Raw genomic sequence first — 57,671 nt, forward strand, 5'->3', positions numbered from 1 at the left:
CTAAGTCAAGCTTGTCACCGACTTTGACAACATCTTTAATGTCATCAACTGGCTTTGCGGCAAGTTCTTTTTGCGGAACAACACCTTCAACCCCAGTGCCTTCAATCCCAACGATTACTTGCTTATCGTCGTCAACGGCTAAAACTTCACCCTTCACAACATCACCAACATTAACAGTGTCAATGCTGTTTAAAGCATTCAATAAATCGTTGTTTTCATTACTGTTGTTTTCACTCATACGACCATTTCCTCCTTGCGACAACTCTACATAATATTTTATCTGAAAATGAATTGAAATACCAGTGTTAAGACCCACTTTTGTGAGTTTTTATCAAGCTTTTTTTATGATTTCGTCGATTCTGGCCACGACTTCGTCGATAGATAACGACGTGGTGTCAACTTTAATGGCATCAGTGGCTTGCGTCAGTGGTGAAATTTTACGGGTTGAATCTTTTTTGTCCCGCACCGCGATTTCTTCCTTTAGCACGTCAATTGGCGTATGAATGCCCTTTTCTGCATTATCTTTGAAACGCCGTTCGGCCCGTTCCTCAACGCTGGCCACTAGAAAAATCTTCACTTCGGCATTGGGTAATACCGATGACCCAATGTCACGACCGTCCATGACAATGCCGCCAGCTGCTGCAATCTCCCGCTGCCGCTTTGTCAGTGCTTCGCGCACCGTTGCTTGAGCGGCAACCGTTGAAACATTGTTGGTCACATCGGGTTGGCGAATGGCTTGCGTCACTTCGACATCATCGACATAGACCCGTTGCTCTGGCTCGCCTGCTCGAAAGGCGATCGTCGTCTTGGCCAGTAACGCTTCCAAGGCGGCATCATCATCGAGCGCAACACCTGATTGCATCGCTTTCCACGTGATTGCCCGATACATAGCACCAGTGTCACAGTAAATATACCCAAAATCATGAGCAACCCGCTTAGCGACCGTGCTCTTACCAGCTGAAGCTGGCCCATCAATTGCTACTTGTAATGCTTTAACCATCTATCCACACACCCATACTTAATTTACTTAACTCGTAACCGTTGCCCGGGCGCCAGTGTTGCATTGGCTGATAACCCGTTAAGTTGCATTAACTCTTGAACCGAAATCCCGTTGTTGACCGCAACTCGATACATTCCTTGACCAGCCCCCACTGTCGCGTATTTGGTGCCACTAGTTGCCGATTGCGAACTGGACTGAGACGTTGCTTGGGAATTTGTTTGTGACTGAGAATCCGTCGTTGATTCAGCCTGCGTCGTGCTAGACTCAGTAGTCCCCACCGTTGACGATTCACTAGCCGAAGAAACCGCGGACTCAGGTTTCGCCGCGGTTTTACTGCTCTTTTTCGAAGCCGATGAGCTTGAAGACTCATCTGAACTGGCCCGGCTTGAAACCGCCACTTGGTCGGTTGGCCGGTTCATACTACTCTGCCGTGCGAGGCCATAAATCAAAGAGCCTACGGCGATTAATACAATGATTGCAATCAACACAATCGTGACCAGCCGATTATTATTGGTTTGCCGATGCCGCTTTCGTCGTGACAAATGGCCTTGATCATCTCGGTCGTCCGCGAACGATTGGTCCCAAGGTTTCGATTCCGGCTCGCGGTCGTCATTCTTTTGGCTCATTTGCTTACCTCCTTTTAGACATTCACTTTGAATTGTACCATACCCCGATACTGATTTCTTTAACTTTTCCCTAAAAATAGCTGGTCCAACGTTGCTCGCCAAGGCAAGATATCGCCTGGTAAAACACTTGTGGGCGGTGCCGTCAAGTGAAGGTTCTCAACAGTTGTCTCGGGACTGTCCTGATCACAGCAATTCTGAGACAGGCTGCTGGTTGGCTCGCCAAAATACGCTTGAACGACCCGCCGACGGCAATTTGACGTGTTCACGTAGGTTAACAACGTCGCCAAAGCCTGACGACGCTGTTGCCTCCGACTGGCAAATAGCGCAATCACCTGCTCTTGGTTGAGATGATGCTGCCGGTAAAAGGCGACTAGTCGTAACGGATCGTCATCGGCTACCGGCCGCGGTCGGGCGAAAAAAGCAGCAATGTCAGCTTCTGCGACAATGTTTGCCTGGCCCAAATATTCGGGCAACCGTTCGTCTCCAGGCGTATAGAGTAAAATCGCAATACTTTGCTGGCCATCCCGACCAGCCCGGCCAATTTCTTGCCAGTAGTTCTCTAAATCAACTGGTAAGTGATAGTGGATGACAAACCGAATGTTAGCTTTATCAATCCCCATCCCAAAGGCATTCGTGGCACAAATAACCGTCAGTTCATCGTTCATAAACTGTTGTTGCACCTTATACCGAGAATCAGCACTTAGCCCACCGTGATAGGCGGCAACTCGCGGCACTCCCGATTGGCGGAGCACCTCGCAAACCTCATCTGCTGTTTTTCGGCTTGAAAAATACACGATTCCGGGCGTTTTTAGCCCTTTAACTAATGAAACAAGTTGGGTTTGCTTATCCTGTTCGGTGGCGGTCTTAACCACTTTCAAATAAATGTTCGGCCGGTCGACCGATAATCCAATCTGCGCCGCCGTTGGTAATTGCATTTTCTTTAAAATATCCCGCTTAACCTGGGGTGTCGCTGTAGCAGTTGCCATCAACGTCAGCGGGCGCCCCAAGGCATTGCGAATCCGACCAAGCAATAAGTATTCGGGCCGAAAATCAGGCCCCCACGTTGAGATACAATGGGCCTCGTCAACGACCAATAACCCTACTTGGCAGGCTTTTAGAGCGGTCAAAAACGCGGGCTGGGTTAACATTTCAGGTGATGAAAAAATAAACCGATACCGGTTAAGGTGCTGGAGAACGACCCGTTTTTCAGTAAAACTCATGAGCGATGTGACCGCCGTCACAGCGGTTTCACCACGAAGGTTCAGCGCACGAACCTGATCTTGCATAAGTGACAACAGGGGTGACACAATCACAACTGGCCGTTGCACCGCATACCCATAGCACTCGTAAATCAACGTTTTACCGGCCCCTGTCGGCAAAACAGCGAGGGTGTCACGCCCCTCAGATAGCGCCGTCAGTGCTTCTAATTGACCTGGGCGAAATCGGGTAAACCCAAATTTTTCGGCCAATACTTTATAAAGTTGTTGAGTCGTCACCGTCATCCGATAATTTACTCCTCATAATTTCGTATAATCGAAACTGCCAAAATTCAATCTTCAAATCCGAAACCTGGTCAAAAGCCCAATCATCGATTGACCCCGTCAACCGTTGCGCAAACGCCCGTTGTAAGTCATTAGGTAGCAACTTCGCATACGGAAACTGCTGAACGGACAAAAAAATAGCAGCCTCCAATAAATGTTCATGGACCGTACTCGGTTTTAAACGACGGTGTTCAACAATGGTTGAAAGCGTCGCTCCTGCCCGATAGTTCGCTAACGTTTGAGCGGCACTCGGGGAAATTGGACTGACCTGCCACGCCTGAAGTAACTCATGTAGCACTGGAAATGAAGTTGGTGCTGCCTGGGTCACCAGCACCAACTGAGTCATGATATCGTCTTGAATGACGGTCAGTTCCAACGCCGAGCGGTGCGTCATTTCGAACAACTGCTCCACCGTTTTTCCAGGGGTCTGATGCCCGACCAATAAACTGGCCCACAAGTCAGCCACCGGCTCGGGAATAGCGCTTAAAAACTGACCAAGCTCACCCCTAACCTGCTTGGCCAACGTCGGTCGCCGCTGCGCCAAAAACCAGCGCTTAACGGTTTGACGCGTTTCAAAAGCCACCTGGAGCGGATAGTATTGGCGGTTAGCCGCCTGAAATTCAGACACAACCTGAACCGCTAACTGAAGGCCTTGCCAGGCTTCTGGTCGCGCCACGGTTAACCAGCTGGATAACGCAACCGGTTGGTAAGTCACCTTCGCCAATTGGTGTTTTTGAATCGCACCTGTTGGGGTTAACTGGGCAACTAAATTAGTGACCGTGGCGGACCCATCCGCCACTAATTGATTTAACGCGTTTGCGACATCGCGACGGGCAAGGTGTTTCTCGAATCCGAACCATGCCAGCAGGTCGTAGCGCAGTCCCCAATAAAGAGTCGACACCGTTCGTTTTCCGACCAGTAAATTTTCAATGACCCGAATCCGTCGAGGCTGGTCATCACTCAATAACTGCAATAATAAAGCTTTGTTCATGACCGTTCCTCCAACACTAAACTGCCCACATTTTCCCACAACTAAAAAAGACTGTCTAGCGTTAACTAAGCAGTCTCTTGGGTCATTGATTTTTTTTACTTTATAAAATCGTGGATTCTTTCTTTAAGAAGGTGTGCATCCGGCTGACAACAAATCCAATCACCAGACTAATCAAAACGCCCTTGATGAAGTTAAACGGCACAACCCCGAACAACACCATTTGTGCTAGTGGCATACTGATCTTCATCCCTAAAACGGCCATGTACACCGGGGTTAAAACAAGCCAGTTCAGTAGTGCCATCACAATAGTTAGCGACAGTGTCAGCGCAATGCCACTTAGGGCCAGTCGGCTCAATAATGAGCGCCCCGTCGTTTTCTTCATCACTAACGAAAATGGTAGCACAATGCTAACCGATGCTACAAACGAGGCAAACACACCAATAAAATTAGCTAAGTCGACCCCCGTCATTAGCCAGTATAACAAGCCTTTGATGGCCGCAATAATAATCCCGCCAATGGGGCCAAATAAGACCGTTCCAATCAAAATTGGAATGTCAGAAAAATCAATCCGCATGTACGACACAAACGGGAGAATCGGAAACGAGATAAACATAAGTAGAAACGAAATCCCAGCAAATAAGGACATTTCTACGACCTGCCGAACGTTAAAAATTGCATGACGCGTGTGTTCCATTGCAAATTCCTCCTGGCTGGTCATCTTCACGAAATCCGCAAACAAAAAAACCGAATCGTCTTCAGCACAAAATAGGCATCAACGATTCGGTCTCACTTACTGTTTTTGTGATCCCAATCTTCTGCATACCAGACTATACTGTCGGCTTCGGAATCTCACCGAATCAACTATCTTAAAGATAGGTCGCGGGCTTTACCGCCGGTCGGGAATTACACCCTGCCCTGAAGATGAACCAAAATATTTAATTACAAGATCAGTTTACTTGCTAGTAGTCAAAAAAGCAAGCCTTAACCCTTCTTGTCGGTCACCATCCGTTTAAGTTGTTTCACTTCTTCAGGATTTAACTGCCGAAAATCTCCGGCGGAAACGCCGTCTAAGGTTAAGAAAGCGTACGTTTCACGCTTAAGTTTCATCACTGGATGACCAACTGCTTGAAACATTTTCTTAACTTGGTGATTTTTACCTTCGTGAATAGTCAGCGAGACGATCGCTGTTTTCCGATCATCGTTTGTCGAGAGCAGTTTCGCCTTAGCGGGGGCCGATTTGTGGCCGTCAACTAAAACGCCGACCCGCAACTGTTTGAGTTGTTCGTTTGTCGGGATACCTTGAACCTTCGCCACGTAAGTTTTTTCGACTTCGTAACGGGGGTGGGTCAACCGATTAGCCAACTCACCATCGTTGGTTAATAACAGCAAGCCGGTCGTGTCATAATCGAGCCGGCCCACCGGATAGACCCGTTCGCTAACAGCGCCGTCTAGTAAATCAATGACCGTTTTACGGTGCTTATCATCCGTCACCGTTGACACCACCTGCCGAGGCTTATTCAGCAACAAATAAATAGGCATTTCCTGTTGGATAGGCGTTTCATCGACTAAAATTCGGTCGTGAACCCCCACCTTAACACCCAGGGTTTTGACGACTTCACCATTGACCTTGACGTGCCCTGACGTGATGAGTGCTTCCGCTCCGCGGCGGGAGGCCACACCAGCGTGGGCCATAACTTTCTGTAATCGTTCCATTATCCCTTTTCCTCCGGGTTCAATTCTTGATTAAACTGCTTTAAAAATAACTGGTGCCCACTTTCAGTGGTTTCTGGTTCTTGGGGCTCCGGCAACGGGGGTAGGTCACTTAATGCCTTTAAGCCGAAATAGTCCATAAAGTAGTCGGTCGTGCCATACAATTTGGGCCGGCCTGCCTCCTGCTTCCGACCGACTTCGGTGACGAGTTGGCGAAGGGCTAGTTTGTTGAGCGTCCCTGAACTTTGGACCCCCCGGATCTCATCAATCTCAATCCGAGTAATCGGCTGATGATATGCAATGATCGCTAACACTTCAAGTGAGGCCTGTGATAGACCGGTTGAGCTCGGCGCTTCAAAGTACCGCTTGACGGTATCAGCTAGCGTCGCTTTAGTCGCTAACCGAACGGTCTCATTGCTTTTTAGAATGGTCAACGCACTGTCTGGATCGGCCGCGTATTTCTCATTTAACCTCACTAAGGTCTGGTTAACGGCTGGTTTCATCATGCCAGTGAGCGCTGCAAGTTCACCCACTGTCATGCCCTCATCTCCGCTGATAAATAATAGACCCTCTAATTTTGCCATCATCGTTGTCATTTTTCTCCATCCGCGTTTCTCATTTTAACTTTAATCGGCATCACCCGGTCCGGTTGCTCCAGCGTAATTTCGTGTTGCTTGGTCATTTCCAACAACGCCAAAAACGTGGTCACAACCTCTTCACGAGTCGGGGTTTGACCAAAAAACTGGCCGAATGACACACTGACTTGGGCCGTTTTTAAGCGCCCGCGAATTTTCTTGATTTGCGCTTTAACGGTGTATCGGTCGGTGCTAATCAGCTGGAGTGGTTTTTCTGCCTGCCGCTGCCGGTTAACTAACCCCGTCAGTGCAGACCGCAGCGCGCTAACTTGAATACCCGCGGGCAGCTGGCCCAGTCGAACGGTTGCTGGAACTGCCATTTCCGGTCGTGTGTAATACTGTTGGCGGGTCGTTTCCTGACCCTTAAACCAGTGGGACGCCGCTTTGAAGCGCTGGTATTCGACTAACTGCGCCACTAAGTGCGCCTGCATCTCCTCGAGGCTTTCTTCCTCCGGCTCTTCGGTCACCGTCTCCGGGGTTGGCAATAACAGCTTCGCCTTCATCTTCATTAGCGTGGCCGCCATCACAAAGTAGTCCCCCGCCACATCCAACTGGTGGTCTTGCATGTCACGCAGTGCACGCATGTACTGGTCAGTGATGGCCACAATTGGAATGTCATAGATATCAATGGACTGTGATCGAATTAAGTGAAGCAGTAAATCAAGTGGCCCTTCAAAATTTTGGATATGAATGACGGGCAGCTTACTCATGCTTCGCCTCCCACTGGGCAACCAGCTTGGTCGTTGTTAATAATCCAATGACTTTATCTGACGGGTAAAGGTCAGCTAATTCGTCTAACATCTGGTTCAGATGACGCTCATTTCGAGCCGCTGGGGTCAACGCCAGCAACCGGACGACAACAAATCCCGGCTTCAATTCAATGCCGACCACCCCAGAAAAATCCTGGTTAGCATCCTTCCAAAGAAGTAACTGCCGATTGGCACTGGCTTGATACCAGGCTAATTCTGCCGTTAAGCGGTTAAGTCGCTTAAGGGTTTTAACAAACGACAATAACCCCATGGTGACCTTCTCATAGTCACTGCGATATTTAAGTAACACGTCGAATGCCTCCTTTTGGTCTCACGCCCTCGGATGCGTTTGATTATACACCGAAGTCAGCCGCTTCTTAGAAATGTGCGTGTAAATCTGAGTTGTCGAAATATCCGAATGACCTAACAGTTCCTGAACGATTCGCAGGTCGGCACCGTTTTCAAGAATATGGGTCGCAAACGAATGGCGCAGCGTATGGGGTGTCACGTGCTTTTTGATGCCAGCAGCCGCAACGTAGCGCTGAATCTTAATCCAAACGCTCTGGCGAGAAAGGCCGGCACCGTGGTGGTTTAAAAACAACCACTCGCTGTGTCGGTCCTTTAACAATTGGGGCCGACTGGTTTGCAGATACCGGTCGATCCAGTCTATGGCCACATCGCCAATTGGAATAATGCGTTCTTTATTGCCTTTGCCAATGGTCTGAATCAGCCCCATTTCGAGGTGCAAGTCCGCCAGTTTCAAGTGAACCAACTCGCTCACCCGTAACCCGGTGGCATACAGAACTTCTAAAATCGTTCGGTCCCGAATCCCATACTTATCATGGGTATCCGGTGCCGCCAGCAACTGATCCACCTCCGCGATGGTTAACACCGCCGGTAAGGGGTGGCTCCGCTTAGGGGTTTTGATTTCAGCCATTGGATCAGCGACAATCTGGTCGTTTTGCATCAAATACTTAAAAAATCGGCGCAGGGTCGTCACCATCCGCGTCATCGTATTGCGGGCCCGGCCAGCCGCTTTTTCAGTCGCCAAAAAATCCAGAATAACAAGTTGATCCACCGCGCTAACCGTGGCTATCGAGCGGGTCTGTAAAAAGGCTTGGAAGGTTTTAAGATCCTGTGCATAACCCTTTAAGGTGTTTTCGGCCAACCCGCGTTCGACCTGCAATTCATGTAAAAAATCAGCGATAAGATGATCCATGGTTAAGACTCCGTTTCATCCGTTAAATCGGGTTCGGTTAGCCACAAGTAGCCGTCGTGTTGAGTCGCAAGACGGGCCTTCATCAAATGGCCAACCGCACGCTTGAACTGACCCTTACTAATGCCAAAATAGGCTTTGATCTCCGCTGGGTCACTTTTGTCCGTATAAGCCAGTTTACCCGCTGGGGCGTGTTGCAGGGTCGCTAAGATCATTGCCGCGTCGTCCGAAATGGCCTCGTACGCCCGTGGTCGAAGGGACAACTTCAACGTTGCGTCCGGAAATTGACCGATGACTCGAGCGGTGAGTTGTTGACCTAATCGGGGTTCTTCTTGCCGCTCCTCTGGCGGGATAAAGCCCAGGTAAAAGTCATCTGAGAGCACCTGCGTACCTGTCAGTTTTAACCGGTAAGCCGTGACGTTAATGTCCTTATTTTTAAACTTGGGATAGTCCGGCACCTGGGCCATCGCCCGAAAGATACTTTCGTCGGCTGGTACCGCCCACATTCTGGCCTTCTTATCCACCCGTAACGTCACTAAGAGTCGGTCACCACTTTGCGGCCATAAGTGCATCATCTCTGGTAGGTCATCTAACGACACGACGACGTCCTTATTCGGCAACCCAATGTTGATAAAGACCCCTAGGCCCTTTTGAGCTTTGACCACGGTCCCAAAAGCGTAACGCCCAATCTGCACCTTTGGTGGATTCCGCGTGATTTGTAAGTGATGATGTTCATTTTCATAGGCAAACCCGCGAAATTGACTGCCTTGTTTGAGTGGCTTTAAAATTTCCGTCTTGTCAAGCCGAAGCGCATTACCGGCGACCGAGACAACGTAATACTTGTCATTTTCGTCAGTCACTTGACCCGCGACCGTGTGACCGACGATTGTTGCTAATTCATTTTCCATTTAGATTCCTCGTTCCTCATAATCATTCCCATTTTACACGATTCCGCCTAAAAGGGCGAATCGGATTGCAAAGATCCTGTTTTTTATCAAAAAATCATCAAAGTGCTCAGCACTTTGATGATTTTGATGAGCCCCTTTCATTATGAATGAGCACTTGTATTTGGATCTTCGACTTCTTGGAGTTTTTGGTTATCATCCAACTGAGACCGCCCCATCAAATGCATCCGTTGTAGCAGCCACATCGTTGGCCACAGTAAGAGCACGTTGACAAGCGCAAAGCCAGCCAACACTAATGCAGAGTGCCCAACCGTCCCAGGTGCCATCCCAGACGTCAACGCCTGACGGAAACCTAAAATTGAGTAGGTCATTGGCAAGAACGGATGGATCACGTTGTAAAAGTGATTGGTCACCTCCATCGGGAAGGTCCCGGCTGATCCGCCCAGTTGTAGCATCAACAAGACCATGGCTAAGAAACGACCTGGGTTGTCGAGCAACATGGATAAGAACATCACGATAAACATCGAAGCTTCGGCAAATAGGATGGACATCAGGTAAAACGAGCCAACGTGATCAACGGATAAACCACCAACCATCATCAGCGTCGGTTCAATGAGCGCCATTGCCAAAGCCTCCACTGCGCCAACACTAATTTTACTGAGGTACCAGGACGTCGCGCTTTCGCCAAGTTTCGCAACTTTCCGAATTGGAAAGGCAAAGTTGAAGACCAGCGCCCCAACGTACAACGCAAGTGATAGCACATACGGTGCTAAGGCGTGACCGTAGTTCGGTACCACGCTGTAATTAGCGTGTTTGAGTTCACTTGGCTGAGCAAACATTTTGGCGGTTTTACTCGTAAATTGCAGACCGTTCACTCGGTCGGCGCCTTTTTGCAGAGACGACCCAAGCTTCGCGTTCCCATTTTTGATCTTATTGGCTCCAGCATTTAGCTTGGCCGAATTGTTCACCAATCTACCAGTCCCATCAGCCAGTTTATTGACCCCACTAGTCAGGGTAGGTACCTTTTGATTAAGCTGGTTCGTCCCACTTGCAAGTCGGTTAGCCCCAGCCTTTAGTTGAGATGATTTGCTGTTAAGCTTAGCCGTTCCATTAGCCAATGTTGCGACGCCAGACACTAGCGTTGGCACTTTACCATTAAGCGTGGTCAAGCCACCAGATAATTGCTGGCTGCCACTTAGGAGTTTCGGACTATTGGTTGTTAACCTAGTGACACCACTTTGTATTTTACCAATGCCACTCACCAAAACTGGCAGTTTTTCGTTAACCTGACTCATGCCGCTCGTCAACTTCTTAGAACCCTGATAAGCACTTTGCACGCCACCAACGTATTTTTGGAGACTGCTGACCATGCTACCCGCATTCTTAGCTTGGGACAGTGCACTTTGCAACTGAGCCAGTTGACTCTGTGACACGTTTAACTGGCCCACGTATTGCAAAAGCTGAGCCGTTCCGTCGGTGGTCGGGTCAACGTCGGCGTTGAGTAACGTGCTAACGCTGTCCATATTGTTCAGCAAAAGCTGTAATCCTTGCCACAAATTCGTCGCCCGTTTCGCACTTGCAGCGTACTTTTTAACGGCGGCTGCTTTGTTAATCGAACTGGCTTGCTGATGCAAGTCCTTTGATTGATCACTAATTTGACCAGCTAATTCGTTGACCTTGTCTGGGTCATCTTTTTTAGCCTGAATTTGCTGGGCTAACGAATTGATTCGATTCGTTGAACTTGGCACCTGCTTGGCCGCCTTTTGCTGCTCATCCTGCACAGTTTGAGCTGCAGCCACCGCCGTCTTATTTGCTTTTTCAACCGCCGATGCTTGCCCTGTCAGCTGATTTTTCATACCTTGCAGCTTAATTAACGCGTTCATAATTTGAATGTATTGATCCTTGTTTTGGTTGAACTGGTCGCTCTTTAAAATCGTCAAAATGTGATTCAACGTCTCAAGCTGTTTTTGGCCGGCCGCAGTACTAAGCGGACTGAGTTGCTGGTTCAGTTGACCCAATAACGTATTCAATTTACCAGAGTTGTCATTAAGGGTCTTTAACCCCGCCGTGAGCGTTTGACTCCCAGTGTAAAGTTTTTTAAACCCACTCTGAAGGGGGCTGACACCATTCCCCAAAGTCGTCATGCCTTGGTTGAGTTGATAGACCCCATGAGTGTACGTATACAGCCCATTATTCAGCTTTTTAGCGCCCTTCGAGAGTTTGGTCACACCAGAAGCTAAAACGCCTGTAGACCCATTTAATTTCTGTGTCCCGGCATTAACTTTGCTAACCCCAGCACTATATTGATTGATGCCGGCACTGAGCTTATTGGCACCATCCGTCAGCTTCTGAACTCCAGTTGCCAGCGGACCCACACTGGTTTTCATCGTCATTAAGCCGTTATTAACTTTCGCCACACCCGTTGTGTAGGTGTTTAACCCATCCGAAAGCGTGACTGAACCATCTTTAAGTTTGGTCGCCCCTTTGGCGGCCGTATTCATGCCCTTACCGACCTTATAAATCTGATCGAACACGGCACTAGCATACGCTTCGGTCACATTGGCTTTAATTTTATCGTTGAGTTTTGTGGCCGCTACTTGACTCATGACCTCCGCAATATAGTTAGCTGACCCATTGGTTTTGTATGTCAACTGCATTGGTTTGGGGGTGTCATCAAGTAACGTGGCCGCATTGGCCGAAAAATCCTTAGGAATCGAAATAATTGAGTAATACTTCTGATTTGCTAAACCCGCTTTAGCCTGCTTAGCACTCACAAATCGCCAACCCAACTGGTGATTTTTCTTCAGGTTAGCGATGGTTTGATCCCCAACATTTAACGTCTTTCCTTGATACTGAACGGCCTGATCTTGATTAACGACCGCCACTGGTAAATGACTCGTCGACCCGTATGGATTCCAAACTGACTTCAAAAAGAAAATACTATACATGAACGGGATAAACATGATAGCAAGCACTGAAATCAAGATCAGTCTGTTTTTACCAATGTATCGCCATTCGCTTTTAATCATTTGCAAACTGATTCGCTCCATTCTCACACGTCTCGGTCCCCAATCGAGACATAATTTTATGCAGACACTATTATCTGTGAATTTAATTGACTTTTCAACCTTTTCACACAAGCAATCCCTAAAAAAGTGTTCAGCAAAGTTCCTGAAACACTGCCAAATAGGCGTTTTCATTTGTTTTCTTTATGTATAAAAAAAGCCCGGCATCGCTGCCGAACTTTTCATTTTTTCTAATTATAGAGCGTTTGAAGCACCGTGGTATACAACCCCACGACGAGAATCAACCGTAATCAATTCACCATCTGAGATCTTTTCAGTAGCACCTTCAGCACCAACAATCACTGGAATGCCCATCGAAATACCAACAACGGCTGCGTGAGAAGTCAATCCGCCGTTTTCAACAATCACAGCACTAGCCTTTTCAATGGCTGGTAAGTATGACTTGTCGGTATTCTTAGCAACTAAAACACTGCCTTCAGTGGTCTTGCTGTTAGCTTCATCGGCTGAAGAAGCAACAACGGCCTTACCGATAACCGTGTCATCACCGACGCCTTGGCCGCGAACCAACTTTGAACCGATTAATTGAACCTTCATCAAGTTCGTCGTTCCGCGTTCGCCAACTGGCACACCAGCGGTGATCAAGATCAGGTCGCCTTCCTTAGCTAAGCCAGTTTCAACGGCTTTAGCAGCAGCTAAGTCGAACATTTCGTCAGTGTTAGCTGGCTTTTCGGCAACAATTGGGTAAACACCCCAGTTAACCATCAAACCACGACGGGTCCGGTCATCAAACGTGATGGCCAAGATGTCTGCATCTGGACGGTACTTGCTAATCATTTTAGCGGTGTAGCCTGATTCAGTAGCAGCGACAATGGTCTTAACCCCAAGCGCCTTTGCTGCCCGGGCGACAGAGTCACCGATTGACTCCGTCACATCACCCGTTTCAAAGGCAATGTGGTCGGTCCCGAAGTCCTTCAAAGCATTTTCAGCCTTAACATCAATACGGGCCATCGTTGCAACTGATTCAACAGGGTATTCACCGTTTGCACTTTCACCTGAAAGCATAGTTGCGTCGGTCCCGTCAAATACGGCGTTTGCAACGTCAGAAGCTTCGGCACGAGTTGGGCGTGGGTTTTCTTGCATTGAATCCAACATTTGGGTCGCCGTAATAACTGGCTTGCCTAAAACGTTGCACTTGTGGATCAAGCTCTTTTGAACCAACGGCACGTTTTCTGCTGGGATTTCAACCCCCATGTCCCCACGAGCGACCATCAAACCATCAGACACCTTGATGATGTCGTCAAAGTTGTTGATCCCTTCTTGAGATTCGATCTTAGGGAAGATTTGAACGTGTTCCATGTTCTTTTCTTCGAGTAATTCACGAATGTCCATGACATCTTGTGGCTTACGGACGAATGAAGCGGCGATAAAGTTAATTTCGTGGTCCAAACCAAAACGAATGTCATCAGCATCCTTTTCGGTAATCCCTGGCAAGTTGATTGAAACACCAGGTGCGTTAACCCCTTTACGAGAGCCAAGCAAACCATCGTTTTGCATCGTTCCAACTAATTCTTTGTTAGCGTCGTCTTTTTCGTCAACGACCATGTCTAACAAACCATCGTCAAAGAGCACGTGGCCACCGACGTTAACGTCGTCAAACAAGCCAGGATAAGTCACAGCGATCTTATCCTTAGTGCCTTCCAAGGAGTCGTCCATTGAAATCCGGAGCTTATCGCCCGTGTGGTATTCAATCTTACCATCCTTTTGAACGGTCGTCCGAATTTCGGCACCCTTCGTATCAAGCATCAAACCAACTGTTTTACCAGTGATTTTTTCGGCTTCATGTACGTTGCTGATACGGCCAAGGTGTTCTTCGTGATCACCATGGGAAAAGTTAAACCGGAAAATGTTAGCTCCAGCTTCAATCAACTTTACAATTGTGTCAACATCAGTACTTGCAGGACCAAGGGTACTTACGATCTTGGTTTTCTTCATAAGAAAAATCTCTCCTTTGGGTATTTCCCAACCTAAGTGAACCAAATAACGGATTCCTCTAGACTGAGCTATTTCGATTCCGAGAATCATTTTAACACTTTTCATTTTTAAAGTCTGCTAGGTTTTAGGGTTTTCTAATGAATTCCGGCAGAAAAGCGTTTTCATTCCCTAACTAGACCAATTTTATTTTAATTCACGTCTTCATTGCTGATAAACCACGTTTTGCTCACCTAATAACAATTTAAGCTCTTGACCCACTGTGGGCGTCGGTGCCAGCCAAAAACGACGTGCTAAAACCCGCTTAGTGTCGTCTTTTACCCGGAATAAAATCACCGGAACGTCGCCGGTTTCCTTGGCTAACAAATCGTTTAACGCCTGATGAACAGCGGCCGTATCGTGCTCGATATCCATCCGCAAAAACCACCGTGGGGGCGCCGGCAAGGACCGGTGTTCGGTTTCTTTGCCCTGATTAGCGGTGGCCGCCGGCACCAGAGTATTCGCCACGACCTGCACATTGCCCCGGTTAGTTTCCGTTTTTCCCGTGATGACAACCACTTGGTTTTGGTCAAGCCATTCTGTGACTGACCGGTACAAATTGGGAAAGACGGTAACGCTCACGTCGCCGGTCAAGTCGTTACCGGTCAAAAAGGCCATTTGGTCCCCACGCTTAGTGCGGATAGTCCGCACTTTTGTGAGGTAAATGACCAAGGTGACGGCTTGGTCGGCGACGAGATCCGCAATGGGTGTTGCGTGTTTTTCGGTCATCAACGACTGGTACTGCTCGACCGGATGACCGGATAAATACGCCCCTAAGTATTCGTCCTCCTTAGCGAGCTTAGCCGTCAACGAGAGATCCTTTACCGGTTTGATTTTCGGCGCTAAAGCCTCAAACAAATCCACGCTGTTACCACTCAGTTCAACACTGCTTAAAAATTCCGGTAAGCTAGTCACTAATTCCGCCCGGTTGGCACCGAATTGATCAAAAGCGCCGGCATAAATTAGCGCCTCAAGAAGATCCTGCTTACGCCACTTTTCATCTAGCCGTAACAGAAATTGGTGAAGTGACTTGAACGGCCCATTTGCGTCACGTTCACGGAGTAGGTCCCGTAAAAAGTCACGGCGAATGCCCTTGATGGACCCTAATCCGAACCGAATTGCCCCATCTGTTAGTTGAAAAACGGACCCGGAACGGTTCACATCGGGTGGTAAAATGGCCACCTGATGGCGCTTAGCTTCCATTAAGTAAAGCTTGGTCTTGGCCCCATTATTTAACACTGAATTTAAGAGTGCCGCAAAAAAGGCAGCCGGATAGTGGGCCTTGAGGTACGCCAGTTCAAAGGCCATTTTACTATACGCAACAGCGTGTGACCTGTTGAAACCGTAGTTAGCAAATCGGTCAATATAGTCAAATGTCCGAACGGCATTTTCCGTGGAGACCCCGTTTTTCTCAGCCCCTTCGACGAACCGCTTTTGCATCGCGTCCATCGTTTGCTTTTTCTTCTTACTCATCGCCCGTCGCAATAAATCGGCTTGACCTAACGTAAAGCCCCCCATAATTGAGGCGGCCTGCATCACTTGTTCCTGATAGACGATAATCCCGTAAGTGGGAGCTAAAATTGGTTTTAAGGACGCATCTGGGTAGGTAATGGGTTCCTGATTGAACCGGCGACGAATGAAGTGATCGATATTTTCCATCGGCCCTGGTCGGTAAAGCGCATTGACTGCGGCGACTAATTCAAAGCTATCTGGCCGAAGCCGCTGCAAGACGTTCTTGATCCCCGCCGATTCAAATTGAAAGACACCATTGGTATCTCCGTGCTGAAACAGCGCTAGCGTGGCCGGGTCATCAAGGGGAACCTGCTCGATTGGTAATTGTTGACCTGTCTGTTCGTGCACCATCTTGAGGGCGTTAGCCATAATAGAGAGGTTCCGAAGCCCCAAGAAGTCCATTTTAAGTAAGCCTACCTGTTCCACGTAATCCTTAGTGTACTGCGTCATTAACATTTCTTCTGAGCCATTTTGAACCGGCACGATTTCGGTTAACGGGTGGTCACTTAACACCACCCCGGCCGCATGGGTCGAATAATGACGGGGTAACCCCTCAAGTTTAACGGCCGTCTCAAAGAGGAGTGCATTGGTCTCAGAATCACTGATAAGGTTTTTTAACGGTTGCGACTGCGCCAACGCCTCTTTTAAACTAACGTGGAGTAAGTTTGGAATGGCGTTACTCCACGTACTTTGTTCGTATGGTCGAAGCCCAAAAACCCGGCCAACATCCCGAATGGCCTGCTTAGCAGCCAAGGTCCCAAAGGTGATGATCTGCCCTACCCGCTCATGACCGTACTTGTCATGCGTGTATTGAAGCACCTCATCACGCCGATCGTCAGGAATGTCCAAGTCAATATCAGGCATTTGCGCTCGTTCTTCGTTTAAGAACCGTTCAAATAATAGGTTAAACGCGATGGGATCCACATCTGTGATCCCCAACACATAAGCAACGAGCGACCCGGCCGCTGATCCCCGGCCCGGGCCGGTGATAATCCCGGAGGACCGACTGAAGCGCATGACGTCCCAAACGATTAAGAAATAATCGTTAAACCCCATCCGGTCAATAACCGCTAACTCGTGGGCCAGCCGGTCAGAGTATGCCGGTTGGTCAACGGGCGCAATTTGATTTTGCTGGAATCGGCGCTTCAACCCTTGCTCACAAAGGGTCTGAAGGTACGCCTGAGCCGACTGCCCATCCGGTGTTTTAAACACTGGCAGTTGCGGTTTTTGAAACTGAAGTTGAACCGAGCAAGTGGCCGCCACGTGGGCACTTTCCTGAGCAGCTGCACCCAACCCGGCCGCCTTAAATTCGGCTTCAAAATCGGCAGCGGGTTTCAGCCATAGCTGGCCAGTTTTCGCCTTTGCGTCCGCTAAGTGACTAATCGTTGTGCCATCTTTAATGGCCGTTAGGACTTGCACGGCAAAATGATCATTGGCATTTAGATATGCGATGGTCGGTAAAGCCACTAGGGCCACCCGAAAATCAGCTGCCAGTGTCTTAAGCTGTCGGACGACCGCCGCTGGCTGGTTCGCATTGGCGCCAATCAAGATACTTTGCGCATCCACCACAGCGACTTGGCGGTGAATTAACTCTTCAACCGCAGCCATATTACCCTGTAGCAACCAATGGGCTAACTCACCTTCAACTGGATTAATAACCATCAAATGGTCCAGCAGCGGGGCAACCACTTTAAAGTCAAGGGGGCCTTCCGTTGCTTGAGTATTTTTTAGGGAGCTTAATTTCATGAGGTGCTGATAACCCACAAAGTCCTTCGCCAGTAAAACCAAATCAAAGGCTTGGTCTTCGGCCACGATGCCAGACGTTGTCAGTGTCAGACCAAAAACGGGCTGAATTCCTGCCCTTTGGCAAGCCTGATAAAAAGCTACCGTCGCGTACATGACGTTTCGATCCGTTAAGGCGATGGCCTGATAACCACGTTCTTTAGCGGCTTTCACAAGGTCGTCAATGGAGGTCGTACTTTGAAGTAAACTAAAACTACTAATCACGCTAAGGGGGACAAAGGCCATCTTAACCATCCTTTCTGTTCCATATTATACCAAAGAAAACCAATAAACCGCCGATTTCCAATTGCTTTTTAGCCGAATTGTGATAAACTTTTTAAGTGATTGAGAGGTGCTCAAAGTGAAATTATTAGAAGCAAACTTAGTCGTTATCTTCTGGTCCGTCATTTTTGGTGAGGTCATTGGCTACATCGGCGGGGCCCTGGAATTAATGTCTTATAATCGCTTGCAAATTGGTGTCGTAGCAGCCATCGTTGGCTTAATCTTCGTTAACGGGGTTCACCTACTAAGCCGATCAGACGCGTCAAAAAGTCAAAATTAAATCAAAAAAAGCTGTGGCTAAGCCGCAGCTTTTTTTGTATGGTGCAAAGGTTAACTAACAACGTCAAACGTTAAGCCGTCCTGAGTTTCATTGATATCAATGTTAACCGTGCTATGAGCCGTTGCCCGGCCGCCAATAATCAGTTTAGCGAGTGGCGTCTCTACTTCATTAACCACCGTCCGTTGGAGTGGTCGGGCGCCAAACGCAGGTAAATAGCCCCGCCGAGCCAACCACTGAGCCGCTGCCGCGGTAATCTGCAACCCAATTTCTTGTTCGGCAACTCGGTTGGCTAAACCGTCAATTAACTTTTGAACAATCTGAGTGACATCCGTCATCGTCAGGGGCTTAAACATAATCGTATCATCGATCCGGTTTAAAAACTCTGGCTTAAACGCTTGTTGAAGGAGACTAGCCACCTGAGTTTTCGCTTCAGGTGAAATGACGCCCTTATCATCCGTTCCTTCCAAAAGCCGATCAGACCCAAGGTTAGAAGTCATAATCAACAAGGTGTTTTTGAAGTTCACGGTCCGACCTTGACCATCCGTTAAGCGACCGTCATCTAGGACTTGCAGCAAGACGTTAAAAACGTCTGGGTGGGCTTTTTCAACTTCATCAAACAGGATAATGGCGTACGGATGGCGCCGGACCGCTTCGGTCAACTGGCCCCCCTGCTCATAGCCCACGTATCCCGGTGCAGCCCCGACGAGACGGGATACCGATTCCTTTTCCATATATTCGCTCATATCAATGCGAACCATCTGGTCTTCTGAATCAAATAACGCCTCTGCTAATGCCTTAGCGAGTTCCGTTTTTCCAACGCCCGTCGGACCAAGGAACAAGAAACTCCCCAACGGTTTGCTTGGATCCTGCAAACCGGCGCGCGACCGGAGCACAGCGTCTGAAACCGCCGTCACTGCTTCATCCTGACCAATAACTCGGCGATGCAGGTTATCCGCTAGATGGAGAAGTTTTTCTCGCTCGCTGGCAACCAGCTTAGTCACGGGAATTCCGGTCATTTTCGCAACAACAACCGCAATTTCTTTTTGAGTCACCGATTCTTCGACTAACCAGTCCCCATCTTGATCACGTTGTTCCATAGCGGCCAGCTCTTGCTGCAACTGTGGGATGGTCCCGTGTTGTAAAATAGCCGCCTGGTTTAAATCGTAATTCTTTTCGGCCGTTTCTAAGTCCCGGTTAGCCTTATCGAGTTCGGCCTTTTTTTGGCCAAGCGCAGCCAATGACTGCTTTTCGGCATCCCAGCGCGCGTTCAGGTTACCGACCCGCTCCTTAATGTCGGCTAGTTGCTTTTGAACTGCAGCTAACCGTTCTTTAGAGCTGACGTCGGTTTCTTGCTTCAATGCGGCCTCTTCCACTTCTAAGCGCATCATTTGACGCCGGGCAGTATCCAACTCGGTTGGCGCCGAGTTCATCGCCACTCGAATTGCTGCTGAGGCTTCATCAATCAAATCAATGGCCTTATCGGGCAAGTATCGGTCAGTTATATAGCGGTCCGATAGTTTAGCCGCAGCCACTAACGCATTATCATGAATTCGGACGCCGTGGTGGATTTCGAAACGTTCCCGGAGTCCCCGTAAAATGGTAATCGTATCGGCCACTGTAGGTTCGGCAACTTGCACCTTTTGGAACCGCCGTTCAAGCGCCCGGTCTTTCTCCATGTATTCGCGGTATTCATCAATCGTGGTGGCCCCAATCAGATGCAGCTCGCCACGGGCTAACATGGGTTTTAACAGGTTTCCAGCGTCCATGCTGCCTTCCGTTTTACCAGCCCCAACAATGTTGTGAATTTCGTCGATGAACATGATAATCTGCCCGTCGCTTTTTTTCACTTCGTTTAAGACGGCTTTTAATCGCTCTTCAAATTCTCCACGGTACTTGGCCCCCGCAATCAGGGCCCCCATATCTAATGAAAACAGGGTCTTATCCTTTAAGTTTTCAGGAACGTCGCCCTTTACAATCCGTTGGGCTAGTCCCTCCACAATGGCCGTTTTACCCACCCCCGGTTCCCCAATTAAAACCGGGTTATTCTTCGTCTTTCGCGATAGGATTCGAATCACGTCTAGAATCTCATCGTCGCGGCCAATGATTGGGTCCCGCTCACCAGTCCGCATCGCTTGGACTAAATCAATCCCGTATTTTTCTAGCGCTTGGTATTGATCTTCTTGGTTCTTAGAGGTCACCCGCGCGCCGCTGCGAATAGTTTGAACCTTATTTTTTACCTGTTGCTCGGTAAGTCCTTGCGCCTTTAAAAAGTCGGTCAAGCGGTTGCCTGAGAGTTGCATCAGAGCAATCACCAGCGTATCGGTGGCAATATAGTCGTCATTAAAATCCTTCTTGACGATTTCGGCTTTTTGGAGCAATTGGTACAAGTCGGGAGAAATATTTTGACCGTAAGTCACTGAATCTCCAGCGACACTTGAAACAGCCTCTAATTCGGCGTCTAACTCCCGGTTTAGCTGGGTCATCTCCACGCCTAGTTCACTCAACAACTGGCGACCAAGTTGGCCAGGTTGAACGAGGTATTTAAATAAATGCGCCACCCCGATTGCTTGGTGCTTTCGGGTCACTGCAATTTGTTGGGCTTCGGCGATCGCATCCGCCACAGCCTGGGTCAATCCATCAGGGTTCATGAATTCATCGTCCTTTTCTTCTTGATTATGACCCATATCTTAACACAGGTTTGACCAAAACGGACCATAATTTGACCAATTTTGACCTTTATTTTTTTACCGCACTATTCCCACCTTTTTGGCCAGCAAAAAACCGCTGATTATCTCAGCGGTTTAAACGTTACGATTGGGCCAGTGTGAGTTCAATAATTTTTAAAATAACATCAGTCGCTTTCGCCATCGTTTCCGTTGAGACGTACTCGTAACGACCATGCATGTTTTCACCGCCCGCAAACAGGTTAGGCGTGGGCAACCCTAAAAATGAAATTTTTGACCCATCGGTTCCGCCACGAACTGGGGCAATATCTGGTTTAATATCGAGTGCTTCCATTGCTTCTTTAGCAAGGGTCACCACCCCCATGTCCCGTTCAATCACTTCACGCATGTTATAGTATTGGTCCTTCAGCTTAAGCGTGACCGTCCCAGCACCATACGTGGTATTAAGTTGTTGTACGATAGTTTGCATCAGTTGTTTCTTTGCCTCAAACTTCTGGCGATCATGATCCCTAATAATATAACCCATTGAGGCCGCATCCACGGTTCCCGTTAGCTGATACAGGTGGAAAAAGCCTTCCCGACCGGCCGTTTTTTCTGGCCGATCATGGGCTGGCAATTCATTATGAAAATCAATCGCCACCTGCAGGGCATTCACCATGACGTCCTTAGCATCGCCAGGGTGAACATTCGTTCCCTTCACCTGAAGTTGCGCGTCTGCTGCGTTAAACGTTTCATATTCCAATTGTCCCAACGGTCCACCATCAACTGTATAGGCAAATGCAGCGCCAAAGTCGGCCACATCAAAGTGATCGGCTCCGGTCCCAATTTCTTCATCGGGCCCAAGTCCAATCTGAACCGTCCCGTGCTTAATCTCCGGATGCTCAATTAAGTAGGCCATAGCGGTCACAATTTCGGCCACGCCCGCCTTATCATCGGCGCCTAATAAGGTGGTCCCATCAGTGGTAATTAACGTTTGACCCGCGTATTTTTTCAAACTTGGAAAGACGGCTGGATCCAGTAGGTACGTCCCTTCTTTATCGAGTTTGATTACTGACTGACCATCGTAATTCGGCACAATCTGTGGTTTCACGTTTTCGGCGTTAAAATCAGCCGTATCAATGTGGGCGATAAACCCCACCGCTGGTGCCTCAGTTTCAACATTGGCGGGAAGCGTCGCCATCACGTACCCGGTTTGAGCATTAATATGAACATGACTCAAGCCAATTGTGGTTAACTCGTCGGCCAGTTGCTTGGCAAACTCAACCTGACTCTGGGTGGATGGCACCGTTGTGCTGGTCTCATCGGAGCGAGTTTCAACTTTAACATACTTTAAAAATCGAGGAATCAACGTTTCATAAGTCATTGCATTCACTACCTTTCAGGGTTAGACAAACGTAAAAGGATCCGTGTTCAACTTGGAAGCCACAATTTCGATTGGCCACTTATGATCCAACTGCCAGTCTTCAAACAATTCGGTCAACTTCGGTTTACAAATCTGTTCAATATGGTGACCGGGATCTACCACGGTCAAGCCGCTAGCCAACATGTCGTGACCTGTGTGATAATACACGTCACCCGTGACGTAGGCATCCGCGCCGGCAGCGATGGCGTCTGGATAAAACCGTCCACCGTCACCACCTAAAACAGCCACCCGGTGAATCATTTTTAACGGGTCCGCCGCCACAAGTCGCAGACCCGCCACGCCAAAGATGGCCTTACAGTACTCAGCAAAATCGCGGGCCGTCATTGGCGTAGCCAAATCACCCACCCGTCCCATATAAAACGTTTTGGCGGCGTCTCTAAGGGGAATCAACTGCAACGATGGATGGCCGCCAGGAAAGACGTCGTTAACTGCTTGAACGGTGGCGTCGACGTGACTGTCACTGACGCGAGCTTGAATGGCCACTTCATCGGTTTGCGTCCGTTCGCCCACCGGACCCAATTCAGGATCAGCCCCGCTTAACGGGGTAAACCAACTGGTCCCATTCCATTCGTAGCTCGTCCCTTTATAACGGTCAATGTTACCAGCACCGCTACCCACCATTGCAAGCCGGACCGCGTCCGCGTACACCGGTGACACGTGAACTGTCAACAAATATTCGGCTTCCGTTTTTTCGGGCACTAACCCCACCGGATTCACCAGCTGAAGTGCCTCAGCAAGCCAGTCATTCATACCACCATCTGCATTATCTAAGTTGGTATGCGCGGCATAAACGGTGATGTGATTTTCGATAATTTTGGCATACATGGCATTCTGTGGGACTGATAGATCCATGTTTTTAACTGGTCGAAACATGGCCGGGTGATGGGCAAAAATGAGGTCAGCTCCGACGGCAATAGCCTCATCCACCACTTCCGGACGAACATCTAATGTGACTAACACTTTACTAACTTCCGCGTCTAAGGACCCCAATTGCAGTCCGACTGGATCGCCAGCCATTGCCAGCCGCTGGGGGGCGAATTGCTCAAATTGGGTCGTTAATTCTCGAACTTTCATTTGATGACCTCCAAGATGTGCCTTAATCGTTGTTCAAATTTCTGAATCTTTGCCACTGGTGCGGGTTGTGCTTGCCGCATTGTTTCAATAACCGTCTGAAGGCGACCCGCTTCACGTTGCCATTTTTTAACAAAGACTGGTGACTTATCCCGAATTAAGAACGGACCAAATAACAGTTCTTGTTCTGAATAAGTAACTGGTTCAACCACTGGGTCCCCAACGATAATTTCGTAAATGTGGCCGTCTTCTTCTAAAATCTGCTCCGTCGTAATCTGATAATCATGCGCCTGTAACCATCGGCGAACATTATCTTCGCCGACGTTGGGCTGCAAAATTAGGCGCTCGTGGTGCGACAGTCGTTCAAAACCCGTCGTTAAAATAGTCGTAATCAAGGTGCCGCCCATGCCAGCGATGACAACTGTATCAATCTGATCAGTTGGCATCACTGCCAATAAGCCGTCCGCCAATCGGGAAGCAACTAAGGTCGAGACACCCGCCCTTTGAATTTCTTGCGACGCATTGTCGTGCGGCCCCTTTGCAACCTCGCCCGCAATCGCAAAGTCAATGTGGTGCTCGTTAGCCAGGTAAACGGGGAGGTACGCGTGATCCGACCCAATATCAGCCAATCTGGCATGGTCAGGGACGAACTGGGCAACCGTTTGAAGTCGATTTGATAGGTGGGTACCGTTCATTTAAGTGACGCTCCTTTATTTTTCATCTTCTATCTAGTATAAGCTACTCCTCAAGACTTCGCCTAGTCCTTTCCGGAAAAAACAAACAAAAAAACCCGACCAGCCAATGGCCAGTCGGGTTTTGAAATACGGTTTAATATCAGAAGGATTACTCCAAAAAGTCCTTTAATTGCTTTGAACGAGATGGATGCCGTAATTTCCGCAAGGCTTTTGCTTCGATTTGACGAATCCGTTCCCGAGTCACACCAAAGACCTTGCCAACCTCTTCAAGGGTCCGAGTGCGACCATCATCCAAACCAAACCGCAGACGCAAGACGTTTTCTTCACGATCGGTCAGCGTATCCAAGACACTTTCGAGTTGTTCCTTCAACAATTCGTAAGCGGCATGGTCAGCTGGACTGGTTGCGTCATCGTCTTCGATAAAATCACCCAAGTGAGAATCGTCTTCTTCACCAATTGGTGTTTCCAACGAAACTGGTTCTTGCGCAATCTTCAAGATTTCACGGACCTTTTCGGTTGGCATATCCATTTCAGCCCCGATTTCTTCGGGAGTTGGTTCCCGACCAAGGTCTTGAAGGAGTTGACGTTGAATCCGAATCAACTTGTTGATGGTTTCAACCATGTGCACCGGAATCCGGATGGTCCGAGCTTGATCGGCAATCGCCCGGGTAATGGCCTGTCGAATCCACCAAGTGGCGTAAGTTGAAAACTTGAATCCCTTTCGGTAATCAAACTTTTCAACAGCCTTCATAAGGCCCATGTTTCCTTCTTGGATCAAATCCAAGAACTGCATGCCACGGCCCACGTAACGCTTAGCAATCGAAACAACTAACCGTAAGTTGGCTTCTGCTAATTCTTGCTTAGCTTGTTCGTCACCTTGTTCAATTCGCAGAGCAAGGGCAACTTCTTCGTCCGCCGTTAACAGCTTAACACGACCAATTTCCTTCAGATACATCCGAACGGGATCGTTGATTTTAACACCTGATGGGGCACTCGTGTCTTTCAACTCCGTCTTGGTCACTTTTTTAGCGGCCTTAACAGCCCGAGCGTCTGGATCACCGTTCTCGTCGACAACGCTGATCCCAGCGTCTTCAACACTCTCCAGTAACTTGTCCATCTTTTTAGCATCTAAGCTAAATGGTGACGCAACTTTATCGGAGAGTTCATCATAGGTGATGTGCCCTTCTTTTTTATAATCTTTGATGAGTCCTTTGACGGCTTTATCGTATGCTTTCTCGTCGAAAGTCTTCGTTGTCTTCTTTTCTGCCATTATAAAGCCCCCTAAGCTTGTCTGTTTGATTGCTTTTGTTGTTGTAACTTAACGATTTCAACCACCAATTGCTTTTGGCGATCAAAATCACCAAGGCGGGTCGCTTCAGCCAAGGCCTGTTTGCGGTCCTTCAGCCGGCTTTCAAGTGGCGCATCGTCGGAAATGACGTGGAAATAATCACTAATCTCATCTTCACTTGACGCGTCACTGACTTGCATGTTCTCTAGTTCAATGACCAGGTTTTGCAGGTGATCATCTTGAATAAAGTCCACAAACTGCGCAGGCGAATACGCCTGATGGGTTTGAAAATAGCCCTGCGCCAGCATGAAAATTAACTGATAATCTTCATGAACAAAGCTAAATCCCGGCTGGCCGGTCACCCACAACCAAACCGAGTGTTCATGTAACATTCGGTAAAGCAGGTGGCGTTCGGCTCGCAAGACCCGGTCAATCGGCACGATTTGCCGGTGCTGAGTCACAACTGGCGGCTCAACTTGACGACGAGCCGGCTGCTGTTTGGGTGGCGCAACGGTTGGTTTAACCATTGCCAGTTGTTGTTTCAAGCTCGTCTTATCCAGCTGATAATCGTTAGCCAACTGCGTCAAATAAACGTCTTGCTCAACCGGCGAGGTCATGGTGGCCAGAATGGCTAAAACTGCTTCGATGTAATCCAACCGGCCAGCATCCGTATTCACATCGTACTGGGATCTTAAGTACCGCATGGAAAAGGCGACCGGTGTTTCACGCGCAGTTAAGAGCGCCGCCTTGAGCTTTTCCTCACCGTACTTTTGCCGGTATTCGTCAGGATCCAACCCCTCTGGCATCGTAATGACACCCAATTTGAGGCTGGACTGCTCACGAATGTTGGTGAGGGCCCGATCCGTGGCTTTTTGGCCGGGAACGTCACCGTCATAGCACACGTACAACTGTTGCGTCACTCGCGACAGGGCGTAAATTTGCTCTTCCGTTAAACTCGTTCCCATTGACGCAACGCCGTTAGTCACACCCGCTTGGGTGGCCGACATGACATCCATGAAACCTTCAAACAAGATCACATCCCCAACCTTGCGAATGGCACCACGGGCTTGATCAAAATTAAATAACACTTTGCGTTTGTTAAACAGGTCCGTCTCCGGGCTGTTCAAATATTTAGGCTGATCATCGGCTTTCGCCAACAGTCGCCCGGAAAAGGCCACCGTTTGGCCACCTTCGTTGCGAATCGGATACATAATGCGATCCACGAATCGATCACGAAGCTCACCCTCTTGGTTTTCAATAAATAACCCTGAGTGACGCAACGTCTGATAATCAACTTGGCGCTCGTCAAAGAACCGTTTTAACAACCGGTTCTGCGGTGCAAAGCCCAAGTTAAACGCGTCAATCGTTGCGTCAGTTAGCCCGCGCTCGTGCAGGTACGCCAGCGCTGGCTGGCCGAGTTCAGTATTGACCAACACGTGGTGGAACAGCTTTCCCGCCGCCTCGTGCAACTCGATCAACGCCGAAGTTTTTGCATCGACTGGTCGGTTTGCCGTTTCATTAGCAGCGGACAAGACCGAATCAGAAAGTGGCACGTGTGAAAATGCAGCAACTTTTAAAACCGCTTCTTGGAAACTTAAATTTTCAAGTTCCATTAAGAATTTAAAAACGTTGCCGCCACGACCACAACTAAAACAGTGAAAAATCTGCTTACTTTCAGAAACCGAAAACGAGGGCGTTCGCTCCTCATGAAACGGACACAACCCGAACAGGTTTTTCCCTGACTTTTGGAGTTGAACATACTGGCCCACAAAATCCACAATATTAGTGGCGTTGCGAACCTCCTCAACAACTTCTTCGGGTATTCTAGCCAATGGCTCAGCCCCTTTCGAACGTGACAATTTTGCCTGTAATCAACAAAATTTGACGCTACGCAATCTGTCAGACCGCGTAGAGACACATAATATATAATAGCACATAATTACCAGAAGTCCATCAATTAACTCTTCCCAACACAAAATACCAACACCGAAAGCCGATGTTGGTATTTATCGTTAGGTTCATTAATAGCACAACTGAATCATATCACGTTTTGCGTGATTCGCCAATCACGATGATTTATTTCACGATTAATTGGTTCAGGTCCCCAAGTCGGTAAATCAAATCAGCAATTAGCTGCAATTGGTTCAACCGGTTGTTCTTGACCTTCGAGTCGTCAGCCATGATCATAGTGGCTTCAAAATAGTCAGTAATTGGGGTTTTCAACTGAGCTAAAGCCTTAAAGTAATCCGCGACATCGAGGTCATCTGCTTCATCTTCGACGGCTTGCACGGCCTTTTCTAGTGCTGCTTCGCTGTCGTTTTCAAACAGCTGGGCATCCACCAAAACGTCGCCATCGGTCGTCCGCTTTGCTGCCAAACGTAGGACCCGGTTCAAAGCCTCGATGATTTCTTTAAAGTCGTCATCTGACTGGTGTTCGGCCAGAACCGTTGCCGCTTCAAAGTTATCCAGTAAATCGGTGTTCGGCCCACTTACGACGGCGTCAATAATGTCGTGACGCACTTTTTCACCTTGCAAAATGACCTTAACACGGTCCTTCAAGAAGGCAAAAACAGTTGGTACCTGGCTCAACTGGTCTAAATCTGGCGCAACGTTGGCAGCCTTTTCAGCCGCCAATAAGGCCCGGACCATTTGTTCATCAAAGGACCATTTTTCGTTTCTGATAATTCGAACGATTCCACTGGCTTGACGTCGCAATGCGTATGGGTCATTAGACCCGCTGGGAATCATTCCTGCTGCGAAGAATGTTAGGATGCTGTCCAGCTTATCAGCGACAGCCAACACAGCCCCAACCTTGGTGGCGGGAAGATCACCATCCGCACTAATTGGCATGTAGTGCTCGCGAATTGCCGCTGCAGTCGCTTTGGATTCTCCCTTTAACAGAGCGTACTTTTCACCCATAATCCCTTGCAATTCCGCAAACTCGCCAACCATACCGGTCACTAAGTCAAACTTATAAAGCTGACTTGCCCGATCCAAGGCTGCCTGCTCATCGTCGGATAAGCCAAACTGCGGTCCGAGTGATTGGCCAATAGCGTGAACCCGCTGCATTTTATCGTACATGGTGCTGATTTTATCGTGGAAGCTAACAGTTTTGAGACGCTCGACGTAATCCGCCAAGTCGGGTTTTTGGTCTTCTTCATAGAAGAACATTGCATCTGATAATCGGGCCGCCAACACTTTTTCATTTCCTGCGACAACGTTTTCGATATACTCCCGATTTCCGTTTCGAACCGACACAAAGTGGGGTAGCAAACGACCCTGTTGATCCAACACGTAAAAGAAACGTTGGTGATCGCGCATTGAGGTAATCAAAACTGCTTCAGGAATAGCGAGATACTTCTCATCAAAACTGCCCGCAAAGGCTGTTGGCCATTCAACCAAATTGTTGACCTCTTCCAACAGATCAGCATCAATGTTAATTTGCCAATTGTTTTGGCTAGCCAACGTCTCAATCTGTTTGCTGATTTCGGCTTTTCGTTTAGCGGCATCCGCAATGACAAACTGTTCTGTCAGGGCTGCTTCGTAATCTTGGGCGTTGGTTAACGTCACGTCTTGACCCAAGAAGCGATGGCCGCGGGTCTCCCGATCAGTGTGCACATCTAAGATGCTGAACGGAATAACTGTGTCATCAAGTAGGGCAACTAGCCATTTAATGGGCCGGACATATTCGAAGTGATACTCTCCCCACTTCATCATCGTTGGGAACGTCAACCGCTTAATAACATCTTCAAATCCTGCCAGGACACTTTCAACGGGTTGGCCTTCGATGTGTTTGTTGACGTAAACGTACTCGGTCCCCTTTAATTCCTTAAAGGTGATATCGTCAGTTGTGACACCTTGACCCTTTGTAAATCCAATCGCTGCTTTCGACCAATTTCCCGCATCATCTTGCGCAATTTTTTTAGCCGGTCCCTTAACCTCTTCATCAATGTCGGGTTGTTTATCAGCTAGTCCCGAAATTTGGAGTGCTAATCGCCGTGGGGTTGAAAAAGCCTTCAGCTTGTCAAACGTAATCCGTTGTTCTTTCAGATAGGCTTTTGCTTTTTGTTCGAATTGCTTAATACTAGGTGTCACAACGTGAGCTGGCATCTCTTCAAGCCCAATCTCAACTAGAAATGTGTGCGCCATTATTTGTCATCCTCCCCTTTAGCCAACAAGGCTTGTCGCTTTTCTTCATCCTTAATTAACGGGAAGCCAAACTTTTCACGTTCTGCAACAAAGGCGCGGGCAACCTGCCGGGCCATATTGCGAATTCGAGACAGGTAGCCGGCCCGTTCTGTAACTGAAACGGCGCCGCGCGCATCCAACAGGTTAAATGTGTGGGAACACTTTAAGATGTAATCGTAGGCGGGATGCACGAGTCCGTTGGCCATTTGAGCTTTAGCTTCGCGTTCATAATCATCAAACATCTGTAACAGCATGTCCTGATTACTCTTTTCAAAACTGTAGGTAGAGTGTTCGATTTCTGGTTCCCGGAAAATATCGCCGTATAGGACGCCGTCGCCCCATTCCAAATCAAACACATTATCAACGTCTTGAATGTAAGACGCCAATCGTTCCAACCCATACGTAATTTCAGAGGTCACTGGGTCGACTTCCATGCCACCAACAACCTGGAAATACGTAAACTGAGTAATTTCCATGCCGTCCAACCAAACTTCCCAACCAACACCAGCACAACCCATTGACGGGTTTTCCCAGTTATCTTCAACGAACCGAATATCGTGTTCTAACGGGTCAATGCCAAGTTCTCGTAAGCTGTTTAAATACAATTCTTGAATATTTTCTGGAGAGGGTTTCATCACAACCTGAAACTGATGATGTTGGTACAACCGGTTAGGGTTTTCAGCGTACCGGCCATCCGCTGGCCGCCGTGATGGTTCAACGTAAGCCGCATTCCAAGGTTCTGGTCCGATCGCCCGTAAAAACGTGTACGGACTCATGGTTCCTGCCCCTTTTTCCGTATCGTAGGCTTGCATTAGCATACAGCCCTGTGCAGACCAATATTGTTGCAAGGTTAAAATGATTTGTTGCATTGCCAATTTCTTGGTCATTGTCTTCCTCCTACTTTGTTTGCCGCGGCCAACTGAACACAAAAAAGCCCTACGCAGACTAACGTCTACGTAGGGACGATTGAATTCGCGGTTCCACCCTACTTCCAAGCAATGCTTGGCAGCTCATTGATCCAGCTAAAAAGTGCCAATTCAACAACGCCCGTTCCGGCTTCCACTCTCCCGGAATCGCTTAGTTCATCAGTCGTTAAACCCTCTTTTATCACAGCCAGCCACTATTTAATTTCTTGTTCATTTTAGGCTTGTCACCTAAAAATGTCAACTCAGCTTCGAGCCAAATCGGTCAAGTTGGTCGATAAACCGCTTGCTTTTCGGATAAACCCCCACTGTATCAGCATAAATAGTATCTAACGCTGCTCGGAGATTGATCTTAGTTTCAGGACGAACTGACACCTGATTTAGGTTCGCTAGATTGACTCGCGAAAACTGTCGCAAGTAGTAGATGGTCCGTTGGTCGAGGTGCATTCGGTGGGGATCCGCACTCAAATGGTGACGACACAATAACCCGCCAAGCGACTCAGAATAATCAAACGGCGCAGTGGTTCCGCCACAGACCACGCAGTTTCGCAAATTGGGGGCCACCCCAAAAAGTTCAAGAAGTTGCACCTCAAAAATGTTGGCAATAATGGCCGGGTCCAACCCTTGGTCAATCCGCGTTAATCCCTGAAAAAGCCGGTTATACCAGCCACCGAGAAGTTCGTTATCCGCAATGGCCAGATCAACCAACGACATGATATACGTCGCATACGCGTTCTTAACGATGTCGTTACTAATCCCCATAAACTGACTAGTTTCTTTGGCCGTCTTGATATAGGACAAGCCCTTATCCCGGATGTCACCGACATAGCCACCATACGTAAACGGTAAGAGATCGGCCGTCATTTTAAATCCCCGTTTGCGAGCCCCCCGAATGAAGAACATCCGCTTTCCCACTTGTTGAGTGGCAAATTTGACGAGTAAATCACGTTCCCGGTACTCCTTGCGATACATCAAGATTCCTGTAAAATCAACGACCTGATTCGCCATCTTTCAACCACCTACTTTAGTAGTCGTCCTTGCGGTACCCATAACTTTGGAGAGCAGATGGTTTGTCCCGCCAGCCTGGCACAACTTTGACCCAAAGTTCTAGAAAAACTTTGTCCGCGAGAAGGTGTTCGATATCCTGACGAGCCAACGTCCCAATTTTCTTGAGCATTGAACCGCCCTTTCCAATCAAAATTCCCTTTTGGGTCGGTCGTTCCACCACAATGGTTGCTTGAACGTGAATTTTCTGCTCGTTTTGCCGACTAATCTTATCAATCACCACGGCCACTGAATGCGGCACTTCTTGCCGGGTTAATTGCAAAACCTTTTCCCGAATGAGCTCAGAGATCACAAACCGTTCTGGGTGGTCGGTCACCTGATCATCAGGATAGTACTGGGGGCCGTTGGGCAACTGTTTTGTCAACGTTTCTAACAGGGTTTCAACGTTGTTGCCTTCCAGCGCTGAAATTGGCAAAACATCAGCCCAATCCAGCGCATCCTTATACTGATCAATTAAGACCAGTAAATCGTCCGGGTGAATCTGATCGATTTTGTTGATGATGAGGTAGACCGGTTTCGTCACGGTCTTAAGCCGGTCAATAATAAAATTATCGCCAGCTCCACGCGTTTGCGTCGCATTGACCATCATTAATACTGCATCCACTTCGTTCAGGGAAGACAGCGCCGACTTCACCATAAAATCACCCAACTGGCTCTTGGGTTTATGAATCCCCGGGGTGTCAATGAACACAATTTGGGCGTCATCAGTGGTGTAGATCCCCTGAATTTTATTTCGCGTGGTTTGTGCTTTATCAGACATAATCGCCACTTTTTGCCCCACTACCCGGTTTAAGAGGGTTGATTTGCCGACATTGGGCCGGCCAACAATGGCCACAAACCCGGATTTGTAATTTGGATTATCCAACTGCGTTCCTCCATTCATTTTTAAAATAATGCCAACACTGCTGGGATGTAAACTAAACAACCAATTAACACCGCAAACAACGCAGACAGTAACACGCCGGCCGCCGCAACGTCTTTTGCCTTTTTAGCAGCGTCATCGTAACGGTTCCCGACCAGCAAATCAACAATTGACTCAACGACGGTGTTTAACACCTCCGCGGAAAAAACAAAAAAGACGGCTAGCGCCACCCATAACCAAGCGTTAATTGACAATCGCAAAACCGCTCCTAAAAGCACCGCTAAGGCTGCTAGCACAAGGTGTTTTCGGAAGTTACGTTCCGTCAAAACCAAGCTTTTTAAGCCGTCCAAAGCGTGTTTAAACGACTGAGCAAATGACTTATTCTTGTTGACTTGATTATCGCGTAAGCCCATAACTGTCTAAAATTTCCCTCTGTAGTTTAAACATGACCTTTTCGTCTTCTGGTTCCATATGATCATAACCGTTGAGATGTAAGAACCCGTGCACCACTAAAAATCCAAGTTCGCGTTCGTACGAATGTTCCAAAAAATCGGCCTGTTCGCCAACCTTATCAACAGACACAAAGATGTCACCCAAATTTTCTGGAATTTCAGCGGCCAACTCGTCATCCATGACGATTGGCAGATCATCATCTTCCGCTGAATCCTCAATGGCAAAACTAATCACGTCCGTCGCCCGGTCAACTCCCCGGTACATTCGGTTAATCTCTTGAATGCGATCATTATTGACAAAGGTGACCGACATCTCAGTATTTTCTGCTAAGTGAATATAGTCCCCGGCGTATTCCAGGATCTTATTAACGAGCGTAACGTGTGCTTCTGGGACGCCCGCTTTTGTTTCATCGTAGATTGCTAAATCCATTATCCGTCTCTTTTCTAATTGTCTGCGTTTTCGTAGGCGTTGATGATGGCTGCCACCACCGGATGCCGGACAACATCATCAGCGGTAAACTGCACAAATTCAATGTGGCTAACGTCCTTGAGGATTCCCATCGCTTGAACTAAGCCGCTTCGGCTGTTCTTAGGGAGGTCAATTTGGGTAATATCACCGTTAATAATCATCTTGGAACCAAAACCCAACCGCGTCAAAAACATTTTCATCTGCGCATTAGTCGTATTTTGTGCTTCGTCTAAAATCACAAAGGCTGATTCGAGCGTCCGACCACGCATGTATGCCAGGGGAGCAATTTCGATCACACCACGGTCCATTAACCGTGTCGTGTGTTCCGCCCCTAAAATGGCGTACAGCGCATCATAGATGGGCCGTAGGTACGGGTCCACTTTTTCCTTTAGGTCACCAGGCAAAAAGCCAAGACTTTCGCCGGCTTCAACCGCTGGACGGGTTAAAATAATTTTTTCCACGTCGCCGCGCTTAAGGGCAGCAACAGCCATAACAACGGCCAAGTACGTTTTCCCGGTTCCAGCAGGTCCAATCCCAAATGTCAAATCATTATTCTTAATCGCCGAAACGTACTGGCGCTGGCCGTAGTTCTTCACCCGAACAGAACGGCCCTTATTATCCTTGATCAACGTTTCGGTATAGAGGTCCTTAAAATAATCCAGCGTCCCCCGATCAGCCATTTTCATGGCACTGACGACGTCCGCACTATTCAGTTGGATCCCCTGTTGAACAAGGTCATCCATGTTCTTAAAAATGGCCATCACCTTGTCCACCTGGAACGGTTCTCCCACCACTTTGATGGAAGACCCCAGCGGATTAACGACCACGTCCAAGCCTTCTTCTAAGAGCGAGACAAACTTATCCTGCGCCCCCAACAATGCAACTTCCTGTGCTGGATCCGTCAGGACAAATTCTTTTTCAATTTGAGTGTTTTCAGCCAAATAGGTTTGACTCCTTTATTATTAATTTTCGTTCCCTTTAATTATACGCCATACACCCCTAATTTGCCCACATGATTCCCCACGGTCGGTTATCAATGAGCAAAAACCGGTCACCTCAATTGAGATGACCGGTCCGGAGATAACGTTTTCTTACTTACTTAATAACGCCTTGACGGCCTTGTTGACAATGGCACCGTCCGCCTTACCCTTGAGTTTTGGCATCACAGCACCCATCATTTTACCAAAATCAGCCATGGAGCTGGCATTCACTTCGGTAGCCGTTGCTTCAACGATTTGTTGCACCTCTTCTTCACTCAACTGCTTAGGCGCATACTTTTCAACCAGCTCAATTTCGGCATCGAGTTGATCGACTAAGTCCTGGCGCCCAGCGTCAGCAAATTCTGTCCGGGACTCCTTGCGTTGCTTTAATTCCCGTGACAACACCGTTAACTCGTCGTCTTCGGTTAAATCATGGCCTAGTTTGACCCGTTCGTTAGTCAAACTAGCCTTGATCATCCGAATCACGTTTAACGCCAACTTATCGTGAGCCTTCATCGCCGTTTTAAGATCATCATTTAACGTTTTTTCTAAAGCCACTTTGAAACCTCTCCTTTCACAAAAAAAGGCCCTGTTGCCAGGAACCTTCATCCAACTAGAAGCGTTTCTTGTTCTTACGCTTTCTTGCTGCTTCTGATTTTAATTTGCGTTTAACACTTGGCTTTTCATAAAATTCCCGCTTACGGTATTCTTGAAGTGTACCGCTTTTTGAAACCGTTCTTTTGAAGCGCCGAAGAGCATCGTCAAGAGACTCGTTTTTGCGAACGACCGTCTTTGTCATGTAAATTCCCTCCCTCCGAGCTCAAATAGTAACTGTTTCGTGTGAGGCGAAAACACCGTCGCTCACCAGTTCTTTTTTATTATACATACCCGGGGGCTCATCGTCAATGATTGAAACCCGATTTATGGCGATCAATGTGGTAAACTGAACTTACCAACATTTTGACTACGGAGGCGTTCGAATGGCACCCATTGATATTTTTATTATTTCAGACTCTTCAGGTGAAACGGCTTTGACGATTGCTCAAACGGCCGTGGCCCAATTTCCGGATAACCCCGTTAAGTACCAACGTTTTCCGTTTATCCAGACGGACAGCATTTTATCCGGCATTTTAAACCTCGCCGCAACCCGTCAAGCGGTCGTTTTTTTCACTCTGGTTAACCATGACCTCAGCGTCCAAGTTGAGTCGTTTTGTCGGGACAACCACCTCGAATTTTTCGACTGCATTCAACCAGCCATGCGCGCTTTAGCTAATCGAACAGGCTCAAATCCCGTGGGCCTGCCAAGCTTGAATCATAACTTAACCGATACCTACTTCGACCGCATCGCGGCTATGGAATTTGCCGTCGCCTATGATGATGGTAAAGATCCGACTGGGTTATTGAAAGCCGACCTCGTCATCCTAGGGGTTTCTCGGACCTCTAAGACGCCGCTTTCACTCTTCTTAGCTAACCGGGGACTAAAGGTGGCAAACCTCCCACTCTCCCCGCAAGCTCAACTTCCCGACGAACTGTGGCAAGTTGACCCTAAAAAAATTATTGGCCTGACAAACAACCCGAGCGTTCTGAGACGAATTCGCCAACAACGGATGATCTCATACGGGTTGCCTGCTGAAAGTGCCTATTCCGATACGGAAAAAATTAAGGAAGAACTCCACTATGCAACTGATATTTATAAAAAGATTGGTTGCCTCGTCATTAACGTTGCGAATAAATCAATCGAAGAAACGGCAACGCTCATCTTGGAGAGCATGGATATTGAACCCGCCGAGGTTGACACCATTCAGGATTAAAGCGGTCATAAAAAAGGATTGGCTTGAAACTTCAAGTCAATCCTTTTTTTAGCGGGCCAAATACGCGTCAAACGGCGCTTGAGCAATGACATCTGCTGCAATGTCAGGGTTAAAACGTTGCGTTTTTAGCATGGTGACTTCGTAACCGTAAGGCGCTAACTTGGTCTTCGAATCAGGGGCAACTGGAACCCATGGCGTTTCCATGATTTTAGGAACAGCCGCCAATGCTGGATGATGTGCAACGTGGTTCAAAGCGTCGAACCCAATAGTCCCCAGTCCCAATAGTTCATGACGATCCTTATGGGCGCCACATTCGTTTTTCGAGTCGTTCAAATGCACAACTTGTAGGCGTTTCAACCCAACCACCTTGTCAAAAGTAGTCAAGACGCCGTCGAAGTCGTTTTTAATATCATATCCGGCATCACTGGTATGACACGTATCAAAACAAACGGAAACCTTATCTGATAACTCGATTTGATCAATCATTTCCCGTAATTGTTCAAACGTAATACCAACCTCAGTTCCCTTGCCAGCCATCGTTTCTAATGCAATGTGGACGTGTTGATCCGGCGTTATGATTTCGTTTAGTCCCTTAGCAATTTGAGCCATCGCCGCTTCGGCCCCTGCGCCGACATGGGCGCCCGGATGAAGGACAATCTGGGTGGCACCAATCGCATCAGCCCGCTTAACTTCTTCCCGCAAAAAATTCACGGCAAATGGGAAGTTTTTTGGTTTGAGAGTATTTCCCAGATTCACGACGTAAGGTGCATGAACGACAATTTGTTGTAAGTCGTTATCAGCCATGTAAGCCCGTCCTGCCTCGATATTTAATTCATCAATCGGTTTTCGGCGAGTATTTTGAGGGGCGCCTGTGTAGATCATGAAAACGTTTTCGCCGTAGCTGGTAGCCTCTTGGGCTGAGCCAAGTAACATCGCTTTACCTTTCATGCTCACATGGGAGCCAATTAACAACGTCATTTTGTCATCTCCTGTTCCATAATTTTGACCACTTCGGCGCTGGCTCGACCCGTTTCCCAACCACAATACTTTTGGCTGAACCCCATCAAGGCTGCCCGGTAGGCCGGAAAACAGCGGTCTTGATAAAACGTATCGAGGGCGGCGTGTAAATCGGATTCCGTAGTCGCTAGTGGGCCCGGGATCTCGGCTTGATAGTTGAAGTAAAAGCCTCGTAATTCGTCACGATAATGGGCTAAATCATACGCGTAAAACAGCATTGGCCGCTCAAGGTTGGCATAGTCAAACATCACCGACGAATAATCGGTAATCAGCAGATCAGCCATCAAATAAAGCTGAGCAATGTCGTTGTCCGCCAGAATTTTGACTCGATCTTCAAATCCAGTAATATCAATATGATCCTTGACCAGATAATGGGGCCGAAGCACTAAAATGGTGTCAGCTGACACGTGCTCAAAAAAGTGGCCAAGATCGAACGGCAGCTTAAAGTGGTAGCGGCCAGCCTTTATTGCATCGTCGTCACGCCACGTCGGTGCGTATAAAATAACCGTCGCTGTGGCGCTTCCGACCAGCTTTTTCTTAATCTGTGCCACAGTCGCCGGTTGATTATCCCGGTACAAAACGTCGTTTCGGGGGTAGCCGACTGGTAAAAACTCATTGTGAAATTGAAATGCGGATCGAAAAACCTTCTTCGAAAAAGCATTTGGCGCAATCAGGTATTGCCAGCGGGCAGCCTCACGAATAAACTGACGGCCGTAGTCTTCGGTGGTATTGCCTGGAATGGCAACGTGTTCAATGTCAACGCCCAGCCGTTTTAACGGCGTTCCATGCCAGGTTTGGATATAGGTGGTTTGGCGGTTTTTCCGCCACCACTGAGGCATCCGTGAGTTAAACACCCACACCTTAGCGTGGGCCATCACCCAGACCCATTTTAATGAAAACCGGCGCAACAGTTTAATCTCAGGATACCGCTGACGAAGTTCTGCATATACCCGTGGTTTGACCGAGAAGTAAGCCGTTTGGCGCAGTTCTGGATGATGCGTCACCAGCTCACGATAAATGGCTGCCGGATTGTCGTTAATATCGTTACCGTTAAAGCTCTCAAAAATCGTTAATTTAGGATTTGGCTTAAAACAAATAAACCCATCGTTTATCACGATGAGTCCATAACGAATAATGAGTTTGAGTCCTTTAACGAAACGCGCCTTTAAAGAAGTCATCATCATTCCCCCGTTTAAATTAAGTCGACAAACCGTGCGCGGAACTTGTAGTGGAGGTGAGACCCAACTAGCAAGAAGAACAGCACGATTAACCAAAATTCAATGGTCAGTGTTGGCCGTTGCCAGAACCAACCCGTCCCAAACAACGCTTCTCGGAACCCGGAAACAACGTAAAAGAACGGGTTCAACTGTAAAATCCGAGCAAATAGTGGCGGGAAACTGCTCGTTTCAAAATTAAACAAGACCCCTGAAATATAAAACAACATCCGCATTGCTGATTGAAGCAGCATATGGAAGTCTCGAATTAAAACAGAGACCGCTGAATTAAAGATACCAAGCGCTAACAACAACATTAACATGGCAAAGAAGTAATACAACCACTCAAACCAGTGAATGTTGGGGCGAACGCCGTACAGCAGCCCAACGATGATTGAAAACACCATCATTGTCCAAAATGAACTCAGATTACTAACTAATTTAATTGATGGCAGCGCAGAGACCGGAAATTTCATCTTTGACACCATGCCAACCCGTTGATAAATACTTTTGGAGGCATCTAACGTCGCCCGATTCATGTAGAACCAAGGGGTGATTCCAATCACCATCCAAGGCAGGTAGTCGACCCCATTACTCTGACCGTGTTTTAAACCGACCCCAAACACAATCCAGTAAATGCCAATTTGAATCAACGGATATAAGTATTCCCAGACAAGTCCTAAGTAGTGACTCTGGTAGTTGGCCATATCTTCGTATCGGGAGATGCGGAAAATAATGCCCATATTTTTAAACTGTTCTTTGAATAAGGTCACAACCTCTTTCAAGGTAGACACACTCCTTTTTACTTACCCACAATGGTCGATCTAAAATGATCGATAACGCGCGTCGTGGCTTGCCCATCGTTGTAAGTGTTCCAATAGTGATTGAACTGGGTGAAGTCCGTTAAGACGTCCGCCCTAATCGCTTCTTCCAGCTGAGCTGGCGTGGTTAACGGTTGCGTTGGTAACCACTTTAAAAAATGTGGTTGAATCCCCGGATTCTTTTCGTATTCGGGTAAATCAGCCATGTAAAACAACATCGTGTGCGCCGTTGGCAACAAACTGTAGTCAAAAGCCACCGACGAATAGTCGGTCACCAGCGTTTCGGTGACCATCAGCAAATCAGTCGTGGAAAGTTGCGGATAGAACCGAATGCGGCCCGCCCCAACCTGACTGAACTTTTGCTCATACTGTTGCAAGAGCGGATGAAGTTTGACGACCACCACCGCATCAGGATCGGTAATCAGCGCCTTTTTTAAAGCATCTGATAACTCGAACTTCATACTTTCACGATACGTCGGCGCAAATAAAATCACCCTGTGACTCGTCAATCCCGGGGCTAACCGATCGACGCGAGCTAACGCGTTACTGCGCCATTTGGCAGATAAAAAACGATCGGATCGCGGATATCCTAACAACTGGATACGGCTGGCTGGCACCCGGTAGCTCTCTTCAAAAACGTGACCCATCGCTTCCGAAGCCACCACAAAATCGTCAAACTGATTGTACACGCGCTGAAACCGGTGCTGATCGGTTTTCGATCTTAAGGCCGTCTTCGGATCACCAAACCCAAATCGCTTGATGGCCCCGTTTGCGTGCCAGAGCTGGACGATTCGACAGTTTCTCGGATGCTTGAGGCCCCCCAGAAACGCGTAGTAATTATCACAAAACATTAACTTCGCACGCATCATTTGTGGAATACCATGAAGAACAAACGACACGTTGTCTTGATAGGAGATCACCGTGATTCCGTACGCTGCTAACCGGGTTGCGGCCGCCTCGACTGCCGGGCGGTAATACACCACCATGTCGGCTGGATCCGTCAACGTTTTAGCAACCGCTAAAATGAACTTCAGGTTGTTATCAAAGCTCATGAGATAAATCACCCGCCGATGCTTTCCCCGATTAAAATAATGTAGCATCGACATCAGCCGAACTAACCAAATGTAAATGTCCTTCACGTCAAACCACCAATTCTATGCAATCTCCGGTATCTGTTGATACACAACTTGGTATTATACCACAACCGGTTCACGCGACCAGCGGTTTTTCAGTCGCCCTTACCAGCTTTTAATAATTAAGTGTTCAAGACAAGCAATATTAAAGCCGCGACGGGCATCTAAAACGCTCCGGCGCGGCCATTAAGGGCTGTTTGCAACCATTGATCATTGCTAAATCATAGTTTAGGCTCGTAAAAGTGACCCAGAATTTTAACGGTGTCTGAGATACTCACAAAAGCACTTGGATCAGCCTCGTCCATGGCCTCTTCCAAATCGTTCATTTCGTAGCGTGAGATCACCGTGAATAAGATCGTTTTATTATCATGATGGTAGGCTCCTTCAGCATCATGAACAATGGTAATTCCGCGCCTAATGTGGTTTTGAACCGAATCAATCACCGTCTTAGGTCGGCCCGTGATGATCATCACCTGCATCCGCTGTTGGCGCGTGTAAGTCATGTCCATCACCCGGGCGTTAACAAACAACCCTAAAGCTGAGTAAAACGCGTACGGCCAACCATAAGCAAACCCGGCGGCAATGATGATGAACGAATTGAAGAAAATATTAATGGACCCAATTGAGCGACCCGTGCGGCGCCGAATGACAATCCCCAAGATGTCTAATCCACCGGTTGAAATGCCATTTTTTAAGGCCATACCAGTACCGAATCCGTTAACGGCACCCCCGAAAATCGCACAAATAATCGGGTCGGTAGTCAAGTGAACGGGATTCAAAACCCGAATCATAATACTAGCCAATAAAACCGAGGCTACCGTGTAAACGGTAAACTGATGACTAATTTGGCGCCAAGCCAACACAAACAACGGAACGTTGAGCAAAAAGAGCCCCAACGCTGTTGAAATCACAACTGGACTATTTCGAATTGTTAACGTATTGACTAACTGGGCCAACCCCGTAATGCCTGACGAGTAGATATGACCGGGGGACCAAAAAAAATTCATCGCAATGGAAACTAACACGGCGTACAAAAAAGCCGTCGATAATTTTCCAATTGACTGGTGGCGCTTCATAAGGCGCTGCACATCGTCCATTTGTATTGCTCAACCTTTCGTTTGTGGAATTCACGCCATTAATCTTACCACATTTCTGCGTGAATGAACGGTCTTTTAAGCGTTGTCGGTTGTTGATTGCCAGTGATCCCTAACGAAGGCTTCGCGACCTTGCGCCTCTTCTTTCGCAAACCGCTCCGGGTTCTTTTTATAAAAGTCCTGATGGCGCGCTTCAGCCTCATAAAAGGGCTTTACCGGCTCAATTTGGGTCACAATGGGATCCGTGAAGAGCGGACTGGCCGCTAACTTTTCCCGTGAAGCAGTGGCAATTCGACGCTGTTCCTCATTTTTAACAAAAATCACTGGTCGGTAGTTATCACCACGATCTTGAAACTGACCCATTGCATCCGTCGGGTCAGTTTGCTGCCAGTAAATCTGAACCAGTTGGTCGTAACTAATGACCGTTGGATCGTAAATAATCTTAACCGCTTCAGTATGCCCCGTTTCGTGATTTTTGACTTGCTCATAAGTAGGATTTTCGACAAATCCCCCCGTATAACCGGAAATCACCTTTTCAATCCCGGGTAGTGTGTCAAAGGGTTTGACCATGCACCAAAAACAACCACCGGCAAAAATAGCCGTATCAAACGTGTCACTCATAATTATCACTCCCGAATTTAATGCTGTTATCATACCGCAACCACCCGGTATAAACAAGTTACACTGTTAGCATCGCCCCGCTTAGATTGCCGACTTCACCTTTGAGCGTCAAAAAAATTCCGGCAAGAAACGGGTCAATTGGCCCGTTTTTGCCGGAATTTCTCTTAAATCATTTTAATCAATAAAACGTCCTTTTGCGGCCGCGTTATTTCTCATCATCGGGTTGGGTGACAAATAAGTTAAGATCCTGCAATTGCTTATCTGAAACCGTCGTTGGCGCACTCGTCAGCGGTTCAACCGCCTTCGAGTTCTTTGGAAAGGCAATCACATCACGAATGTTGCCGCGCTTCGCTAATAAGCGAGCAAACCGATCGAGACCAATTGCCAGCCCACCATGAGGCGGGAAGCCATAGTCTAGAGCATCTAACAGGTAACCAAATTGATTTTCGGCCCGTTCTTTCGTGAACCCTAAGGCTTTCAACATCTTCATTTGTAAGTCACGGGTATGAATCCGGATTGAACCACCGCCCAATTCAAGACCATTTAAGATGATGTCATAACTTTGCGCATAGGCTTGATGCGGATCTTCACCCTCGTTCAAGTAGTGTTCGTCGCCAGCTTTTGGCATTGTGAACGGGTGGTGCGCTGGTACCCAACGCTTCAAATCAACGTCGTAGTCAAATAATGGCCAGTTAACAACCCATAAGAACGCAAATTGGTTCTCATCGATCAACCCTAATTCCGTTGCAATTGTCCGACGCAAGTAGTCGAGTGTCTGGGCAACGACCCGGCTTGAGTCACAAGCAAACAGCAACATGTCACCGGCCTTTGCTCCAGTCCGGTCCAAAATGGCCTGATAGAGGTCTGCATCGTCTTTAAAGAACTTCGCAATTGGACCAGTGAAACTATCATCGGTCACTTTCAACCACGGTAATCCCTTGGCGCCGAAGCGTTCGATGTGTTCAACGAACTTATCAATGTCCTTCCGGGAATACTTGTCAGCACCATCAGGAACCGCAATGGCTTTAACTTGACCGCCATCTGCCAAGACATTGCTAAACAGGTTGAACCCAAGGTCCTTAACAAGGTCCCCAAGGTCTTTCAATTCCATCCCAAACCGAACATCAGGTTGATCCGTCCCAAACCGAGCCATTGATTCATCCCAGTCCAACCGGTCAAACGGTAATTTAACGTCAATGTCCAACGTATCTTTCATGACGCGGGCAATGAGGCCTTCCGTTAGATCCTGAATTTCTTCAGCGTCTAAAAATGAGGTTTCCATATCAATTTGGGTAAACTCTGGTTGCCGGTCGCCCCGTAAATCTTCATCCCGGAAACACCGGGCAATTTGGTAGTACCGGTCAAACCCAGCCCCCATCAATAACTGCTTAAACAATTGTGGGGATTGTGGTAACGCATAAAAGTGACCCGGATAAACCCGTGATGGGACTAAGTAGTCCCGGGCCCCTTCCGGCGTTGACTTCGTTAAATCAGGCGTTTCAATATCAATAAATCCTTGCTCATCAAAGTAACTATGAGTCGCCTGCGTGATTCGGTTGCGGATTTTCATTGCCCGTTGCATCTCAGGACGACGAAGGTCTAAGTACCGATACTTCAACCGCAGTTCGTCGGAAACGTTAATGCCATCTTGAATGTAAAATGGCGGATTTTTGGCCTCGTTCAATAGATTGATGTCAGTCACCCGGACTTCGATTTTCCCGGTCCGCATCTTATCGTTGACTTCCCGGTCTGCACGCGCCACGACGTGACCTTTCACTTCGATGACGTATTCGTTACGAAGCTGGTCGGCAACTGCGAGCGCTGCTTTATCGAATTCTTCGCTGAAGACCAGTTGAACAATGCCTTCCCGGTCTCGTAAATCAATAAAAATTAGCCCACCTAAGTCGCGGCGTTTTTGAACCCAACCCTTTAAAACAACGTCTTGGTCGAGAAACTGTTCATCGACCAAGCCGGCGTATGTTGTCCGTTTCATTCGTCAATTCCTCCTATAATGTCTCTAACACGGCGTTAAAATCTTTTTCAACCGATTCAACCGGAACCGTCACTTCGTTTCCAGATGCCATGTCCTTCACGTTAATGGTTTTATTCTCAAGTTCCGTTTGACCAATGGTCAGGGTGTAGCGCGCGTTGAACTTATCAGCCGTCTTGAACTGCGCCTTGGGCTTTCGATTCAAATAGTCACGGTCCGCAACCACATCTTGGCTGCGCAACTTCGACACCACTTTCAACGTGGCTGCATCGGTTCCCTCACCAATCCCAACGACGTAAGCCTCCAAGTGATGCGCTGCTGGGAATTCGACATTGGAAGCTGCCATTAGCAACAATAACCGCTCAACACCAAGCGCAAATCCAACCCCGGCCATGTCAGGTCCACCGAGCTCTTCAACTAACCCGTTGTAGCGCCCACCAGCACAAATGGTCGTGTAGCCGTGACCAAGTGCTTTATTGTTCACCATAAACTCAAAGATCGTGTGGTTGTAGTAATCCAGTCCCCGCACCATCGTGGCATCCACAACGTAATCGATGTCCAACGCATCTAACAGGGCTTTAACTTGATCAAAGTGAGCCTTAGCCTCATCCGTTAAATAATCCAAAATTGACGGGGCATCCGCTACGATCTTTTGATCGGTTTCATCCTTGCTATCCAATACTCGCAGTGGGTTCTTATGCAAACGCAACTTCGAATCCTCACTCAGTTCATCAAAGTGCGGTTCCAAATAGTCAATCAAAGCCTGCCGGAACGTCTCTCGCGTTTCTTGATCGCCCAGCGTATTGACGGCTAGCCGCACATTTTCAATCCCCAACTGGGTCAGTAGGTCCATTCCCATCGCAATGGTTTCCACGTCAATCGCCGGCTCGTTTGAGCCAAAGGCCTCGACACCAATTTGGTGAAATTCACGCATCCGTCCAGATTGGGGCCGTTCGTATCGGAACATGGGTCCCATATAATAGACTTTAACCGGCTTAGGCACATCTGGGCCGTACAATTTATTTTCAACAAACGCCCGAACAACACCAGCCGTCCCTTCTGGTCGTAAAGAAAGGTGCCGGTCCCCCTTGTCCATAAAGTCATACATTTCCTTGGTGACAACGTCCGACGTTTCCCCCGACGTTCTTGAGAAAACATCGAAGCTTTCAAACATTGGGGTCCGAATTTCATCGAAACGATACTTGGCAAAAACGCGGCGCGCCACATTTTCAACGTAGGCCCAGCGTTCGGATTCACCCGGCAAAATATCTGCGGTTCCCTTTGGTCTTTGATAACGCATATCAGTGCTCCCTTCACAGTTTTAGTTATGGAAATAAAAAAACACCCTTGTTTTCACAAGGGTGCATAGCACGGTACCACCTTAAATTTTCTCATCCATAACGTTGGTCGCGAATAATTTTCATTATTCACCTCAAAAGTGTCCCCTCAACGTGCCCTGCTACGAACTCGCATTTCCCGCTCGCTTTCTGAAAGTCGTCACATCAAGAGCTGTCTTTCTCATCGGTGTTAGTTATTTAACTACAATCAACATTACCGACCCGCCTGCCAAAAGTCAAGTCAATCTTCATTTTAAATTCACTTAAAATAGCCTATAATTAAATGAAAATTGTTTGAAAGAGGACGCCACATTGATTGACTATCTTAAAACTCACCGGGTTGCTATCATCCTAACCGTCACCATCTTGCTCGCTGCCATCGCCGTCATCGTCACGAGCGTTCGAACCAGTCGGTTAGTCGTGCCAACCAACCAGGTCAACGTTCGAACTGGCCCCGGTCTTTCCTATCGCACCACAACCGAGCTCAAGAAAGGCGACGTCATTTACGTCGTGAACCGGAAGGACAACTGGTACCGGGTCCGCTATTCAGATCACCACTTTGGCTGGGTGGCCAGCTGGCTCGTCAACACGACGAGCCACCTTAAAACTGCTACCAACCTTTCTGAAGCCACCATCGTCTTAGACCCAGGACATGGCGGTAGTGACTCTGGTGCGCTAACAAGTGATCAGCAACATCAAGAAAAAACCGAGACCCTGGCCCTAGCCAAAAAGGTCCAACAGGCCTTGCAAAAAAAAGGGGCCCACGTTTTGATGACCAGAACGGGAGATCAGACCGTTTCACTGGGCGCCCGACCTGAACTAGCGACGGATAATCACGCCGACGCCTTTATCAGTTTTCACTTTGACTCTAGTCCAACCAATAATTCAGCGACTGGTTTTACCACTTATTACTATCATAAGACCACATCATTGAGTCTGGCGCAAACCTTAAACCGAGCGCTCGACGGCCTGCCATTACCCAATCGCGGCGTTGCCGTGGGGAACTATGAGGTCATCCGAGACAACCTACGGCCTGCAGTTTTGCTCGAAATGGGTTATATTAACACTGACAGTAACTTTAAGCTCATTAAGACCCCCAGTTACCAGCAAGCGGTCGCTGACCGCGTCACCAAGGGATTAGCAAGCTACTTCAAAGACTAACAATTAAGAAAGGTCGATGTTTATGCTGTCTGATGAATTTTTGGCGCAATTGCCACTGTCAGGAATCTCAGCCGTCCAACCCGTTTCGGGAGGCGACATCAACCAGGCATTTCGCGTGGTCACTCGTGATGGGCCCTACTTCCTACTGGTTCAACCCGACACCCCACAATCGTTTTACGCGCATGAAGTCGAGGGATTAAACCTGATTGGCCAAGTTGCTCGGGTGCCACAAGTCATTGCGACCGGTGACATCGCCGGTGATGCTTACCTCATTCTTGAATGGTTGGATAGCGGCCAAGGCCAGCAGGCTGATCTCGGCCGCCTCGTAGCAACGATGCACGCTGTCCATAATGACCAATTTGGGTTTGACCACGACGTCTTGACTGGAAAACTACCCAAATACAACACCTGGCAAACAAACTGGGGCGACTTCTTTGTTAATCAACGGCTCAATGTGTTAGCAAAAAGGGCCAGTCAATCCGGGCTTTGGTCGGCCTCCCGTCAGCAACATCTGGACCAACTCACAAAAAAGATCCTGGCTTACTACCAGGACCATCCAAGTGTGCCAAGCTTACTTCACGGCGATTTATGGGCTGGAAACTACATGTTCACCAAAACTGGCGAGCCCGCGTTAATTGATCCCGACGTTTTTTACGGTGACCGCGAATTTGATATTGCAGTCACCACGGTCTTTGGTGGCTTTAGCCGTGACTTTTACACTGCTTATCAACAGCAGTACCCGTTGCCGGCTGGCTATGAGGACCGCTTGCCATGGTATCAACTCTACTATCTCATGGCGCACCTTAACCTTTTCGGAGAATCATACGGCGGGGCTGTCGACCGGATTTTAATGGCCAATTAATCAAATAATGCCGCTTCAAGTTCAGCCATCTGAGTTGCAAGAAACTCAGGATGGCTGTTTTTGTCGTTAATGAGCCGCCCGGGATCAAACAAAGCCCCACGAATGCCCGCATTATGGCCGGCCTCAATATCTAGCGTGCGATCACCCACCATCACAGCAGTCGTGCGATCAATGGCGTAGGTTTCAATCAAGGCGTTAAGAGCAGCTGGATCCGGTTTACGCGGATAGGGTGAATCACCTGTTACCGTCCCTGAAAAAGCGGTCGCTAGACCATTGTCAGCTAGCAACGTCAGGGCGCTTTGATTGCGATGAGTCAACAGAAAATGCCGACCTCCATTGGCTAAATGCCGATTCAATAGGTGTGAGACCCCGTCAAACGGCTTGGCTTCGCCAATCAAGGTAGGTTCGATTTGGCGGTACCGATCATTCAATTGGTCGCGACTGAGTCCGAACTCCGCACTAAACTGTTGCAACGCCGTGCCTAACGCATGCTGGCGCATGGTTTCGTAAATTTCTTGGTCGTCGATTTCAATATCATCGATTCCTAGTTGATTAAGCGCTTGCTTAAACGCCGCCACCATGAACGGATAAGTGTCAAACAAGGTCCCATCAAAATCCCAAATTAACGTGTGAATTGTCATTTGAATCTCCTTTAAAACTGATTGTAAACAAGAACAACGATCGACTCGTTGAGCCCATCGTTGTCGTTAAATCAATTGAACGCCAGCCGTTTTATTTTTGATCAGTATCAAAAATAATCGTCACTGGTCCGTCATTTTCGAGTTGAACTAGCATATCCGCCCCAAATTCACCGGTTTCCACTGGGATTCCAAGAGCGGCTAACTTAGCGTTAAATTGCTCGTAAATTGTCTTGGCGTGAGTGGGCTCGCCAGCACTGCCAAATCCAGGCCGATTGCCCTTTCTCGTATCCGCATACAACGTAAACTGCGAAACGGATAAAATACTCCCCTGAACGTCTTGGATTGACAGGTTCATTTTACCGTCAGCATCACTAAAAACCCGTAGCTTACTTATTTTGCGAACAAGGTAGTCCACCTCAGCATCACCGTCACTATCCTGAGCAGCGACAAGCAGCATGAACCCTTGTTGAATAGCGCCCACCGCTTGACCGTCAATTGTAACGGCTGCAGATCGAACACGCTGTAATACGATTCGCAATACACTAACCCCTCTCTAATGAAATGGCCGTTTGACCACGTAAACATCCTGAATATTTTTTAAGTTTGCTTCAATTCGTTCAAGTTGGGCGGCGTTTCGGGTCCCAAGTGAAATCGAGATCGTCACCATCTTATTATGATCGACTCGGCCGTTGACCATGTTGAGTTGCTTGGTGGCGTTATTCACCACCCGCAGCACTTCGTTCAACAAGCCGTTTCGATTATAGCCTTGAACTTCCAAGTCCGCATTGTAAGAAGCTGTTGTATCATTAGGATTTTCCCAACGGACGTCAATTAGCCGTTCCCCGTTTGCTTCCGCATGAGCCACATTTGGGCAGTTGCTGCGGTGAACGGACACCCCGCGTCCTTTGGTGATGTAGCCCACAATTTGATCACCAGGAATTGGCGAACAACAGTGACTTAAACGCACTAACAGGTTGTCAACCCCCTCAATGATAACGCCTTCGGAGGCCTTTTGTTTCTTCTTGCGACTATTACTTGTTTCCGGCGTTTTGGAAATTGACTGATGATCCTCCAGCAGTTCTTTTTCCTCTTGCCGCTGCCGCTGTTCTTCACGCTCATGACGCACGTCATCCGTGAGTCGGTTCACGACCCCAACTGGTTGGAGGTCACCAAACCCAACTGCGGCAAACAAGTCATCAATGTGTTGGTAGTGCATCTTATCCGCGACTTTTTGCAGCTGGTCCTTGCCCATCAACGGCTTCGGGTCAAACTTAAATTCTCGAAGTTGCCGTTCAATAATGCTGCGGCCCTCTTCGATATTTTCCTCCCGGTCTTTTTGCCGGAAAAATTGTTTGATCTTGTTACGAGCCCGCCGCGTCGACACTAGCTTCAACCAGTCTCGATTAGGTCCGGCTGAGTTAGCCGACGTCTTGATATCCACGATGTCGCCGTTTTTAACCTCGTAGTCCAGCGGCACAATTTTTCCATTTACAGTGGCCCCTGTTGTATGGTTCCCGATTTCGGTGTGAATCGTATAAGCCATATCTAACGGACCAGCCCCCTTAGGTAACTCAAAAACATCACCCTTCGGCGTAAACGCATAGACGTGGTCACCGAACAATTCACCCTTCACGCTATCCATAAAGTCGGCCGCGTCATCGGTTTCCTCCTGAATTTCGATCAGTTGTTTGAACCAGTTTAACTTATTGCCAGAATCGGAAGCTTCGACCTTATCAGTCACACCTTCCTTGTACGCCCAGTGCGCGGCGACCCCATATTCAGCCACTCGGTGCATTTCGAAGGTTCTAATCTGAACTTCCAATGGCTTACCTTCAGGACCAATCACCGTAGTATGCAAGGATTGGTACATGTTGGGCTTAGGCATGGCAATATAGTCTTTAAACCGTCCCGGCATTGGTTTCCACTTGGTGTGAATAGCCCCCAAAACGGCATAACAGTCCTTAATGCTGGCCACAATGACTCGAATTGCTAATAGGTCATAAATTTGACTAAACTGTTTGTGTTGATCACGCATTTTACGGTAAATCGAGTAGATATGCTTTGGCCGGCCGTAGATTTCCGTTTGGATATCTAAGTCACTAATGGCGTCTTTAATATCGCCAATGGCCTCAGCAATGTAATCTTCTCGTTGATCACGCCGGGAGTTCATTAAGTGCACAATCCGGTAGTATTGTTGTGGATTTAAATAGCGCAACGAAATATCTTCAAGTTCCCACTTAATCGTACTAATCCCTAAACGATCAGCCAAAGGGGCATAGATTTCAAGGGTTTCATTCGCAATCCGACGTTGCTTGTCTGGTCGCAAATGCTGTAAGGTCCGCATATTATGCAACCGGTCCGCCAGCTTAACAATCATCACCCGAATGTCTTGAGACATCGCTAACAGTAACTTTCGATGATTTTCAGCTAACTGCTGTTTGTTAGATTTATACTTAATTTTCCCGAGCTTTGTGACACCCGCAACAATCAAGGCGATATCTTTTCCAAACAGCTCCCGAATATCATCAGACGTCACCCCGGTATCTTCTACGATATCGTGCAAAAAACCAGACGCGACGGTTGCTGGATCCATTTTGAGGTTTGCCAAAATCCCCGCCACTTGGATGGGGTGCATAATGTAGGGCTCCCCCGATTGACGAACCTGATCCTTGTGCGCAATCGATGCGAAGCGGTAAGCCCGTTCCACGATGGCGACGTGGTCTTTATTCATATACTGAGAAACGGTATCAATAACATCTTCTGCCGTCCATTCGTGCTCTTTAGGCATCTAGCCACTCCCCTTTCAAGTGTTACTGAGCTACTCTTGAGAACCCGTACGAGAGGTACGAAATACACAAGTAAATCAATGCAAAAACGGTGGTGTCAATGGGACCACTGATTAACGCCCCCACTAAAAAGACCGCCGGCCAAACCAATAGCACCCATGGGGATTCTTGACGATGCTTCACCAAGGTCCCAATAAGGCCTGCAATCACCGAAAACAATAGCGTGTTAATCAAACCAAACCGAATCATCTGATCCAAGTTTAACTGGGCCAACAATGCTGGTCCAAATCCCCCAACCACAATACTAAATACCCAGTACGGCCATCGAAGCCGCTTCATAATAATTGCCATGACAGTCACTTCTCCAAAAATATGTTGCAATCATTTTAGCATTAATTCAACTAAATCGCACCCATTACTCGCCATGGCGCAATTCGGTGAGCGTTGAAACCGCAGCTAAAAAATAGAGGGGCGCAGTTTCGGTTCTTAAAATTCGGGGCCCAAGGCCAGCCAGGGTTGCGCCAAAGTCAGCCTGCAAACGCTCAATTTCAGCTGGCGAAATACCACCTTCTGGTCCAAAAACGACCACCAGTTTGCGGGGGAAATCCGGCCCCGTCAAAAGCTTGTATAAAGCCGAATCCTCACCCTTCTTAGCCGCTTCCTCATAGGCCACGACCACCGTATCAGCATTGACGGCAGCAACGGCGCTAGTGAGTTTCGTGGCGAAGCGCACTGCTGGAATATGCGTCCGATGCGACTGCTGTGCGGCTCCCTTGGCAATCTTTGTTAAACGATCCAATTTCTTAGGGACCTTCGTGGCAGGCCACTTGGCCACTGACCAATCAGCAGCGAAAAAAACGACGTCAAAAGCCCCCATCTCCGTCGCTTTTTGAACAATCCATTCAGCCTTGTCCTGCTTAGGTAACCCGGCGACAACGGTCACCTCAATTGGAAGCTCCACATTGTTTTCAAGTGCTTGACTCACTTCGGCCGTCGTTGCCGAAGTGAGCGTCAGCAAAACCAATTGCTCGGCCGCATCGACAGCTTCTGCTTGGTCTCCTGGCTTTCCCCGTAACACTTGAACCCAATGGTGTTGAGTGTCGGCATCTAACTGGATGAGTTGCCCCACAGATAGGGTCTCAGGTAAAAAGTAACGTTGCATCTTAATCGTCTTCCCCTGGTTTTTGGGCGATGATTGCGTACCAATCGCCCATTTTTAGTGTTTGTAAAATTCGAAATCCCTGCTTTTTTTGCGCAGTCAAAACCATCGCCACTTTTTCCGCAATGATGCCGCTTGTAATAAACGTTCCATGGACTGGTAAAAGCGACCAAGCTTGCGGGATTAGTGGAATAATAATTTCGCTCAAAATATTGGCTACGATGACCTGCGCCCCAGTTGTAATTCCAGTGAGGAGGTCGTTTGCAGCTACTTCAACGTCCTTTGCTACCGGGTTAAGATCCAAGTTTTTCTGAGCGGAATTAACGGCCACCGAATCTACGTCATAAGCCCGTACATGACTTGCTCCTAATAGCTTCGCTGTAATGCTTAAAACGCCAGATCCTGTTCCGACATCGATCATGGTTTCTCCACCTGTTAAAACCATCTCGAGGGCTTGCATCGACAGTTTCGTGGTCGGATGGGTCCCAGTTCCAAAGGCCATCCCGGGATCCAGCACAACGAGCCGTTCATCCTGATGAGTTGGCGTATAGGTTTCCCAACTCGGAACAACCGTCAAAAAGTGGGTCACGTGAACGGGATGATAATACTTCTGCCATGCGGTCGCCCAATCGGCTTCAGCTACGTCACCAGCCGTCACAGTCCCCTCACCAACTTCGAGACCGAACTGTTGTAACTTGGCCACTTCAGCTTTAATTTCTGGCACGAGTTCTGATACGAACACCGTTTCCGGAAAGTAGGCCGTGACCTTCGCCCCAGCATCGATATGAGGAATTTCATCAACGTTCAAAATCTCCCCTTGGCTTTCCCAGTCTTGACCACGTAACTTTTCGTAGTCCTTCTCGTCGTCGATTTGAACCCCTGAAGCCCCGTGATTCATTAATAGGTTCGCCACGGCCTCCACCGCTTCACTTGTCGTTAATACCGAAATTTCTGTCCAATTCATGATGCCCTCCTAATTATTAGACCGCCAACCGTAGCGGTCAAGGTCGATGTCTCGTTTGAGTTGTTTGGAAACGAACGGATTGCCAGCTACCAAAAAACGGAGTGGCGCGGCTGTCCAACTTCCTTTGTTTGCGATACCAATGCGTGACGTCGTCTGAACTTCTCGGGGTTGAAAAATTGGATCCCAACTTAATGTTAACGGTGTCTCTGGCAATAACCGCCCATTTAAGACCATCGTTAACCCGAGCGCTTGTGTCAATTTTCCAGGACCGTTCGTCAAGGCTGGCCCCGTTTTAGGCCGATTTTGAGTCATTGCCGACAAGCCTTCAATAGGCTGCACTGCCCGAATCAAGATTCCTTGCGGATCCCCCACTGCTTGCGTGACAAAATTGAGCAAGGTTTGTCGGTGCATCTGATAGGTAAAAACGGTTCCGGGAGCCGCAAACAGCGCCCGGTTTTTGCGGGTTATTCGGCCGCCATAACCATGGTCAGCAGCGTCAAGCTGGCCAACATAGGCCTCAGTTTCAACAATGACAGCACGCAACGGTCCCGCTTTTGTCGTGACCGTTAAAACGACACCTAACAGTTTTTGAGCGAGCTGAGCCGTGGGCGCCGATTCAAAGAAATCCGTTTTAATCACCATTGTTTACCGATCTCCTTAAACAAAAAACGCACCCTCAGTTGGATGCGTTAATCTTTTTCGTCTTCTCGTTGCTCACGTTGAGGTAGGTGAGATTCAAGATACGCTAACAAGTCGCTCTCAGTTTTAAAAATCCGCGGGTGTTTTTGCTTATGCAATCGAAGATCAATCTCGTTAATCCGTTGCCGACCAGTCCAAGTATGACTGTAACGGATGATAACCCGATTATTCAAAGCGTTGCGTCCAAACTTAAACACGTAGACACTTTCGGGTGTCATTAATGGTCGAATATACGACTTTTCATAGTGGTAATTGCGCGACTTTAAATACTGTTTTGTTCGATTAAGCACGGGTATCACCTCCCAACAATTAATTTCATGACCCAGCGCTGTGGCTTTCTAATAAGAATATCATAACATAAAAATTCCAATTTTCCTGATTGAAAAAAGAAACCGATTACGAACCGTTCTAAATTTAATAGTTTACTGGATTTTCAGGGATCTGTCAATTTCGGCGCGTTGGTTTCAGTTTGACGCCGAGTCCCTGATTTTTTCATGAAATTCCCTATCATGACCGCCCAGACTTTCATCAGGTTTCAGTTTATTGTATGCTGAACGCATGACTAATTGATTAAGGACTGATTTTTATGATTGCATCAACCAAACGAATTGCCAATTTTGATTGGGTAGAAACCACCGCATTAACGCCTGACGAACAGCAAACGTTAATGAAACAATACGACATCACAGACGACATTTTGACCTACGTCACCGATAAAGATGAGACCTCAAATTACGTATATGACCCGGATAACAACCAGCAATTACTGATTGCTTTAGTCCCGTACCAGCTCAAAGATCCAAAACAACTCCGCTATATTGCGCGACCCGTTGGTTTTTTAATTCACAATGGGACGCTCTTTACGTTTAATGACTCAAATCTAAACTTTGTGACCGATGCCTTTGCCAAGGCCAGTCAGGATCCTGACGTGGCCACCCCAACAATGTTTATTCTCCAAAGTTTATTTGCCCTCATGGACAGCTACATCCCCATTGTGCGCCTCATCACTCGGCAACGAAACCAGTTAGACAAAATTCTCAACCGAGAGGCTAAAAATACAAACCTTTTATCACTCTCCTATCTGGGTCAAACGTTGACGTTTTTTACAAGTGCGATGCAGTCTAATAGCTCACTATTCGCCAGAATTCCGCGGACCCACCTAGGCGTCAACGCAACGAGTGACGAAAAAGATTCGTTAGAAGACGTCACGATTGAAGCGGATCAGGTTGCGCATATGATTGAAAATGAAGCTCAAGTGGTGGATCGAATTGTCGCTACCTTCGACAGCATCATCAACAACAACATGAACGACACGATGCGTTTCTTAACGATTTGGTCCCTGACAATGGCCGTTCCAACCATTGTGACGGGCTTCTACGGGATGAATGTGAAATTACCGCTTGCAGGATTACACGATGCCTGGCTAATTGCGGTTGCCCTGTCCTTGGCGCTCATTGTCTGGCTACTCATTACAATCAAGTTGCGAAAAAAGCGATAATAATTTATGACACTTTTCATTTTCTGTATTGACTTTTGCAATAAATTGGCAGACGAGCTGCTTTTCAGCTACACTGTTATTTGATTAGAAAGGATTGATAACTGTGAACGAAGATTCATTACTCATTGGCCACCGGATGCTAAGTGAAATTAGCAACCGCAACCTAACCGTTTCTGAAGTTGGCGAAAAGTCTGGAATCGGTGAACAAACGATTTTAAACATCATGAACGGCAATGAACCGGATGTGAGCCTCAGCTTAATTAAGCAATTTTGCTTCACCCTCAACATGTCCGTTAAATCATTTTTTGATTTTGAACCCTACAACCAAAAAGATTAACAAAAAGCCCACTTCAAATTTGAAGTGGGCTTTCTGATTTGTTTTGGTTGCAATCCTTCGAATGCCTCTTTAGTTTAACATAGTCGCCGATGCCACACGATGCACACTTTGGGTTCATGTGTGGTAGTTCAGGCTCGTCAGGCCAACATTGACTAGTGGGTTTCACAGTTTCACTAATTTTGTGTATTCCCTCGTTTCGAAAAAATTGATAGCCTAGAAAGTGAAGTGTTTTTAAGACACCATACCTACGAGGAGGAATTACAATGTTAACTGTTTCGAATTTTGTCAACGCCGTCAACACTAGCGTGCATAGCGGCACCATCAATGTTTTGAGTCTCATCGGCCTGCGCTACGATTTTACCAATGGTCAATCACTAAAATAACCAGCGGAAATGGGAGGGACTCGCAGTGTTGAATGAAGATGCCATCTTTTTAGGCCACCAAGTGTTCTTAGCAATTTACAAAAAGGGCGACAGCATTGAAGCGGCCTGCAAGAAAGCCGGCGTTGAAGTCAAAGATTTACTGGCTGTTATGAACGGCCAAGTTGACGATGTCAGTTTCAATTTTGTCAAAAAATTTGCTAAGTATTTAAACTTGTCGGTGAAAGATTTCTTCAATTTTCCACCGTACAACCAAAAAGCGACTAAGGGCAAATAACTCATATTAACGACCAAAAGAGGTGGGCTTGATTAACTTTCAAGTCCACCTCTTTTATCGCATCATGGTCTCTTTAAGTGATGGTCTGACTAATCTTTTCAGGCTACCCCATAAACTTAACTAATCGTGGGTTGTCGCCCACGTTGACGTGAAAATAACCCTCGCTATCAAGCGCCTTAACGACTGATCCAGCCCCAATTTCAGAATCAATCACCAATTGGAAGGCCGCTTCACCCAACGGAACGGCTTGAATCGTGTAATCACCCAGTTCGGCATCATGCTGCTTACCATCAAGTTGCGTATAAGCTTGCAAATCATCTGTCATGCCAGTCACCTCCTCAAGCCAATATACCAGATTCCGTCAAAGTCGGCTACGTCTTTTTCATGCCGTGCTTGCTCATCATCTGATACCCCGTTTTCAATAAAACTTTGCTATAATGGTTGAATAACGTGATGGCGTCACCTGTGGCGTATCTTAACGATTACATCAACTTTTTAAAGGGGGCTCTGTGATGGATACTGTCATCATTATCGGAGGAATTATCTTTGCAATTGGCGTCCTCATCGCCATCGGCAACTCGCGAATTAGCTACGGCTTTTTCACCCACTATGGCGTCGCCAACCAGGGGCTTGCCTGGATTAGCGTCCTGCTCATCGTCATCGGTCTGGCCATCGTGATCGGTAAAGCCTACTTAAACGGACAAATTGGTTAATTCTCGACAAAACCCGCAGCGCAATCAGCGTTGCGGGTTTTTAGTGTAAATTTAAGATTAAAAAACTGTCGCTATTAATAAAATAACGGCAGTTTTAACTTGTTCTCGTCTCGTTCAGATAGGCCCCACTACTTACCTGTTTTTTCATCCTCATCGGTTTGTAGAACCGCCATGAACGCCTCCTGAGGGACATTCACCGTTCCCACCGACTTCATTCGTTCCTTACCTCGCTTTTGCTTATCCAACAACTTGGCCCGACGGTCTGGATCCCCCGTGTGAATCTTGGAGGTCACATCCTTTCGGTAGGCTTTAATTGTCGTTCGAGCCACGATTTTAGCACCAATGGCTGCTTGAATAGGAATTTCGAAGTTTTGCCGTGGAATCAATTTCTTCAGCTTTGTCGCGATCTCCCGACCCCGGCGTTCAGCGAATTGACGGTGCGAAATAAAACTCAGCGCATCGACCTTTTCACCGTTAAGCAAAATGTCAATTTTAACCAAGTCACTTTCCTGATAATCGTCAAGCTCGTAATCTAAGGAAGCATACCCGCGGGTACTAGATTTTAGTTTGTCAAAAAAGTCAAAAATAATTTCGGATAGCGGCATCTTATAAATGACGTTAACCCGGCTGTCATCCAAATAATCCATGGTGACGAACTGACCACGACGACTCTGACAAAGCTCCATCACCGCGCCAACGTAATCGCTTGGCACCATAATCGTTGCTTTGACAAACGGTTCTTCAATCGATCGAATGCTGGCCACTTCCGGCAT

At 47.7% G+C, this 57,671-nt stretch carries 56 protein-coding genes and 1 riboswitch (2 of these 57 running past the window's edge); of the genes, 8 read left to right on the forward strand and 48 right to left on the reverse strand.

The genetic code is table 11. The features are described 5' to 3' along the window. The 15 genes from rpsA to dnaE all read right to left on the reverse strand — a co-directional run. Positions 1-238 carry the 5' end (the start) of a 30S ribosomal protein S1 gene (gene rpsA, locus FC96_RS01475; RefSeq protein WP_056941733.1) on the reverse strand. It extends 1,004 nt beyond the left edge of the window, so 238 of the gene's 1,242 nt are visible here — the first part of the coding sequence; it begins with the start codon at positions 236-238; the stop codon falls past the left edge of the window. A 93-nt stretch (positions 239-331) separates the two neighbouring features. Further along, positions 332-1,000, reverse strand: coding sequence for a (d)CMP kinase (gene cmk / locus FC96_RS01480; protein WP_056941734.1), 669 nt, complete (start codon positions 998-1,000; stop codon positions 332-334). Positions 1,001-1,023: 23 nt separating this feature from the next. Next, positions 1,024-1,626: a LysM peptidoglycan-binding domain-containing protein gene (locus tag FC96_RS01485; RefSeq protein WP_056941735.1), complete on the reverse strand. Its 603-nt coding sequence runs from the start codon at positions 1,624-1,626 to the stop codon at positions 1,024-1,026. Between the two features lie 59 nt (positions 1,627-1,685). Next, the gene (locus tag FC96_RS01490; protein WP_056941736.1) at positions 1,686-3,128 is read right to left on the reverse strand and encodes a RecQ family ATP-dependent DNA helicase; all 1,443 of its coding nucleotides are present in this window, start codon (positions 3,126-3,128) and stop codon (positions 1,686-1,688) included. After that, positions 3,100-4,158, reverse strand: a complete 1,059-nt coding sequence (locus FC96_RS01495) for a helix-turn-helix domain-containing protein (protein WP_056941737.1) — start codon at positions 4,156-4,158, stop codon at positions 3,100-3,102. The genes FC96_RS01490 and FC96_RS01495 overlap by 29 nt, the downstream gene beginning before the upstream one ends. Before the next feature lie 100 nt (positions 4,159-4,258). Further along, positions 4,259-4,852 carry an ECF transporter S component gene (locus tag FC96_RS01500; protein ID WP_082593139.1) on the reverse strand — a complete coding sequence of 198 codons (594 nt, stop codon included), beginning with the start codon at positions 4,850-4,852 and terminating at the stop codon, positions 4,259-4,261. 112 nt (positions 4,853-4,964) lie between these two features. Continuing rightward, positions 4,965-5,085, reverse strand: a riboswitch (FMN riboswitch). 54 nt (positions 5,086-5,139) lie between these two features. Next, on the reverse strand, positions 5,140-5,871 hold the full coding sequence (locus FC96_RS01505) for a pseudouridine synthase (RefSeq protein WP_056941738.1): 732 nt from the start codon (positions 5,869-5,871) through the stop codon (positions 5,140-5,142). Further along, on the reverse strand, positions 5,871-6,464 hold the full coding sequence (gene scpB, locus FC96_RS01510) for an SMC-Scp complex subunit ScpB (protein ID WP_056941739.1): 594 nt from the start codon (positions 6,462-6,464) through the stop codon (positions 5,871-5,873). Before scpB ends, FC96_RS01505 begins: the two co-directional genes overlap by 1 nt. After that, positions 6,461-7,213: a segregation and condensation protein A gene (locus FC96_RS01515; RefSeq protein WP_056941740.1), complete on the reverse strand. Its 753-nt coding sequence runs from the start codon at positions 7,211-7,213 to the stop codon at positions 6,461-6,463. The genes scpB and FC96_RS01515 overlap by 4 nt, the downstream gene beginning before the upstream one ends. Continuing rightward, a complete protein-coding gene (locus FC96_RS01520) occupies positions 7,206-7,562 on the reverse strand; it encodes a hypothetical protein (protein WP_054659567.1) in 357 nt (118 codons plus the stop codon). The genes FC96_RS01515 and FC96_RS01520 overlap by 8 nt, the downstream gene beginning before the upstream one ends. A 21-nt stretch (positions 7,563-7,583) precedes the next feature. Next, positions 7,584-8,471, reverse strand: coding sequence for a site-specific tyrosine recombinase XerD (gene xerD, locus FC96_RS01525; protein WP_056941741.1), 888 nt, complete (start codon positions 8,469-8,471; stop codon positions 7,584-7,586). 2 nt (positions 8,472-8,473) lie between these two features. After that, on the reverse strand, positions 8,474-9,376 hold the full coding sequence (locus FC96_RS01530; RefSeq protein WP_056941742.1) for a CvfB family protein: 903 nt from the start codon (positions 9,374-9,376) through the stop codon (positions 8,474-8,476). A gap of 140 nt (positions 9,377-9,516) precedes the next feature. Then, positions 9,517-12,402 carry a YhgE/Pip domain-containing protein gene (locus tag FC96_RS01535; RefSeq protein ID WP_235804703.1) on the reverse strand — a complete coding sequence of 962 codons (2,886 nt, stop codon included), beginning with the start codon at positions 12,400-12,402 and terminating at the stop codon, positions 9,517-9,519. A 231-nt stretch (positions 12,403-12,633) separates the two neighbouring features. Continuing rightward, complete coding sequence (gene pyk, locus FC96_RS01540; RefSeq protein WP_056941744.1) at positions 12,634-14,391, reverse strand: pyruvate kinase; 1,758 nt, start codon at positions 14,389-14,391, stop codon at positions 12,634-12,636. Between the two features lie 201 nt (positions 14,392-14,592). Then, on the reverse strand, positions 14,593-17,967 hold the full coding sequence (dnaE, locus tag FC96_RS01545) for a DNA polymerase III subunit alpha (protein WP_056941889.1): 3,375 nt from the start codon (positions 17,965-17,967) through the stop codon (positions 14,593-14,595). 115 nt (positions 17,968-18,082) lie between these two features. On the opposite strand from dnaE, the gene FC96_RS01550 reads away from it, so the two are divergent. Next, positions 18,083-18,283, forward strand: coding sequence for a YjzD family protein (locus tag FC96_RS01550; protein ID WP_054659577.1), 201 nt, complete (start codon positions 18,083-18,085; stop codon positions 18,281-18,283). 50 nt (positions 18,284-18,333) lie between these two features. Here the strand turns inward: FC96_RS01550 and clpB are convergent, their stop codons facing one another. From clpB to rpsU, 15 genes are all read right to left on the reverse strand, one after another. Further along, the gene (gene clpB, locus FC96_RS01555; protein ID WP_056941745.1) at positions 18,334-20,931 is read right to left on the reverse strand and encodes an ATP-dependent chaperone ClpB; all 2,598 of its coding nucleotides are present in this window, start codon (positions 20,929-20,931) and stop codon (positions 18,334-18,336) included. Positions 20,932-21,091: 160 nt separating this feature from the next. After that, a complete protein-coding gene (gene pepT, locus FC96_RS01560) occupies positions 21,092-22,330 on the reverse strand; it encodes a peptidase T (protein ID WP_056941746.1) in 1,239 nt (412 codons plus the stop codon). A 21-nt stretch (positions 22,331-22,351) separates the two neighbouring features. Next, entirely contained in the window at positions 22,352-23,464 is a 1,113-nt protein-coding gene (locus tag FC96_RS01565; RefSeq protein WP_054659579.1) for a Nif3-like dinuclear metal center hexameric protein, read from the reverse strand. Then, complete coding sequence (locus FC96_RS01570; protein WP_056941747.1) at positions 23,461-24,156, reverse strand: tRNA (adenine(22)-N(1))-methyltransferase; 696 nt, start codon at positions 24,154-24,156, stop codon at positions 23,461-23,463. Before FC96_RS01570 ends, FC96_RS01565 begins: the two co-directional genes overlap by 4 nt. A 148-nt stretch (positions 24,157-24,304) precedes the next feature. Beyond that, positions 24,305-25,426 (reverse strand): RNA polymerase sigma factor RpoD, encoded by a 1,122-nt coding sequence (rpoD, locus tag FC96_RS01575; RefSeq protein WP_056941748.1) that lies wholly within the window; start codon positions 25,424-25,426, stop codon positions 24,305-24,307. Between the two features lie 11 nt (positions 25,427-25,437). Beyond that, positions 25,438-27,276: a DNA primase gene (gene dnaG, locus FC96_RS01580; RefSeq protein WP_056941749.1), complete on the reverse strand. Its 1,839-nt coding sequence runs from the start codon at positions 27,274-27,276 to the stop codon at positions 25,438-25,440. Positions 27,277-27,520: 244 nt separating this feature from the next. Further along, positions 27,521-29,593 (reverse strand): glycine--tRNA ligase subunit beta, encoded by a 2,073-nt coding sequence (gene glyS / locus FC96_RS01585; RefSeq protein ID WP_056941750.1) that lies wholly within the window; start codon positions 29,591-29,593, stop codon positions 27,521-27,523. After that, positions 29,593-30,519 (reverse strand): glycine--tRNA ligase subunit alpha, encoded by a 927-nt coding sequence (glyQ, locus tag FC96_RS01590; RefSeq protein ID WP_056941751.1) that lies wholly within the window; start codon positions 30,517-30,519, stop codon positions 29,593-29,595. The genes glyS and glyQ overlap by 1 nt, the downstream gene beginning before the upstream one ends. Before the next feature lie 276 nt (positions 30,520-30,795). Beyond that, positions 30,796-31,563 carry a DNA repair protein RecO gene (gene recO / locus FC96_RS01595; protein ID WP_054659583.1) on the reverse strand — a complete coding sequence of 256 codons (768 nt, stop codon included), beginning with the start codon at positions 31,561-31,563 and terminating at the stop codon, positions 30,796-30,798. Between the two features lie 16 nt (positions 31,564-31,579). Further along, positions 31,580-32,485, reverse strand: coding sequence for a GTPase Era (gene era / locus FC96_RS01600; RefSeq protein ID WP_056941752.1), 906 nt, complete (start codon positions 32,483-32,485; stop codon positions 31,580-31,582). Positions 32,486-32,505: 20 nt separating this feature from the next. Further along, positions 32,506-32,895, reverse strand: coding sequence for a diacylglycerol kinase family protein (locus FC96_RS01605; RefSeq protein ID WP_056941753.1), 390 nt, complete (start codon positions 32,893-32,895; stop codon positions 32,506-32,508). Further along, positions 32,879-33,364: an rRNA maturation RNase YbeY gene (gene ybeY / locus FC96_RS01610; RefSeq protein ID WP_056941754.1), complete on the reverse strand. Its 486-nt coding sequence runs from the start codon at positions 33,362-33,364 to the stop codon at positions 32,879-32,881. Before ybeY ends, FC96_RS01605 begins: the two co-directional genes overlap by 17 nt. A gap of 14 nt (positions 33,365-33,378) precedes the next feature. Next, positions 33,379-34,344 carry a PhoH family protein gene (locus FC96_RS01615; protein ID WP_056941755.1) on the reverse strand — a complete coding sequence of 322 codons (966 nt, stop codon included), beginning with the start codon at positions 34,342-34,344 and terminating at the stop codon, positions 33,379-33,381. A gap of 150 nt (positions 34,345-34,494) precedes the next feature. Then, positions 34,495-34,941, reverse strand: a complete 447-nt coding sequence (locus FC96_RS01620) for a GatB/YqeY domain-containing protein (protein ID WP_056941756.1) — start codon at positions 34,939-34,941, stop codon at positions 34,495-34,497. Positions 34,942-34,996: 55 nt separating this feature from the next. After that, positions 34,997-35,182: a 30S ribosomal protein S21 gene (gene rpsU, locus FC96_RS01625; protein ID WP_054659587.1), complete on the reverse strand. Its 186-nt coding sequence runs from the start codon at positions 35,180-35,182 to the stop codon at positions 34,997-34,999. A gap of 181 nt (positions 35,183-35,363) precedes the next feature. Between rpsU and FC96_RS01630 the strand changes: the two genes are divergently transcribed. Then, complete coding sequence (locus tag FC96_RS01630) at positions 35,364-36,194, forward strand: pyruvate, water dikinase regulatory protein (protein ID WP_056941757.1); 831 nt, start codon at positions 35,364-35,366, stop codon at positions 36,192-36,194. Positions 36,195-36,242: 48 nt separating this feature from the next. On the opposite strand, the gene FC96_RS01635 is transcribed toward FC96_RS01630, so the two are convergent. From FC96_RS01635 to hisS, 8 genes are all read right to left on the reverse strand, one after another. Then, positions 36,243-37,172, reverse strand: a complete 930-nt coding sequence (locus FC96_RS01635) for a deoxyribonuclease IV (RefSeq protein WP_056941758.1) — start codon at positions 37,170-37,172, stop codon at positions 36,243-36,245. Then, a complete protein-coding gene (locus tag FC96_RS01640; protein WP_056941759.1) occupies positions 37,169-38,389 on the reverse strand; it encodes a CDP-glycerol glycerophosphotransferase family protein in 1,221 nt (406 codons plus the stop codon). The genes FC96_RS01635 and FC96_RS01640 overlap by 4 nt, the downstream gene beginning before the upstream one ends. A gap of 14 nt (positions 38,390-38,403) precedes the next feature. Beyond that, positions 38,404-39,210 (reverse strand): ABC transporter permease, encoded by an 807-nt coding sequence (locus FC96_RS01645; RefSeq protein WP_056941760.1) that lies wholly within the window; start codon positions 39,208-39,210, stop codon positions 38,404-38,406. A gap of 17 nt (positions 39,211-39,227) precedes the next feature. Continuing rightward, the gene (locus FC96_RS01650; RefSeq protein ID WP_056941761.1) at positions 39,228-40,385 is read right to left on the reverse strand and encodes a CDP-glycerol glycerophosphotransferase family protein; all 1,158 of its coding nucleotides are present in this window, start codon (positions 40,383-40,385) and stop codon (positions 39,228-39,230) included. A 215-nt stretch (positions 40,386-40,600) separates the two neighbouring features. Next, entirely contained in the window at positions 40,601-41,476 is an 876-nt protein-coding gene (locus FC96_RS01655) for a YitT family protein (protein WP_056941762.1), read from the reverse strand. 75 nt (positions 41,477-41,551) lie between these two features. After that, the gene (gene msrA / locus FC96_RS01660) at positions 41,552-42,094 is read right to left on the reverse strand and encodes a peptide-methionine (S)-S-oxide reductase MsrA (protein WP_054659590.1); all 543 of its coding nucleotides are present in this window, start codon (positions 42,092-42,094) and stop codon (positions 41,552-41,554) included. Positions 42,095-42,299: 205 nt separating this feature from the next. Next, entirely contained in the window at positions 42,300-44,087 is a 1,788-nt protein-coding gene (gene aspS, locus FC96_RS01665) for an aspartate--tRNA ligase (protein WP_054659592.1), read from the reverse strand. 13 nt (positions 44,088-44,100) lie between these two features. Further along, positions 44,101-45,384 carry a histidine--tRNA ligase gene (hisS, locus tag FC96_RS01670; protein ID WP_056941763.1) on the reverse strand — a complete coding sequence of 428 codons (1,284 nt, stop codon included), beginning with the start codon at positions 45,382-45,384 and terminating at the stop codon, positions 44,101-44,103. A 352-nt stretch (positions 45,385-45,736) separates the two neighbouring features. Between hisS and FC96_RS01675 the strand changes: the two genes are divergently transcribed. Together FC96_RS01675 and FC96_RS01680 are read left to right on the forward strand one after the other, a co-directional pair. Continuing rightward, positions 45,737-46,582 carry an N-acetylmuramoyl-L-alanine amidase family protein gene (locus tag FC96_RS01675; protein ID WP_056941890.1) on the forward strand — a complete coding sequence of 282 codons (846 nt, stop codon included), beginning with the start codon at positions 45,737-45,739 and terminating at the stop codon, positions 46,580-46,582. A 22-nt stretch (positions 46,583-46,604) separates the two neighbouring features. After that, positions 46,605-47,444, forward strand: a complete 840-nt coding sequence (locus FC96_RS01680; RefSeq protein WP_056941764.1) for a fructosamine kinase family protein — start codon at positions 46,605-46,607, stop codon at positions 47,442-47,444. Here FC96_RS01680 and FC96_RS01685 read toward each other — a convergent pair. The 8 genes from FC96_RS01685 to FC96_RS01720 all read right to left on the reverse strand — a co-directional run bounded on the left by FC96_RS01685 (position 47,441) and on the right by FC96_RS01720 (position 53,992). Continuing rightward, the gene (locus tag FC96_RS01685; RefSeq protein ID WP_056941765.1) at positions 47,441-48,085 is read right to left on the reverse strand and encodes an HAD-IA family hydrolase; all 645 of its coding nucleotides are present in this window, start codon (positions 48,083-48,085) and stop codon (positions 47,441-47,443) included. The genes FC96_RS01680 and FC96_RS01685 overlap by 4 nt on opposite strands. A 91-nt stretch (positions 48,086-48,176) precedes the next feature. Continuing rightward, positions 48,177-48,623: a D-aminoacyl-tRNA deacylase gene (gene dtd / locus FC96_RS01690; protein WP_056941766.1), complete on the reverse strand. Its 447-nt coding sequence runs from the start codon at positions 48,621-48,623 to the stop codon at positions 48,177-48,179. Between the two features lie 15 nt (positions 48,624-48,638). Then, positions 48,639-50,873 carry a RelA/SpoT family protein gene (locus tag FC96_RS01695; RefSeq protein WP_056941767.1) on the reverse strand — a complete coding sequence of 745 codons (2,235 nt, stop codon included), beginning with the start codon at positions 50,871-50,873 and terminating at the stop codon, positions 48,639-48,641. A 22-nt stretch (positions 50,874-50,895) separates the two neighbouring features. Next, on the reverse strand, positions 50,896-51,222 hold the full coding sequence (locus FC96_RS01700; RefSeq protein ID WP_054659594.1) for a hypothetical protein: 327 nt from the start codon (positions 51,220-51,222) through the stop codon (positions 50,896-50,898). Between the two features lie 64 nt (positions 51,223-51,286). Continuing rightward, a complete protein-coding gene (locus FC96_RS01705) occupies positions 51,287-52,033 on the reverse strand; it encodes an RsmE family RNA methyltransferase (protein ID WP_056941768.1) in 747 nt (248 codons plus the stop codon). A gap of 1 nt (position 52,034) precedes the next feature. Next, the gene (prmA, locus tag FC96_RS01710) at positions 52,035-52,994 is read right to left on the reverse strand and encodes a 50S ribosomal protein L11 methyltransferase (protein WP_056941769.1); all 960 of its coding nucleotides are present in this window, start codon (positions 52,992-52,994) and stop codon (positions 52,035-52,037) included. Between the two features lie 9 nt (positions 52,995-53,003). Beyond that, the gene (locus tag FC96_RS01715; RefSeq protein ID WP_056941770.1) at positions 53,004-53,636 is read right to left on the reverse strand and encodes a DNA-3-methyladenine glycosylase; all 633 of its coding nucleotides are present in this window, start codon (positions 53,634-53,636) and stop codon (positions 53,004-53,006) included. Positions 53,637-53,683: 47 nt separating this feature from the next. Next, a complete protein-coding gene (locus tag FC96_RS01720; protein ID WP_056941771.1) occupies positions 53,684-53,992 on the reverse strand; it encodes a hypothetical protein in 309 nt (102 codons plus the stop codon). A gap of 287 nt (positions 53,993-54,279) precedes the next feature. On the opposite strand from FC96_RS01720, the gene FC96_RS01725 reads away from it, so the two are divergent. From FC96_RS01725 to FC96_RS01735, 3 genes are all read left to right on the forward strand, one after another. Continuing rightward, positions 54,280-55,191: a magnesium transporter CorA family protein gene (locus tag FC96_RS01725; RefSeq protein WP_056941772.1), complete on the forward strand. Its 912-nt coding sequence runs from the start codon at positions 54,280-54,282 to the stop codon at positions 55,189-55,191. Positions 55,192-55,294: 103 nt separating this feature from the next. Beyond that, entirely contained in the window at positions 55,295-55,528 is a 234-nt protein-coding gene (locus FC96_RS01730) for a helix-turn-helix domain-containing protein (RefSeq protein ID WP_056941773.1), read from the forward strand. A 408-nt stretch (positions 55,529-55,936) separates the two neighbouring features. Then, on the forward strand, positions 55,937-56,185 hold the full coding sequence (locus tag FC96_RS01735) for a transcriptional regulator (protein ID WP_056941774.1): 249 nt from the start codon (positions 55,937-55,939) through the stop codon (positions 56,183-56,185). Between the two features lie 103 nt (positions 56,186-56,288). Here the strand turns inward: FC96_RS01735 and FC96_RS01740 are convergent, their stop codons facing one another. Then, positions 56,289-56,510, reverse strand: coding sequence for a hypothetical protein (locus tag FC96_RS01740; protein ID WP_054659600.1), 222 nt, complete (start codon positions 56,508-56,510; stop codon positions 56,289-56,291). A gap of 187 nt (positions 56,511-56,697) precedes the next feature. Between FC96_RS01740 and FC96_RS01745 the strand changes: the two genes are divergently transcribed. Continuing rightward, positions 56,698-56,898: a hypothetical protein gene (locus tag FC96_RS01745; protein WP_056941775.1), complete on the forward strand. Its 201-nt coding sequence runs from the start codon at positions 56,698-56,700 to the stop codon at positions 56,896-56,898. Positions 56,899-57,026: 128 nt separating this feature from the next. Here FC96_RS01745 and lepA read toward each other — a convergent pair whose 3' ends face one another. Beyond that, a protein-coding gene (lepA, locus tag FC96_RS01750) for a translation elongation factor 4 (RefSeq protein ID WP_056941776.1) crosses the window boundary here: on the reverse strand, positions 57,027-57,671 show its 3' end. The gene runs 1,194 nt beyond the window's last position; only the last 645 of its 1,839 coding nucleotides appear in the window; its start codon lies beyond the right edge, outside the window; it ends in the stop codon at positions 57,027-57,029.

Source organism: Secundilactobacillus kimchicus JCM 15530 (assembly GCF_001433995.1).
Lineage (GTDB): Bacteria > Bacillota > Bacilli > Lactobacillales > Lactobacillaceae > Secundilactobacillus > Secundilactobacillus kimchicus.

Coding starts and splice junctions, on each gene's coding strand:
- cmk (WP_056941734.1), bottom strand. CDS start 1,000: ATGGTTAAAGCATTACAAGTAGCAATTGATGGGCCAGCTTCAGCTGGT.
- FC96_RS01485 (WP_056941735.1), bottom strand. CDS start 1,626: ATGAGCCAAAAGAATGACGACCGCGAGCCGGAATCGAAACCTTGGGAC.
- FC96_RS01490 (WP_056941736.1), bottom strand. CDS start 3,128: ATGACGGTGACGACTCAACAACTTTATAAAGTATTGGCCGAAAAATTT.
- FC96_RS01495 (WP_056941737.1), bottom strand. CDS start 4,158: ATGAACAAAGCTTTATTATTGCAGTTATTGAGTGATGACCAGCCTCGA.
- FC96_RS01500 (WP_082593139.1), bottom strand. CDS start 4,852: ATGGAACACACGCGTCATGCAATTTTTAACGTTCGGCAGGTCGTAGAA.
- FC96_RS01505 (WP_056941738.1), bottom strand. CDS start 5,871: ATGGAACGATTACAGAAAGTTATGGCCCACGCTGGTGTGGCCTCCCGC.
- scpB (WP_056941739.1), bottom strand. CDS start 6,464: ATGACAACGATGATGGCAAAATTAGAGGGTCTATTATTTATCAGCGGA.
- FC96_RS01515 (WP_056941740.1), bottom strand. CDS start 7,213: ATGAGTAAGCTGCCCGTCATTCATATCCAAAATTTTGAAGGGCCACTT.
- xerD (WP_056941741.1), bottom strand. CDS start 8,471: ATGGATCATCTTATCGCTGATTTTTTACATGAATTGCAGGTCGAACGC.
- FC96_RS01530 (WP_056941742.1), bottom strand. CDS start 9,376: ATGGAAAATGAATTAGCAACAATCGTCGGTCACACGGTCGCGGGTCAA.
- FC96_RS01535 (WP_235804703.1), bottom strand. CDS start 12,402: ATGATTAAAAGCGAATGGCGATACATTGGTAAAAACAGACTGATCTTG.
- pyk (WP_056941744.1), bottom strand. CDS start 14,391: ATGAAGAAAACCAAGATCGTAAGTACCCTTGGTCCTGCAAGTACTGAT.
- dnaE (WP_056941889.1), bottom strand. CDS start 17,967: ATGGCCTTTGTCCCCCTTAGCGTGATTAGTAGTTTTAGTTTACTTCAA.
- clpB (WP_056941745.1), bottom strand. CDS start 20,931: ATGAACCCTGATGGATTGACCCAGGCTGTGGCGGATGCGATCGCCGAA.
- pepT (WP_056941746.1), bottom strand. CDS start 22,330: ATGACTTATGAAACGTTGATTCCTCGATTTTTAAAGTATGTTAAAGTT.
- FC96_RS01565 (WP_054659579.1), bottom strand. CDS start 23,464: ATGAAAGTTCGAGAATTAACGACCCAATTTGAGCAATTCGCCCCCCAG.
- FC96_RS01570 (WP_056941747.1), bottom strand. CDS start 24,156: ATGAACGGTACCCACCTATCAAATCGACTTCAAACGGTTGCCCAGTTC.
- rpoD (WP_056941748.1), bottom strand. CDS start 25,426: ATGGCAGAAAAGAAGACAACGAAGACTTTCGACGAGAAAGCATACGAT.
- glyS (WP_056941750.1), bottom strand. CDS start 29,593: ATGGCGCACACATTTCTAGTTGAGATTGGGCTTGAAGAGATGCCAGCT.
- glyQ (WP_056941751.1), bottom strand. CDS start 30,519: ATGACCAAGAAATTGGCAATGCAACAAATCATTTTAACCTTGCAACAA.
- recO (WP_054659583.1), bottom strand. CDS start 31,563: ATGGCGAATCAGGTCGTTGATTTTACAGGAATCTTGATGTATCGCAAG.
- FC96_RS01605 (WP_056941753.1), bottom strand. CDS start 32,895: ATGGGCTTACGCGATAATCAAGTCAACAAGAATAAGTCATTTGCTCAG.
- ybeY (WP_056941754.1), bottom strand. CDS start 33,364: ATGGATTTAGCAATCTACGATGAAACAAAAGCGGGCGTCCCAGAAGCA.
- rpsU (WP_054659587.1), bottom strand. CDS start 35,182: ATGACAAAGACGGTCGTTCGCAAAAACGAGTCTCTTGACGATGCTCTT.
- FC96_RS01630 (WP_056941757.1), top strand. CDS start 35,364: ATGGCACCCATTGATATTTTTATTATTTCAGACTCTTCAGGTGAAACG.
- FC96_RS01635 (WP_056941758.1), bottom strand. CDS start 37,172: ATGACGTTGTTAATTGGCTCCCATGTGAGCATGAAAGGTAAAGCGATG.
- FC96_RS01640 (WP_056941759.1), bottom strand. CDS start 38,389: ATGACTTCTTTAAAGGCGCGTTTCGTTAAAGGACTCAAACTCATTATT.
- FC96_RS01655 (WP_056941762.1), bottom strand. CDS start 41,476: ATGGACGATGTGCAGCGCCTTATGAAGCGCCACCAGTCAATTGGAAAA.
- msrA (WP_054659590.1), bottom strand. CDS start 42,094: ATGAGTGACACGTTTGATACGGCTATTTTTGCCGGTGGTTGTTTTTGG.
- aspS (WP_054659592.1), bottom strand. CDS start 44,087: ATGAAACGGACAACATACGCCGGCTTGGTCGATGAACAGTTTCTCGAC.
- hisS (WP_056941763.1), bottom strand. CDS start 45,384: ATGCGTTATCAAAGACCAAAGGGAACCGCAGATATTTTGCCGGGTGAA.
- FC96_RS01680 (WP_056941764.1), top strand. CDS start 46,605: ATGCTGTCTGATGAATTTTTGGCGCAATTGCCACTGTCAGGAATCTCA.
- FC96_RS01685 (WP_056941765.1), bottom strand. CDS start 48,085: ATGACAATTCACACGTTAATTTGGGATTTTGATGGGACCTTGTTTGAC.
- FC96_RS01695 (WP_056941767.1), bottom strand. CDS start 50,873: ATGCCTAAAGAGCACGAATGGACGGCAGAAGATGTTATTGATACCGTT.
- FC96_RS01700 (WP_054659594.1), bottom strand. CDS start 51,222: ATGGCAATTATTATGAAGCGGCTTCGATGGCCGTACTGGGTATTTAGT.
- FC96_RS01705 (WP_056941768.1), bottom strand. CDS start 52,033: ATGCAACGTTACTTTTTACCTGAGACCCTATCTGTGGGGCAACTCATC.
- prmA (WP_056941769.1), bottom strand. CDS start 52,994: ATGAATTGGACAGAAATTTCGGTATTAACGACAAGTGAAGCGGTGGAG.
- FC96_RS01715 (WP_056941770.1), bottom strand. CDS start 53,636: ATGGTGATTAAAACGGATTTCTTTGAATCGGCGCCCACGGCTCAGCTC.
- FC96_RS01725 (WP_056941772.1), top strand. CDS start 54,280: ATGATTGCATCAACCAAACGAATTGCCAATTTTGATTGGGTAGAAACC.
- FC96_RS01740 (WP_054659600.1), bottom strand. CDS start 56,510: ATGACAGATGATTTGCAAGCTTATACGCAACTTGATGGTAAGCAGCAT.
- FC96_RS01745 (WP_056941775.1), top strand. CDS start 56,698: ATGGATACTGTCATCATTATCGGAGGAATTATCTTTGCAATTGGCGTC.